Source organism: Streptomyces sp. NPDC005963 (assembly GCF_040638655.1).
Lineage (GTDB): Bacteria > Actinomycetota > Actinomycetes > Streptomycetales > Streptomycetaceae > Streptomyces.
This window is the reverse complement of the sequence record NZ_JBEXVD010000024.1, coordinates 57,672-115,342: the sequence shown is the minus strand read 5'-3', so window position 1 is coordinate 115,342 and position 57,671 is coordinate 57,672. Positions and strand designations below refer to the sequence as shown.

33 protein-coding genes (2 of these 33 cut by a window edge) are annotated in these 57,671 nt (G+C 69.3%); 15 read left to right on the top strand and 18 right to left on the bottom strand.

Translation table 11 applies throughout. From position 1 onward, the window contains the following. Positions 1-4,759: the 3' portion of a SpvB/TcaC N-terminal domain-containing protein gene (locus ABZ348_RS26845; RefSeq protein ID WP_358937235.1), read on the top strand. The gene continues 3,023 nt to the left of window position 1, outside the view; the window shows 4,759 of its 7,782 coding nt (coding positions 3,024-7,782); its start codon lies beyond the left edge, outside the window; the stop codon is at positions 4,757-4,759. Between the two features lie 60 nt (positions 4,760-4,819). After that, positions 4,820-14,734 (top strand): neuraminidase-like domain-containing protein, encoded by a 9,915-nt coding sequence (locus ABZ348_RS26840; RefSeq protein WP_358937233.1) that lies wholly within the window; start codon positions 4,820-4,822, stop codon positions 14,732-14,734. 206 nt (positions 14,735-14,940) lie between these two features. On the opposite strand, the gene ABZ348_RS26835 is transcribed toward ABZ348_RS26840, so the two are convergent. After that, positions 14,941-15,405, bottom strand: coding sequence for a MarR family winged helix-turn-helix transcriptional regulator (locus tag ABZ348_RS26835; protein WP_358937231.1), 465 nt, complete (start codon positions 15,403-15,405; stop codon positions 14,941-14,943). 85 nt (positions 15,406-15,490) lie between these two features. Here ABZ348_RS26835 and ABZ348_RS26830 point away from each other — a divergent pair, with 85 nt between their 5' ends. The 3 genes from ABZ348_RS26830 to ABZ348_RS26820 all read left to right on the top strand — a co-directional run bounded on the left by ABZ348_RS26830 (position 15,491) and on the right by ABZ348_RS26820 (position 17,604). Next, on the top strand, positions 15,491-16,366 hold the full coding sequence (locus ABZ348_RS26830) for an alpha/beta hydrolase (RefSeq protein WP_358937230.1): 876 nt from the start codon (positions 15,491-15,493) through the stop codon (positions 16,364-16,366). 42 nt (positions 16,367-16,408) lie between these two features. Further along, positions 16,409-16,540, top strand: coding sequence for a hypothetical protein (locus ABZ348_RS26825; RefSeq protein WP_358937229.1), 132 nt, complete (start codon positions 16,409-16,411; stop codon positions 16,538-16,540). Between the two features lie 86 nt (positions 16,541-16,626). Then, entirely contained in the window at positions 16,627-17,604 is a 978-nt protein-coding gene (locus tag ABZ348_RS26820) for a hypothetical protein (protein ID WP_358937228.1), read from the top strand. A 141-nt stretch (positions 17,605-17,745) separates the two neighbouring features. On the opposite strand, the gene ABZ348_RS26815 is transcribed toward ABZ348_RS26820, so the two are convergent. After that, the gene (locus ABZ348_RS26815) at positions 17,746-18,732 is read right to left on the bottom strand and encodes a polyprenyl synthetase family protein (RefSeq protein WP_358937226.1); all 987 of its coding nucleotides are present in this window, start codon (positions 18,730-18,732) and stop codon (positions 17,746-17,748) included. 511 nt (positions 18,733-19,243) lie between these two features. Here ABZ348_RS26815 and ABZ348_RS26810 point away from each other — a divergent pair. Continuing rightward, positions 19,244-19,693, top strand: coding sequence for an ATP-binding protein (locus ABZ348_RS26810; RefSeq protein ID WP_358937224.1), 450 nt, complete (start codon positions 19,244-19,246; stop codon positions 19,691-19,693). A 41-nt stretch (positions 19,694-19,734) separates the two neighbouring features. Here the strand turns inward: ABZ348_RS26810 and ABZ348_RS26805 are convergent, their stop codons facing one another. Continuing rightward, positions 19,735-20,649: an AraC family transcriptional regulator gene (locus tag ABZ348_RS26805; RefSeq protein ID WP_358937222.1), complete on the bottom strand. Its 915-nt coding sequence runs from the start codon at positions 20,647-20,649 to the stop codon at positions 19,735-19,737. A gap of 133 nt (positions 20,650-20,782) precedes the next feature. Here ABZ348_RS26805 and ABZ348_RS26800 point away from each other — a divergent pair, with 133 nt between their 5' ends. From ABZ348_RS26800 to ABZ348_RS26785, 4 genes are read left to right on the top strand one after another with little or no spacing between them, the layout of a single operon-like run. Further along, a complete protein-coding gene (locus tag ABZ348_RS26800; protein WP_358937220.1) occupies positions 20,783-21,829 on the top strand; it encodes an iron ABC transporter permease in 1,047 nt (348 codons plus the stop codon). Beyond that, positions 21,829-22,908, top strand: coding sequence for an iron ABC transporter permease (locus ABZ348_RS26795; protein WP_358937218.1), 1,080 nt, complete (start codon positions 21,829-21,831; stop codon positions 22,906-22,908). The genes ABZ348_RS26800 and ABZ348_RS26795 overlap by 1 nt, the downstream gene beginning before the upstream one ends. Beyond that, positions 22,905-23,708, top strand: coding sequence for an ABC transporter ATP-binding protein (locus tag ABZ348_RS26790; protein WP_358937216.1), 804 nt, complete (start codon positions 22,905-22,907; stop codon positions 23,706-23,708). The genes ABZ348_RS26795 and ABZ348_RS26790 overlap by 4 nt, the downstream gene beginning before the upstream one ends. Before the next feature lie 3 nt (positions 23,709-23,711). Beyond that, positions 23,712-24,770 (top strand): ABC transporter substrate-binding protein, encoded by a 1,059-nt coding sequence (locus ABZ348_RS26785; RefSeq protein WP_358937214.1) that lies wholly within the window; start codon positions 23,712-23,714, stop codon positions 24,768-24,770. A gap of 67 nt (positions 24,771-24,837) precedes the next feature. On the opposite strand, the gene ABZ348_RS26780 is transcribed toward ABZ348_RS26785, so the two are convergent. Continuing rightward, positions 24,838-26,550, bottom strand: coding sequence for an ABC transporter ATP-binding protein (locus ABZ348_RS26780; protein WP_358937212.1), 1,713 nt, complete (start codon positions 26,548-26,550; stop codon positions 24,838-24,840). Beyond that, entirely contained in the window at positions 26,543-28,237 is a 1,695-nt protein-coding gene (locus tag ABZ348_RS26775) for an ABC transporter ATP-binding protein (RefSeq protein ID WP_358937210.1), read from the bottom strand. Before ABZ348_RS26775 ends, ABZ348_RS26780 begins: the two co-directional genes overlap by 8 nt. A gap of 352 nt (positions 28,238-28,589) precedes the next feature. Here ABZ348_RS26775 and ABZ348_RS26770 point away from each other — a divergent pair, with 352 nt between their 5' ends. Beyond that, positions 28,590-30,422, top strand: a complete 1,833-nt coding sequence (locus ABZ348_RS26770; RefSeq protein WP_358937209.1) for a siderophore-interacting protein — start codon at positions 28,590-28,592, stop codon at positions 30,420-30,422. 6 nt (positions 30,423-30,428) lie between these two features. On the opposite strand, the gene ABZ348_RS26765 is transcribed toward ABZ348_RS26770, so the two are convergent. The 5 genes from ABZ348_RS26765 to ABZ348_RS26745 form a co-directional block, all read right to left on the bottom strand. Beyond that, positions 30,429-31,412 (bottom strand): helix-turn-helix domain-containing protein, encoded by a 984-nt coding sequence (locus tag ABZ348_RS26765; RefSeq protein WP_358937207.1) that lies wholly within the window; start codon positions 31,410-31,412, stop codon positions 30,429-30,431. A 94-nt stretch (positions 31,413-31,506) separates the two neighbouring features. Continuing rightward, complete coding sequence (locus tag ABZ348_RS26760; RefSeq protein ID WP_358937205.1) at positions 31,507-32,022, bottom strand: hypothetical protein; 516 nt, start codon at positions 32,020-32,022, stop codon at positions 31,507-31,509. A 346-nt stretch (positions 32,023-32,368) separates the two neighbouring features. Beyond that, on the bottom strand, positions 32,369-38,035 hold the full coding sequence (locus ABZ348_RS26755; protein WP_358937203.1) for an amino acid adenylation domain-containing protein: 5,667 nt from the start codon (positions 38,033-38,035) through the stop codon (positions 32,369-32,371). Then, positions 38,035-41,100, bottom strand: a complete 3,066-nt coding sequence (locus ABZ348_RS26750) for an amino acid adenylation domain-containing protein (protein WP_358937201.1) — start codon at positions 41,098-41,100, stop codon at positions 38,035-38,037. The genes ABZ348_RS26755 and ABZ348_RS26750 overlap by 1 nt, the downstream gene beginning before the upstream one ends. Positions 41,101-41,217: 117 nt before the next feature. Then, entirely contained in the window at positions 41,218-44,292 is a 3,075-nt protein-coding gene (locus tag ABZ348_RS26745) for an AMP-binding protein (RefSeq protein WP_358937200.1), read from the bottom strand. 747 nt (positions 44,293-45,039) lie between these two features. Between ABZ348_RS26745 and ABZ348_RS26740 the strand changes: the two genes are divergently transcribed. The 4 genes from ABZ348_RS26740 to ABZ348_RS26725 all read left to right on the top strand — a co-directional run bounded on the left by ABZ348_RS26740 (position 45,040) and on the right by ABZ348_RS26725 (position 49,483). Beyond that, on the top strand, positions 45,040-46,080 hold the full coding sequence (locus ABZ348_RS26740) for a polysaccharide deacetylase family protein (protein ID WP_358937198.1): 1,041 nt from the start codon (positions 45,040-45,042) through the stop codon (positions 46,078-46,080). 571 nt (positions 46,081-46,651) lie between these two features. Then, positions 46,652-46,948 carry a hypothetical protein gene (locus tag ABZ348_RS26735; protein WP_358937196.1) on the top strand — a complete coding sequence of 99 codons (297 nt, stop codon included), beginning with the start codon at positions 46,652-46,654 and terminating at the stop codon, positions 46,946-46,948. A 40-nt stretch (positions 46,949-46,988) separates the two neighbouring features. Next, complete coding sequence (locus tag ABZ348_RS26730) at positions 46,989-47,615, top strand: sigma-70 family RNA polymerase sigma factor (RefSeq protein ID WP_358937194.1); 627 nt, start codon at positions 46,989-46,991, stop codon at positions 47,613-47,615. After that, positions 47,612-49,483 (top strand): M48 family metallopeptidase, encoded by a 1,872-nt coding sequence (locus ABZ348_RS26725; protein WP_358937192.1) that lies wholly within the window; start codon positions 47,612-47,614, stop codon positions 49,481-49,483. The genes ABZ348_RS26730 and ABZ348_RS26725 overlap by 4 nt, the downstream gene beginning before the upstream one ends. A 115-nt stretch (positions 49,484-49,598) precedes the next feature. Here the strand turns inward: ABZ348_RS26725 and ABZ348_RS26720 are convergent, their stop codons facing one another. The 8 genes from ABZ348_RS26720 to ABZ348_RS26685 form a co-directional block, all read right to left on the bottom strand. Continuing rightward, on the bottom strand, positions 49,599-50,435 hold the full coding sequence (locus tag ABZ348_RS26720) for an SAM-dependent methyltransferase (RefSeq protein ID WP_358937190.1): 837 nt from the start codon (positions 50,433-50,435) through the stop codon (positions 49,599-49,601). Then, the gene (locus ABZ348_RS26715; protein WP_358937188.1) at positions 50,432-50,812 is read right to left on the bottom strand and encodes a hypothetical protein; all 381 of its coding nucleotides are present in this window, start codon (positions 50,810-50,812) and stop codon (positions 50,432-50,434) included. The genes ABZ348_RS26720 and ABZ348_RS26715 overlap by 4 nt, the downstream gene beginning before the upstream one ends. Positions 50,813-51,064: 252 nt before the next feature. Next, positions 51,065-51,913 carry a hypothetical protein gene (locus ABZ348_RS26710; protein WP_358937186.1) on the bottom strand — a complete coding sequence of 283 codons (849 nt, stop codon included), beginning with the start codon at positions 51,911-51,913 and terminating at the stop codon, positions 51,065-51,067. Between the two features lie 149 nt (positions 51,914-52,062). Continuing rightward, positions 52,063-52,608: an SUKH-4 family immunity protein gene (locus tag ABZ348_RS26705; RefSeq protein WP_358937184.1), complete on the bottom strand. Its 546-nt coding sequence runs from the start codon at positions 52,606-52,608 to the stop codon at positions 52,063-52,065. A 59-nt stretch (positions 52,609-52,667) separates the two neighbouring features. Continuing rightward, positions 52,668-54,191 carry a nucleic acid/nucleotide deaminase domain-containing protein gene (locus ABZ348_RS26700; protein WP_358937182.1) on the bottom strand — a complete coding sequence of 508 codons (1,524 nt, stop codon included), beginning with the start codon at positions 54,189-54,191 and terminating at the stop codon, positions 52,668-52,670. Between the two features lie 117 nt (positions 54,192-54,308). Beyond that, on the bottom strand, positions 54,309-55,970 hold the full coding sequence (locus tag ABZ348_RS26695) for a hypothetical protein (RefSeq protein ID WP_358937180.1): 1,662 nt from the start codon (positions 55,968-55,970) through the stop codon (positions 54,309-54,311). After that, complete coding sequence (locus ABZ348_RS26690) at positions 55,970-56,857, bottom strand: nucleic acid/nucleotide deaminase domain-containing protein (RefSeq protein ID WP_358937178.1); 888 nt, start codon at positions 56,855-56,857, stop codon at positions 55,970-55,972. The genes ABZ348_RS26695 and ABZ348_RS26690 overlap by 1 nt, the downstream gene beginning before the upstream one ends. 166 nt (positions 56,858-57,023) lie before the next feature. After that, positions 57,024-57,671 carry the 3' end of an MFS transporter gene (locus ABZ348_RS26685; protein WP_358937277.1) on the bottom strand. Its footprint extends 732 nt past the window's final position, so only the last 648 of its 1,380 coding nucleotides appear in the window; the start codon falls outside the window, past its right edge; its stop codon occupies positions 57,024-57,026.

The following is a 57,671-nucleotide window of genomic DNA, read 5'->3' as shown; positions in this document are numbered from 1 at the left end:
TGAAGTGGTCCTGGAAACAGACGACTTCGGCAACGTACTGAGCTCGGCTTCCATCGCCTACGGCCGCCACATCCGTACGGAAGACACATCGAACCCCGACGACCGTGCACCCCAGGAACGCCGTCATGTCGTCCACACCCAGCACCGCTACACCAACGCCGTCGACCTGCCGGACGCCCACCACACCCCGGCACTGTGCGAGACACGCGTCTGGGAGGTGTGGGGGTTGTGTCCCGAGGGCGGGCTCTTCACCCCCGCCGAGTTGGACGCACAACTGCGTTCGATCACCCGAGAGGTGCCCAGCGAGCGTTGGGACGAGGACCCCACGGTCCGTGCACGGCGGTTGCTCGCACACACCCGCACCCGCTTCCGCCGGGACGACCTCAGCGGTCCGCTGCCACTGGGATCGCTGGAGCCGAGAGCACTTCCCTATCTGAGCCACCGGCTGGCCCTCACGCCCGGTCTGGTGACGGAACTGTATGGCGACCGGGTGGACGACGAACTGCTGTCGGGCCCCGGCGCCTACGTACGGCAGGACGGTGACGACGGCTGGTGGATCCCCTCCGGCCGTGTCTTCTACTCGCCGCACCCGGACGATCCGTACCGGGAGGAACTGGCCCACGCACAACGCCACTTCTTCCTGCCGCACCGGTTCCAGGACCCGTTCGGGGAGCTCACCGAGGTGAGTTACGACCCGTACGACCTGCTCACCCGACAGGTACGGGACCCCGCGGGCAATCTGGTCACCGTCGGGGAGCGGGACGAGGACGGGCGGCCGAGCGGCAACGGCAACGACTATCGGGTCCTGTCGCCCAGGCTGGTGACCGACGCCAACCGCAACCGTGCGGAGGTTCTCTTCGACGCCCTCGGCATGGTGGTCGCGACCGCCGTGACCGGCAGGACGGGCGAAGCCCTCGGCGACACGCTCGACGGCATCGAACCGGACCCCGACGACACGCTCATCGCCGACTACTTCGAAGCCCCCCTCACCGACCCGCACCGGTTCCTCGGCGGCGCGACCACACGCGTTCTCTACGATCTCTTCGCCTACGCCCGCACCCGCCATCAGCAACGGCCCGACTGCCCGGCGCTGTCCACCCTCACCCGGGAAGCCCATGCACACGATCTGGCCGAGGGCGAGCAGTCGCCCGTCCAGCAGAGCTTCTCCTACTCGGACGGGTTCGGCCGTGAGATCCAACAGAAGGTCCAGGCCGAGGCGGGCCCGCTGAGTGAGGGCGGACCGGTGGTGGAACCCCGTTGGGTCGGCACCGGGTGGACCGTCTTCAACAACAAGGGTAAGCCCGTCCGCACCTACGAACCCTTCTTCTCGGCGACCCACGCCTTCGAGTTCGCGGTTGCGGTGGGCGTGAGCCCGGTGCTGTTCTACGACCCGGTCGAGAGGGTCGTCGCGACCCTCCACCCCGACGACAGCTGGGAGAAGGTCACCTTCGACCCCTGGCACCAGAAGACCTGGGACCTCAATGACACGGTGCTGGCCGATCCCCGCGAGGACTCGGACGTCGGCGGGTACGTACGGAACTATCTGTCGGGCCGCCCACAGTGGCGCAGTTGGTACGAGCAACGCATCGACGGAAGCCTCGGTGCTGCGGAGCGATCCGCCGCGGAGAAGACCGCCGTCCACGCCGCCACCCCCGCCGTGCAGTGGCTGGACAGTCTCGGCCGCCCCTACCTCAGCCTGGCGCACAACCGCTTCCGCGAAGGCGACACCACCCGGGAGGAGCGCTACACCACCCGGCACCACCTGGACGTGGAAGGCAATGAGCGGGGGATCGTCGATCCCCTCGGCCGGACCCTCGTCCGGCAGAAGTTCGACCTCTCGTCCAGCAAGGCGTCGGTGGACAGCGCGGACGCCGGGCAGACGGTCACCGTGCAGGACTGCGGTGGGAAGACGATCCTGTCGTGGGACGGTCGCGGCTACACCACCCGACTGACGTACGACGCCCTGCGACGGCCCGTCGGGATCCACGTGAGCCGGGACGGCGGCCCGGAGCTCCTCGTGGAGCGGACCGTCTACGGCGAGTCCCATCCCGACGCCGAGACCCTCGGCCTGCGCACGCACTACTACCAGCACTACGACGGCGCCGGAGTCGTCACCGCCGAACGCTACGACTTCAAGGGCAATGTCCTGCGCACCAGCCGGTCATTGGCCGCCGAGTACCGCGAAACCGTGGACTGGTTCCCCCTGGGCCCGCTGAGCGACGCCGAGATCATCGACCATCCGCCCCACGAGTTGCTGGAACCGGACGAGTTCGTCTTGACGACGACCTACGACGCCCTGAACCGACCGGTCACCATCACCTCGCCGGACCGCAGCGTCGTCCGCCCCGGATACAACAGTGCGGGACTGTTGGAACGCGTCGACGTCCGGCTTCGCGACGCCGACCCGCGGTGGACTCCCTTCGTCACCGGAATCGACTACGACGCCAGGGCCCGTCGCACACTGATCCACTACGGCAATGCGATCAGGAGCGAATACGCGTACGACCCGATGTCCCACCGTCTGGCCCGGCTGCGCACCACCCAACAGACGCGAGTCCTCCAGGACCTCGGCTATGTCTACGACCCATCGGGCAATGTCGTCCATGTCCGCGACGACGCCCAACAGACCGTCTTCTTTGACAACACGGTGGTCGAACCCCACACCGACCACACCTTCGACGCCCTCTACCGGTTGGTCGCCGCATCGGGCCGGGAACACATCGGCAGCCTTCCGACACCTCAGCCCACCTGGAACGACGAAGCCCGCCGTCATCTGACGCACCCTCATGACGGCGCCGCCATGCGGACCTACACCGAGCGGTACTCCTACGACGAGGTCGGCAACATCCTCGCCCTCGTCCACCGGGCGGCCGGCGGTGACTGGACCCGCCGCTACCACTACGCCGAACCGAGCGTGCTGGAGCCGGAACGCCACAGCAATCGGCTGACCAGCACCCGGGTGGGAGCCGGCCCCCTTGAACCGTATGCCTACGACGCCCACGGCAACACCCTCACCATGCCGCACCTCGCTGGCCTGGAGTGGGACCACAAGGACCGCCTCCACCACGTGGACCGCGGTGGCGGCGGCATCGTGCACTACGTCTACGACAGCAACGGTCAGCGGGTCCGCAAGGTGGCCGACCGACACAACGGCACCCGACAGTCCGAGCGGATCTACGTCGGCGGCTTCGAGGTCTACCGCGAGTACGAGGGCGACGGCAAGGCCGTGGCGCTGGAGCGGACGACGCTGCACGTCATGGACGACGCACGCCGGGTCGCACGGGTCGAGAACCGGACCGTGGGCGACGACGGCACGCCCGAGCACCTGATCCGGTACCAGTTCGACAATCTGCTCGGCACCGTCTGCCTGGAGGCCGACGACCAGGGCGTTCCCACGTCGTACGAGGAGTACCACCCGTTCGGCAGCACCTCCTACCAGGCGGTGCGATTCACCCGCGAGCCGTTGAAGCGCTACCGGTTCACCGGCAAGGAACGCGATGAGGAGACGGGGCTCTACTACCACGGGGCCCGCTACTACGCGCCGTGGCTGGGGCGTTGGAGCAGCGTCGATCCCGCGGGTCTGATCGACGGCCTCGCTCCCTACACCTATGTCAGAAACAACCCGGTGACCCTCTCCGACCCCACCGGGCACCTCAGCCTCGGCCAATGGGTGGGCATCGGGGTGGCCGTGCTGGTCGGGACCGTGGTCACCATCGCCACCGCGGGCCTCGCGGGTCCCGTCGTCGGCGCGACTGCCGCAGCCGTGATCGGCGGCATCATCGGTGGCGCCGCCGGTGGGGCCGCGGGGGAGATTGCGGAGGCACTCACCGACGGCAGAGCCGTCACCAAGGAGAACGTGGGCAAGGCGGCGTTGATCGGGGGAATCACCGGCGGGGTACTCGCGGGCGCGGGGGCCGGGGTCTCCGCGGCCCTAGGCACCACGGCGGGCAAGGCGGTGGTCACCAAGGTCGCCTCCTCCGCGATCGGTCAGGGCGTCGGCGGGATCGCTAAACGGGTAGCCCAATCCGTGGTGGGACGCGGCGCCTCCAGGGCGAACGCCGCGATCAAGCGCCCGTCCGAGCGTGCCGGACAGTGGATCGCCGACCGTGTCGGCACCGGTCCGAGGGTCCAGGCCGCGCGGACCGCCCAACTGGCCCGGGAGCGTGCGGCAGCGACCACCCGGAACGCCCAGGGAGTGAAGGACGCCACCCGGGAGATCACCTCGGCAACGGGAGAGGAGACCTTCTCCCACTCGGTTGCATGGCGGGGCGGCGACAACGGGGGGTTCACCGGCGCCCTGGTGGAGTCCCAGAGCGGACTACAGATGTCCACCGACGGGCTGCGAGCTCAGTGGGGCGAGGGCGCCTATGCCTTTGGCGGCCCACTGGAAGCCGGTTCAACGGGATCGGCCTTCCAGTTCAAAGTGGCCCCCCAGACAGCCATCGAAACGGTGACTGTCCCGGGTCGCACGCCCATCGTGCGCCTCGTTCCCCCACCCGGATCACCTGTAGTGCCCATCCGCATCACCGGTAACAACTTCCCTCCGGGGGTTTTGGAGGAAGGCCGAGAGGCAGCCGCCCAGGCGATCTGGCCGAGGCCCCAGCCTCCCGTCCCCTTCGGATATCCCCGCCCGAGCACCTCCGATGCATCCGGTCTGACAGGCGGCCTCGGCGGCCTGTTCGGCACAGTCCTCATCACGCCCATCGCCCCCCAGGACGACCAGAGCCCCACCGTCCCCTCCGTGGGAGTGCGGTTCTAAAGACACCTCCCAGCGTTCCCGCATCGGGAAACACTCGCCATCGGACCGAAAGGCGCACTCATGGCGTCGCTCATCGTGATCCGCCTCCACCCGGTCGAGCCGATCGACGGGCCCGCCTTCACCGGGTACCTCAACGGGCTCAGCATCAAGGCGTGGGACCTCACCACCAACAGCCCCCTGGACGGCGTCGAGGTGGGCACCGCCGCCTATCGAGCGCCGGAGAACCCCGCCGTGCCCTGGGTCCCGCACCCACGGACCACCATCGTCCAGCACTTCAGCCCGCTCATGGCCGGTCAGCCGCCGACCCTGCCGCAACCGCTCTCCGTGGCGACCGCGGTTATCAAAGTGCCCGACCCACCCGACCATCCCGAGCACCTGACCAGAGACCTCAGGCTGGAGATCACCCGCGCGGGCAAGCGGATCGTGCACCGCCAGATCTACCTCAACGTCCCGGAGGCCAACCACGCCTGGCCGATGCACCCGGCCGACATGCCCGGTCTCGGACCGAGCCTCTTCCTCGCCCTCCCCGCGGCCTCACTCGACAGCCAGAACCCCCTGGAACTCCCTGCGAACGGCACCCCGCCGCGGTTCGCCGATCTACGGACCGCCGTCCTCGACGTCCTCGGGAACGACCCCGGCAACCCCGGCATCATCGGCGCGCTCACGCCACAGCAGGCCCGACACATCGCCTACGAGATCGTCTGGAACCGCGCGCTGCGCCCCCTACCCCTGCCCGACCCGTACACCACCAACGGCAAGCGGTCGTTGGAAGCCATGTACACCGGCAGAAAACGCGATGACGACGAGAGCGAACAGGCCCGACGTCGTTTCGAAGGTGAACAACAGGCGTACTACGCCAAGGGCAACGCCGAGGCCGAACGGCTCTCCGGCTTCGTCTACGCCCTCAGCACCGCCGTCGCCGCCGAGGCGGACAGCCGGGCCGCCGAACGCGCCGGCCTCGACTTCCCCGTCCTCCTTGGCCCACCGGACCCCGAGGTACCGACCGGGGCCCGCTACCGAGAGGCCAAGGTCATCCTCACCGGGCTGAACGTCCTGCCGGAGCCTCGGTTCGGCGTGCCCGCCGCGTACTTCTACGTCCTCTCGGCGACCATGCCGACCTCGGTCACCGCCGACAAGCGCTACCAACTGGCGCTACTCGCCGAGCCGGGACAGACCCGGGACACCCTCCGCGCCGCCGTTGCCCTCGGCGTACTGGAGGAGGAGGCCGACGAGGACGGCGTCGGGTTCGTCGCACCACTGACCGGCAGCCCGCTCGCCAACATCTCCCAGGCGGCGCGCAGACTCCGCGCCCTGGGCGCGGCCACCGGCCCGGCGGCGACCCTTCCCGTCGCTTCCGTACGGTCGCTCGTCGAGAGTTGGCTCACCGTCAAGGAAGAGTCGACCGACGGTTTCTGGGCGGCTCCCACCAGCCCGGTCCAATGGGCCGCGCCCCATCTCGAACTGGTCCTGACCGCCCTGACCGCCGGCCACGCCCGGTTGATCGCCGCGATCAAGGCGTTCCCCGTCTCCTCCGCGGCCCAACTCGCCGAGCGGACTCCCGCCGAGTGGCGGGAGAGGTTCGGCCGACCGGTCGATGTCCTGCTGCTGCCCCCCTTCATCACGGGCGGCAGCCCCGACGACCGGGTCAACGCCTTCATCCGACACGTGGCGAAGTTCTTCACGCTCCGCACCGAGCCCGGGGACCGCGACGACCCCACCCCGGAAGGACCGCCCCGCTTTCGCGAACTCACGGACGACCCCCTCAACCGGTTTACCGGCTTCTACGACGCCAGTGGCACGGACCCGTTCGTTTTCGGTACGGGGTGGGACCGGGACCGGATGCGCACCGCCGTCATCGACGTCTTTCCCGGCGACCGACAGGCACGGGCCTGGCTGGAACAACTGATCCACACCATCGACGAACTGACCCTGCTCGCAGCGGACGTCGACGACGAGGACCTGAGCTTCTCCGTGATGGAGGCGCTCTACGCCCGTGGCTTCACCAGCCGGGGACAGGTGCGCCGAACGTCCGTCGAGGAGTTCACCCGGGCGCTCACCGGGACGATCGCGTACGACCTGGCTGACGTCATCCACACGGCCGCCGGGGACAGCGGGGCCAACGGCGGCGACGAGGGATTCGTCCCCGTCAACCCTGGAAGCCTGGTGGACTGCGTCCCACCGGAGTACCTTTCCCCACTCGGCCCGGTCGCCTACCTCCATGAGCTGCTACGCCTCAGCTCCCGCTCCACCTGCGATGACCCCACCCCCGGCGGGGACTTCAGCACCATCGGCGATCTGGTCGCCGACCGTCGCGGGCCCCTGGGAGAGCTACGGGCGAGTGATGCCAATCTCACCACGCCCCTGCCACTGATCGATCTCGTCAACGAGTGTCTGGAGGAGGCCGCCGGCCACCCCGATGAGCCCGTCGGCGCTGTCCACGACACCAGCGGCACCCAGGTGGCCGGCCACCGGATGCCCAATCCGCACGACCCGGCCACCCTGTTCGCCGCCCTGCCCGAGCACTCCACCCCGGCCACCCCGGTCGCCCGACCCGCGGCCTACGAGGCCCTGCGCCGGGACTTCAGCGCCCCCGTCCTGCCGTACGCCCAGTCACTTGACGTCAACCGCACCTATCTGCGACAACTGCGCACCAGCCGGTACGACACCCTGCGCCGCTTCCGACGCGACATCACCGAGCACGTCCTCGACCCGGCCGCCGAACCCGCCGACTTCCAGCGCCACCTGTGGCGCTACCCGGTGCGCGGCGACCTCGCCCCCGAGTACCTCGGCATCACCCCCGAGGAAGCCACCTTGCTCTACGGCGCCGACATCGGTACGGGTCCCGGTGCAGGCACTCCCGAGACCTGGGAGCTGTACGGCTTCCCCGAGGAGACCACGGGGGAGTGGCACTGGACCGACATCGCCGTACGCCTCGACGAGTTCCTGGCCCGTACCGGACTGACGTACTGCGAGTTCCTCGACCTCTGGCGCTCCCGGTTCGTGATCTTCCACAATGACCCGGGCGGCGAGCGCGACCGAGAGGAACACGGCTCCCGCTTCCCGGACTGCGAACCGTGCCACCTCGACGACTACCGCCTGCGCTTCACCGACCCCCCGGACACCGCTGCCGGGCTCCGCAGGCTCGCCGTGTTCATCCGGCTCTGGCGCAGCCTCACCGCACTTCCCTGCGGCGGCTACGCATTCGACCGATTGCGCGACATCTGCGAGGTGCTCGGACTGTTCCGTTCGGACGGCTCCGCCCATCCGGACTTCCTCCGCCAACTCGCCGCCTTCCAGATCCTGCGCGACGACTTCGGCCTCGCACTCGCCGCGCCCCAGCACCGCCACGACCCGGAGGACGACGGCTCTCGGCGCACCCCTCTCCTCGCCCTGTGGGAAGGACCGGAGTCCACCCACTGGGACTGGGCCCTCGATGAACTCCTCGACCAGGTCCAGCAGCACGCCCGCACCCGGCACCGCTGCGGCCCCCGGCCGCCCGAGTTCCGCAAACTCCTCGCCGAGAACCTCGAAACCCTCGCCCGGCTCGCCGGGTTCGGCCCCACCCCCTCGGGCGAAGGCGGCCCCGACGACTCCTGGCACGCCCGTCCGACGCACACCCTGCGATTCGCGGAAGTCCTCGGAAAGATCTTCGCCTCCGACTTCGGCATCGGCGAGCTGGTGTTCCTGTTCACCGCGGACGACCACCTCGGCGGCGACGACCCGTTCCCCCTCCAGCCGCAGAACGAAGCCCTCGACTCACCGCTCGGACTACCGGACGACGAGACCGGCTTCTCACTGTGGAGCCTGCGCGATGCGCTCCTCGCGGTGGAGGTGACCGAGGAGGAGGCGTCCGCGTGGACCTGGCCCCGCATCACCCTGTCCCTGCACGAGGACCTCGGGTTCACACCCCCTGCCGGCGGGCCCGATCCGCTGCTGGTGCTCGGGCAACACCTCTTCCCCACCGTACTGACCGCCGCCGGCTACCAGGTGTCGGCCGCCGCCCGGCAGTACCGCACCGCGCTACTGCTCCACGACACCTCCCCGGCGATGTGGAACACCCCTCCCGACGGCCCCTTCCGCTACGACACCTCAGCACAACAACTGTGGGCGCAGCTTCCACTGACCGATGAGGCGGTGATCGCCAAACTCAGCCGCATCCGCCAGCTGAAACCCACGGAACGGGCCGCAGTCCAGGAGCTGTACTTCCGGCCCCGGGCCGACCTCGCTCCCTTCGCGCTCGTCTTCAGCAACCCGGCCGAAGCGGAAGAACGACTTCTCCAGGAGCCGGACGAACAACGCCGTTGGTCCTGGTTCCAAGCCGAGTACGCCCGCTTCCACGCTCGCTGCGGGGTCATCGCGGCCCATCTGACCCGCCATGTCCGCACCCGGACCGGACCCGGTTCCACCACCGAACGGCCCGGCCACCACGGCCACCACGGCCACCACAGAAGCCATGCAGGCCATGCAGGCCATGCAGGCCATGACGGACTCGCCTGGACCCTGCTCCGTCGACTGTTCGCCGACGAGAACCGTGCCACGGGCCCGTGGGAGTCGGACTCCGGGGCACCGCCCGCCGTCACCTGGCCGGACCAGCCGTCGGGCGGTGCGTTCGCCGCACTCCTCGGACTCACCGGCACCGGGCTGCTCGGCGAGCTGACCCCGGCCGGCGGAACCCTGCTCTGGCGGGAAACCAGAGGACCCCTGTCCGCGTTCACCTCGCCCGACGACGCCTTGAACGCGGCCAACGTCCAGATCCCCACCGTGCTCCCCTCCCTCGGTCTCACCCTGACCGAGGACCAGGAACGCTTCGTCCGGGCCCGCAACGGCTTCGCCCTCGCCAACCCGGACGGCCGGCTGCTCGGTGGCGCCGAGGGCTACACCGCCCGGTGGACCGGTCAGCTGCTCGTCGACGAGGAGGGCCGATACGAGTTCCTCGCCGGTGCGCCCACGCCGAACGGCCAGGCCCCCGACACACGGGCCACGCACGGCAAGCGCTGGCGGGTCTCCCTGCGCCGCGGCCAACGCAGCTGGGTCGTTCTCAGCCACTGCTGGCCGGACGAGACCGCACCCCCGGACTGCTCGGGACCTCTGAACCTGCGCCGGGGCGTCCACCAACTCACCGTGGAACTCGTCCAGCCGCCCCCGGAGTACGACAGCCCCGACGACGTCTGCCCGACCATCGGCGGCTTCGAGATCAAGTACGCGGGGCCCGACAGCGGCGGACTGCCCGTGACGATCCCGTACGAGCGGCTCTTCCGCGACCGCAAGGACCAGCCCCTCAGCGATGGACTACGCGCCCTGGGCTCGGCCGGTGATCTGCTCCGGCTGCGGTTCACCAGCACCCTGCGCGACATCCGGCGCACCTACCAGCGAGCTTTCAAGGCCCTGCTGTTCGCCCATCGCTTCCAGCTCTCCAACGATCCGGTGGCCGACGACGGCCAGTCCGAGATCGGCTATCTCCTCGCCCACCCCGTCGAGTTCACCGGAAGGTCGTCTTACCGCCGCGGTGCAGGCTTCGCCATCCACCGCGCGCACTTCGACATCAACCTGCTGCCGGTGCAGGACAACTACCATCCGCCCGCCCCTGGTCAGGACCGCAGGGCGAGGCCCACCCCCCGCCGTCAACAGGCGCTGTTCGACTGGTGGGAGCGGATCTTCGACTACACCGCCGTACGGCGGGCCACCCACCGGGCGCCCGAAGCCCCCCTGTGGCTCCTGTTCCACGAAGCAGCCGAGAACCACCCCGACGACCCGGCCCATCTGCTGCGACACATGGGCGTCGATCTGCTGCACACCCGACTCGTCCTGCGCTTCCACGACGGCCACTCGGTCACCGGTGCCGACCTCCTGGACGAACGCTGGGCGGTACGCGTCTTCCACGCCGACCGCTGGGTGCGGGCGGTGCGGAAGAACTTCCTCGTCGACGACATCCGGACGGCCCGACCCGACCTCTGGGCCGCGATCGACCCCGGTGCCACGGCGACAGGCGAGAGCGAGAGCGGCAACCACCACCTCACCCGGTTCGTCCGGGACGGCTGCATCGAGAACGGCGAACCCCTACGGCACATCGACGTCCAACGCCTCAATGACGGCCTGCGTGAGCGCGCCAGGGCCGCGCTCACGGCATATCTGTGCGCCATGGACCGGGTGACGGGCCCCGATGGCACCCCGGTCGCCGAACCCGGCCGACTCTCCGAAGTGCTGCTGATCGACGTTGCCGCCGGGCCGTGCCGACGCGCCTCCCGGATCGAGGAGGCCATCAGCGCCGTACAGCTCTACGTCCGGCGGGCCCTTCTTGGACTGGAACCGCGGTTCACGGCCACCCCCGCCTTCCGGCAGCTGTGGGAGCGGTGCTTCGCGAACTTCGGCCTCTGGGCCACGTACACGGGCCGGCAGGTCTACCGGGAGAACTGGATCGACTGGGAGGAGTTCGAACACGCCCACCGCAGCGAGGCGTTCCGCTTCCTCACGGACGAGCTGCGCAGGTCCGCCCTCACCATCGCGGTGCCCGGCGGCCTGGAACACTGGCCGGGCCCGCGCCCGCCCGACCATCCGGGGCTGACGCCCCTCCAAGCCACGGAACCCGCAGGCATCGCGTCCCTCAGCCCCGCACGGGAGGGCTATGACCTCCTCGGCACCCCCGAACGACACGCCACCCCCTCATGGCTCTCGACCCGGGCCCTGCCCCCCTCACCTCGGACCGACGGGGCCGGAACCGAGGCGGCCCGGCCGGACCGTGACGACGAACGCCGCACCGAGGACGCGCCTTCCGGCGAGACCGTGGACCTTCCGCTCTGGATCGAGGCCGCGATCCGCCTCGGCACCCGCTTCGTCCGGGTCGCCGCAGCGGCAGAACCTCCCGCTTCCACTCGGTTCGTCCCCCACGCGGACGGCGACCCCGACACCATCGACACGGCCCGCTGTGACTGCGACTGCGGCAACTCCCACCCACCGGTCGTCGACGAGTACTACTTCTGGACCGTCGACACCCGCCAGTACGAAGAGCAGGACCAGCAGGCCGACTGGGAATGGCACACCGCATCCGCCGTGCCACGACTGCTCCACTGGGACGCAGAACGCGCCGTGTGGCTCGCCTGGTGCCGGGTGCACAACGGGCAGTTCACTCAACCGCGCCGATCAGCCGAAGCGATCCGGATCGCGGATGGCGGCGGCGATCTGGAGTTCCTCGGCCGGACCGCCGACTCGCTGGCCTTCCGCATCACCGCGGGCATCGCCCCACCCCACCACCCGCTCGCACCGACCGGATTCCGCTACGACCTGCCGACCGACGAAGCCATTGCCCTACCGCTCGTCATCGACCCGGTCGACCCACCGGACCCGGAGAGCGGCTATCCGGGCGCGCTGCCCGCCTACCCCTACTTCGGCTACCACCGGCCGGGCGCCCCGCCCGTCCCCTCGTCCCCGTACGCCATGGCCGTCGCGACCGCGGGCCTACTGCGCACCCACTGCCGCTACGACGCCGCGCTGTCCTGGTACGACCTGGCCTTCGCGCCCCTGTCGTCCGACGCGCGCTGGCAGGAGCGCTGGGAATCGGACGATTCGGCAGAACGCGCCCGACGCCGCTCGATCACCCTGCACTACACGGAGACCCTGCTCCAGTGGGGCGACGCCGAACTCGCCCGCAACACCACCGAATCCTTCGAACAGGCACGGCTGATCTTCGACACCGTCGCCCGACTGCTCGGCCGTCGCCCGCGCACCCTGCCGGCGCGCCCACCGGCCCGGCCCCCGACCGTCGAAGGATTCGACCCGCTACCCGCGCCGATCAACCCCAGGCTGCTCGCCCTCTATGACCAGGGCGCCGACCGACTGGCCCTCATCCAGTCCTGCCTCAACGCCGCACGGCTCCACAACGGCGACCCCGAACGGGACATGCCGTACTGGGGGACCGAACAACCGAAGGACGGCCGGTCCTGTCCGGACGGCGCCGACCGGTGCGCGCCCCACAGCCCGTACCGGTTCGCCTTCCTCGTCCAGAAGGCCGTCGAACTGGCGGGAGAGGTACGGGCCCTGGGAGCCGCCCTGCTCGCCGCCCATGAGAAGGGTGATGCGGAGTACCTCGCGTCACTGCGCGCCACCCAGGAGACCCAGTTGCTGAGTCTTGCGACCCAGGTCCGCCAGAACCAGTGGCGCGAATCAGACTGGCAGGTGCAAGCACTGGGCAAGACCAAGGAAATCACCCAAACGCGACGGAACTACTATGCCCTGCTTATCCAGAACGGGCTGATCAGCAAGGAGATCGAACACGAGAACCTGACCGGTACCGGGATGGCCCTGCGTACGGCGAGCAATGTGACCGAAGGCATCGCCCAGGTCATGAGTCTGATTCCGGACATGTTCGTCGGGTTCCCCTGCAACCAGATCCAACCCCCGGTCGGCTCCAAGCTCGGCGGGGTGTTCTCCGCGGCGGCCCGGATCACCAACGGCCTCGCCGACATCGCGAGCACCACGGCCGGACTACGACTGACCCAATCGGGCTGGGAGCGCCGCGAGGAGGAGTGGCACCACCAGGTGGAGGTGCTCGACATCGAACTCGAACAGGTCGAGCGCCAGATCCTCGCCGCCGAACGCCGCCGGGACATCGCCCTGCACGAGCTCAACAGCCACCAGAGGCAGTTGGAGCACTCGGCAGAGGTACGGGACTATCTGCGATCCAAGTTCACCAGCCACGACCTGTATCTCCACCTCCAGCAGGAGACGGCGGCCCTCCACCACCGGATGACCGAACTCGCCTTCCACGTCGCTCACCAGGCCCAACGCGCCTTCAACATCGAGCGGGGCCACACCGCCCGCGACTTCCTGCCCGAAGAACGCAGCGTCGAGTTGCGGGAGAGCCTGGTGGTGGGGGAGCGGCTGCAACTCGCGCTGCGCCGGATGGAACACGCGTATCTGGACGAGAACCTCCGCGAGTACGAACTCACCAAGCACTTCTCGCTCCGCCGGGACTTCCCCCTACAGTTCCTGCTGCTCCAAGCGACGGGCAGCTGTGAGATCGAGCTCGACGAGTGGATGTTCGACCAGGACCACGGGCACTATCTGCGGCGCATCAGGAACGTGGCCCTCACGATCCCCTGTGTCGTCGGCCCGTACGCCGGAGTGCACGGCCGGCTCACCCTGCTGAGCAGCCGTACCCGGACGAGTCCCGCGCTGAGGCCGCCTGCGGCGGGGTGCTGCCCCGACGGCGAACCGAGCAACGGATATCGGGCGCTCCCGGACGACCCGCGCATCGTCAACGAGTACGTGGCCACGGAAGCGATCGCCACGTCGACCGGTCAGAACGACACCGGCATGTTCGAGCTGAACTTCCGGGACGAGCGCAAGCTGCCCTTCGAGTTCCGGGGTGCAGTGAGCCGGTGGCGGATCGAGATGCGGCCGGAGAACAACCGGTTCGACCTGGACACGGTGGCCGATGTGGTGCTGCATCTGAACTACACGGCCCGGGAGGGTGGGGACGGGCTGCGGACGGCCGCTGAGGAGAGCTCCCGGCGGCGGCTGCCGGGGTCCGGAGTGCGTTACTTCGACGTGCGGTACGACATGACGGCGGCTTGGCAGGACTTCCGCTCCGGAGATCGACACGGCACGGCCGGGCGGGAACTTGCGCTCCGGTTGGGGCGGAGCATGTTCCCCTTCCTACCCGGCGGTCGGGACGTGCGGATCACCAGCGTCGAGATCTTCTTCGAGGCCGCCGACGCAACCCCCGGCGAGCACCATCTCCTGCACTTCACGCCCACCCCCGAGCACGGCCGTTCGCCCGCCGACCGTTGCCCCCCGACCGAGGTGCGTTGCGTGGCCTCGGCCGACTGGCCCGGCCTCTTCCACGGGGTGCTCCAGGACCCCGCCCTCGATCGGCGCCTCTCCCGCGCGGAAGAGCGCCACCTGGGTTCCTTCTCCTTCCCCGGCCGACTGCCGGAGGTGACGCGCGTCCTGCTGCTCTGTGGCTACGAGGTCTGTTAGAGCGAAGGAGTCGGCGAAGCGCGCGACGGGGACGGGGTGTTCGAGTCCCGTCCCCGTCCCCGCCCTCGTCACGCGGGCTGCTCCGGTGCCGGTGCCGGATCGGGGATGTGGGTCGTGCGGCGCTCGTGCACGAGCGACGGACGGCGTCCGGCCCCGCTGAGCGCGGGCGAACCAGGCATACCGGGTGCAGTGGAGCAGGTCGGGGGTCAGCGGGCCGATGTGCCGTCCTCGTGGTGGACAAGTGACCGCTCGATGCCCGTCAGCGCCAGGAGTTGGTCCCGGGAGAGCGCCCCGGTGAAATGGCGGCGCACTGAGGCGAGGTGTGCGGGCGTGGCCTCGTCGTAGGCCCGTCGCCCGTCCGCGGTGAGAACGACGTCATCGCCCCTGCCGTCGAGCTCGCACGCCTCGCGGCCGATCAGCCCCCGTCGCTCCATCCGCCCGAGCTGACGGGACAGCCGGCTGTGGGCCCAGTTCATCCGGGCGGTCAACTGGCCCACCCTGATGCAGTGAGCGGGGTCGAACATGGCCACCAGTGCGGCCAGGACGTCGTAGTCGGGCATCGACAGGCCGGATTCCTGCTCTAGATCGCGTGCGACGAGTGTGTCCACGCGTAGCTGGAGACGGCGGTACGCGGCCCAAGCCTCCTGCTCGACCTCAGCTCCTGACGACATGGCGTCAGTGTACTCGTGACATGTAACGAACCTTGCCCTACCGTATTCGTTACACGTAACGAATCTCTCGGGAGAGGGTGGACCCATGACGACCAGTGCGCGCCTGATCGACGTCAACGGGCAGAAGCTGAACACGGAGTTCTTCGGGGACCCGGCCGACCCCGCAGTGCTGTTGCTGCACGGCGGAGGGCATTCCCTGGTGAACTGGCCCGAAGAGTTCGTCGAGCGACTGGCCGCCGGCGGACGGCACGTCATTCGGTACGACAGCCGTGATGCGGGCCGATCCACGACCTACCCGGTGGGTGCCCCGCCGTACGACCTGCGCGATCTGGTGGCCGATGCAGCCGCTCTGATCAATGCCCTGGGCCCGGCCCCGGCCCATGTCGTCGGCATGTCGCAGGGCGCGGCGATCGGCCAACTCCTCGCGCTCGACCATCCGGAGCAGGTCGCCACGCTCACCCTCGCCTGCTCCACCCCCGGTGGTCCTGGGCACGACTCCCCTGACCTACCGCCGATGTCGGACCGCATCGCCTCCTTCTTCACACAGACGGACACCCCGATCGACTGGTCGGATCGCAACGCCGCCGTCGAGGCCCTCGTCGAGGGCGAACGCCCCTTCGCGGCTGCGTCACGGCCCTTCGACGAGGACGGAGTGCGCCGCGTCGCAGCCCGTACCGTCGACCGTTCGTACGACATCGCCGCCCAGTCCAACAACCCCTACCTCCTGGACGCCGGAGAGCCCTGGCGACACCGACTGGGTCGGATCGCCGTGCCGACGCTCGTCCTCCATGGATCCGAGGACCCGCTCTTTCCCGTCGAACACGGAGTCGCACTGGCTGAGGAGATTCCGGGTGCCCGGTTCATCGCACTGGAGCGGACGGGCCACGAGGTCTTTCCCCGCGAGCAGTGGGACACCGTGGTCCCGGCACTCCTCGCCCACACCGCCGCGACGGGAGCGTAGCTCCCCGCGATCCACACGCTCGGGCGGTGCATCCGGATTCCGGTGGTCTGGCACCTTGGCATCCGTATGCGCGACCGGCTGACCGTGCCCGTTCATGCGTCGGTGCGGGTGGTGGTGCGCGGGGTGGTGCGGGCGGTGGGCTGGGTGGCGCAGATTCACGGCCCGGCCGGGTGACCGCTCCGCCCGTCGCGGCGCTCGTCGGACGTCCTATCGAGAACATCGGACGGGAGTTCTCGTAGCCGAGGGATGGCGGAGCTGTGATGAAGGATCTCGGACCGCGGGCCGTGGTGCAGAAGGCGTGGGCGGCCAACCCGCCGCTCACGGGGGCCGGGATCGTACTGGGTCTGATCACCTTGGCCGCCCTCGTGGGACTGGCGGTGGATCCGAGGGAGATCACGGGGCAGCCGGCCTGGGCGAAACCCGCCCGGTTCGCGTTCTCCTTCGCCCTCTACGCCGTGACCCTCCTGTGGTTGTTGACGTTCGTCCGGAGCCACCAACGCCTCGTCCGTGTGATCTCCTGGGTCACCGCGGTCGCCGTGGTCCTCGAAGTGCTCTGGGTCGTGCGGGCGGCGGCGGCCGGTACGACCAGCCACTTCAACTTCAGTACGCGTCTGGTCAGCATCGTGGCGGTGACCATGCTGGTGATCATCTCTGTGACGGCCCTGATGGGCCTGCTCACCATCGTGCTGTTGCTGTTCCAGCGGGTTCAGCCACCGGCACTGGCCTGGGCGTTGAGCCTGGGCCTCGCCATCGCGATCGCGGGCATGGCGGTCGCCGTCCCGATGGTCATCGCTCCCACGGCGGTACAGGAGGCAGCCGCCGACCGGGGCCTGGGGATGCCGATCATCGGCGGCCACTCGGTCGGCCAGGTGGACGGGGGGCCCGGTATGCCCATCACCAACTTCAACACCACCGCGGGCGATCTGAGGGTCCCGCACTTCGTGGGAGTCCACGCCGTGCAGGCCCTGAGCCTGATCGGCCTGCTGCTGACCCTCGGCCCCCGGTCCCTCGGGCCCCGCCACCGTGTCGTGCTGGTGTGGATCGCTGCGACTGCGCTCCTGGGCCTCATGGGCGTCCTCACCTGGCAGGCGAGTCGTGGCCAAGCCCTCACCGCGCCGGACACCGGGACGGTGGCCGCGCTGATCGGGTGGCTGGGCGCGGTCGCCGCGGCCACCACGGCCGTCTTCGTCCACGCCCGATCCGCGCCACCTCCGCCCGTGCAGGAGAACGTCGGATGACGGGGCGGCGCCCGAAACCGTCCGCGGCGACGGCGGGGGGAGCCCGAGCAACTGGACCGGCGGACGGTGGAGGACGGGCGCCCCAGCGCAATGGGTGGCCGCTCGCAGGTGGTGTTTTCAGCCCCTGAACGGCCCCTTCGGCTACCGACCAGGCCGGGGCTGAAGGAGCATCTGTGCCGAAAGGTCCACCAGTTGCCGCAACACGGGTACGTAATGTGCATCGCCCCCTATGCCGTTGACGAGACGATACGCCTCATCACGGAACCCGTGGATGTCCTCCCGATATTGACGCAGCACGGCGGGCGCGAGAAGGAGGTCGGTGAGTGCGCTCCGTGCATCGGCTGACTTCTGGGCGTCCGCGTGGAGTGCCAGGAGATCCGCCCGCACTGCCGGCGTGGCCTCCTCGATGGCGCACGCCAAGAGATAGGTGACCGTACCGTTCAGGAGGTCTTCATTGCGGCCGGACAGGATGTCGTCCTGGTCGTTGAAGATCTGCCAGAGAACCCCGAAGACATAGCCGAACTCGCGCCACCGCTCTATTCCGTCCTGCGCGGCACCCGAGAGAATGGCCGCCATTGCGGTGATCATGCCGAAGGGCGCACCTGATTTCCCGCGGTAGGCGGTGATCACAGAATTCCGTGTCGCCTGCCCCGCGTCCGAACGCATGTCGTTCAATTGCCCACCGGCGGCGACGATCCAGCCGTTGGTGATCTCTGCCGTCAGTGCTCCGCGTACTGCTTCCGGAACCGCTTGCGCCTGGATGAGCTGCACCGGGAGCATATGGCCCGTGATCAGGGAGGCGAGGAGCGCCTCGTTCTCGTCGAGGTCCTCGACCTTGGCCCCGCCCTCGCCGTCGGCCAGGTCGTCGAGATAGCACGCCGACGTCCACCACAGCACATGTACGGCTGACAGTGGAATGGCGGGTCTTGGAGTGCCGGTCTCCATGGCATGGACCAGCAGTGGCAGAACGGAGAGCGGGTGCTTCAATTTCTGGTGGCGCAGCAGTTTGGTGATGGCGCTCTTGACGGCGCTCGATGCGGGTCCGAGCCGATCGAGTGCGGAATCGATCTCCGCTTCGATGCTCGGAGAGACTTGCCGATGCAACTCCAGGTAGGACAGGGAACTCACTGAGCGGGCCTCCATCGTGCGGATGAATTGAGATCGCCGTACGCCATGGGCGCGGAAAGCGCTCGCCGGGGTGAGCCCTCTCCTGCTGAGTGGTGCAATCCGGGGTGTGGCACGCAAGGGGAAGTGACCGGTGCGGGTCCGGGGTTCGCGAAGATGTGTTCGAAGTGACGCTACCGATTCGATCACTCGGGGTGGAAGCCAGCTAGAGCGACTTTTGGACTTGGCCGATTCCCCACTTCCCACCGGATGCGGTACGTGTACAGGGCGTGGTACGTGCCGGGCTGCCGCTGCGAACTTCCGTCCGGCCCCGGGGAGCGCCCCGTCGCCGTCACGGCGCGCGTGCTGAGGGCGGGGTGTTCAAGGGGCCGTCAACGGGACCGTCGACCGGGACCGTCGACCGGGGTCGGTGATCACACACGGTCACATCAAGGCCCGAGGGTCGACGGCCGGTACCCTCCGGGTGCGCCCTGCCGAAGTGGTGAAACCGGGCGGGGAGCGCCACATTGGACCCATGACATTCTGCGCCACCCAGCAATCGCCGGTCACCGTACGTGTGTTCAGGCAGTGTTTCGGTAGCACTCCCCGAGGCGCCTGGTTCGCCCGGCACCTCGCTCTCCACCAGTTCTGTCGATGGGGCATCCCGCACCGCAGCGAACTCTCCGATGATGCGCTCGTCCTCGTCGGAGAACTGGCCGCCAATGCCGTCACCCACGGGTGGGTGCCCGGACGGGACTTCGAGTTGGCCCTCACGCACGTCCCGGGGGAGGTGCTGGTGATCGATGTTTCGGACGCACGGGCCGACAGGCACCCGCCCGGGCCCGGCGAGCTCTGCGAGCCGTCGGCGGGTGACTCCCGTGGGCGAGGGATGCTGATCGTGGACGCGCTCGCCGACCGATGGACCGTGCTGGACCGTGCGCCGCTGGGCAAGACCGTTCGGGCCGAGTTGGACCTGTTCCGCTGATCCCGGGGCTCAGGGCATCCGGTTCGGAACCGGGCTGGTGCTCAAGCCGCCGACGCGGGGGACGAGCGACGTACATAGGCGCCCGGCGTCTGGTCGAAGTACTTGCGGAACGCGAGGATGTAGCCGTTCGTACTGACGAACCCGACCCGTGCGGCCACGGTGCTCACCAAATGCCCCTGGGCGAGCAGGTCCAGCGAGTGGTTGAGACGCAGCCGGGTGCGCCACTCGGAGAAGGCCAGCCCGGTCTCCGCCCGGAAGGCCCGGCGCAGACTGGTGGAGTTCGTGTAGAGGCTCTCGGCCCACTCGGTGGCCGTACGCGGATCGCTGGGCATCCGGATCAGTTCCCTGGCGACCGTGCTCGCCGCACGACTGGTGGGCTGGGGGAGCGGGAGGCAGTCCGGGTGGCCGTTCGACAGGGCCGCGAAGACGGACGAGTCGTCGTGGTGCGACTCCGAACAGCGCATCCGTCCCAACAGCATGCGGCGCTGGGCGTCCGTGACATTGACGACCGTCGTCTCCGTGTACGGCAGGTGGTGGCGCTCGGTAGTGAACGTCTCCACCACGAACAGGGAGTCGAGGTCGAAGCGGGCGCTGTGCGGGATTCCGGCGGGTATCCACAGGGCGACGGACGGGGACAACTCGTAGTCCCGCCCGAGCGCCGTGATGACGATCCGCCCGAGCGGCACATAGAGGAACTGGTGGAAGTCGTGGACGTGGGTGGGGTGGCCGCCTGCGGCGATGAAGTCGTCGTCCACGGACTCCACGGAGGGCGGTACGACCGCCGGTGCCCCCTCCGGTGCCCCGGAACCCACCGCGAGGCCGTCCGGCAGGTGGAGGTCGGTCGCCATCGCGGGAGTCACCATCGAGGGCACAACGGGAGAAGCGGCTGGATGGGTGGAAATCGTCCGGGACTCTTCCGTGGTCCCGGCCTCGGACGACAGGGCGCTCTTGGCCACGACAACCTCCAGGCGGCGGGGCCAATCTGACCCCTGAGTGTGAACGATCTGACTCCGGCCTTGGACTGCCGGGAATCGCAGTAAGGGTAACCTTACCTGTCGCTTGTCCAGGTAAGGAGCCCAGAGCAGACCCATGACTGACACGTCCCCGCTGGCGACGTCACCACCGCCACTGGCGAGGACCAAGTCCTCGCGCGGTACGACGGTGGCGCTGCTGAGCCTCATCACCCTGGTCGCCGTGCTGATCGGCAGCATCGGCCTCGGTGCCCGCTCTATCGCGCCCTCCGAAGTCATCAGCATCCTGCTGGACCCGGACGGCACCGGCTTCAACTCCCATGTGCTGTGGACCGAGCGCATACCGCGCAGCTTCCTCGGCCTCGCCGTGGGAGCAGCCCTCGGCGGCTCCGGACTCATCATGCAGGCCCTGACCATGAACCCGCTCTCCGACCCCGGCATCCTCGGTGTCGAGCAGGGCGCGGCCATGTTCGTCGTCCTCGGCATCGTCCTCTTCGGGCTCTCCGGCGTGACCGCCTACTTCTGGCTGGCCCTGATCGGAGCCGGCTTCACCGCCGCGCTCGTCTACCTGATCGGCATCCGGACCAACGCCGGCAGCTCCACCATCGGACTCGTCCTGGCGGGCGTCGCCGTCGCGGCCGTGATGTCCTCGCTCATCACCCTGCTCGTGGCGCGCGACGAGGCCGTCTACGCCCATCTGCGCTTCTGGTCCGTGGGCCAACTCACCGGACGCGGCTCGATCATGGGCGAGATCGCACCCTTCGCCATCGTCGGACTGCTCCTCGCCCTCCCGCTCGGCCGCACCCTCAACATCCTCAGCCTCGGTGACGAGACCGCCCGGGGGCTCGGCGTGCGCGTCGAACGGTCCCGGCTCGCCGCCGCGGCCATCGCCGTACTGCTGTGCGCCACCGCCACGGCCGCCGTCGGGCCCGTCGCCTTCGTCGGCCTGGTCGCCGCCCACTGCGCACGGATGCTCGTGGGTGCCGACCACCGGTGGTCGCTCCCCGTCTCCATGGCCCTCGGCGCGATCCTGCTCACCGCGGCCGACACCGCCGGACGGCTCGTGCTCGACAACGGAGAGGTCCAGGTCGCGGTGATGACCGCCGCGATCGGAACCCCGTTCTTCGTGTGGCTCGCCCGCCGCGGGGACCTGGTGCGGATGTGATGACGATCCTCGACTCCCGGCCCGTGCCGGACAAGACGACGTCCCGTGCCGCCACCATGGCCCGGCTGCGCAGCACCCAGCGGGCCAAGACCCGACGCACGACGCTCACCGTCATCCTGCTGGCCGTGGTGCTGGTGGGACTCCTGGTCGCCTCCGTCCTCCTCGGCGGTGTGGGCAGGGTCGACCCCGCCGACGTACTGCCGGCGGCCTTCGGCCTGCGCACCGGACTCGCGGACTACATGATCTTCCAGATCAGGGTTCCGCGTGCCCTCGCGGCGCTGCTCTCCGGTGCCCTCTTCGGGCTCTCCGGCGCGATCTACCAGCGGCTGATCCGCAACCCCCTCGCCACTCCCGACATCATCGGCATCTCCGCGGGCGCCGGTGCGGGCGCCACCACCGTCTTCCTCTTCGCGCCCGCCCTCGCCTTCGGTGCTCCGGTGGCCGCGATCCTCGGATCGTTCGTCCTGCTCGCGATCATCCACGCACTGAGCCTGCGCAGGGGAGGCGTCGACACCTATCGACTGGTGCTCGTCGGCATCGGCATGAGCGCGATCTGCATCGCGTACACCAACTACCTGCTCACGGTCGCCGACAAGCACAGCCTCGCCGTCGCCATGCGCTGGCTCATCGGCAGCGTCAGCGCCGCCGACTGGGACGGCGTCACCGTACTCGCCGTCGGCGCTGTGGCCTGCGGAATCTGTGCCCTGCTGCTCAACCGTTCGCTCGGCAGCATGTCCCTGGGCGACGAACTCGCGACCGGACTCGGTACGTCCGTTCCCCGTACGCGGCTGGCGGCCCTGCTCCTGGGAGCCGCTGCGGCGGCCCTCGCGACCAGCATCGTCGGCCCGATCGGCTTTGTCTCGCTGATCAGCGGCCCGATCGCCGTACGGCTGGTGGGCGCCGACCGTGCCGTGGGGCTCTCCGCCCTCATCGGCGCGGCCATCGTCCTCGGTGCGGATGTCCTCGCCCAGAACGCACCACTGATCAGCCCGGTACCGACCGGGGCCCTCACCGCGCTCCTGGGCGCGCCCTACTTCGTCTGGCTGATCCTTCGGCGCAGGCCGGAGGCCACCCTATGACCGACCAACTCGAAGCCCGGCAGATCAGCACCGGTTACGGCAAGTCCCTCATCAGCAAGGACCTGTCCGTCGCCATCGAAGCGGGGAAGATCACCGCACTCGTCGGCCCCAACGCCTGCGGAAAGTCCACCCTGCTGAAGTCCATGGCCCGACTGCTGCCGATCGCCGCGGGCTCGGTGCTGCTCGAAGGCTCCGACATCCATGCGATGCCGACGCGCGAGGTCGCCCGGCGACTGGGCATCCTGCCCCAGTCACCCATCGCCCCGGAGAGCATCACCGTGGGCGATCTGGTCTGGCGGGGACGCCATCCCCACCGGCAGTTCGGCCAGCGCCGCACCGAAGCGGACGAGGTCCTCATCGTCGACGCCCTGATGGCCACGGGCACGGCCGAACTCGTGGACCGTCCCGTCGACCAGCTCTCCGGCGGCCAGCGCCAGCGGGTGTGGATCGCCCTCGCCCTCGCCCAGGACACCCCGACGCTGCTCCTCGACGAGCCGACCACCTATCTCGACATCGCCCACCAGATCGAGGTGATGGACCTGCTCGCCGATCTCAACGAACAGACCGGCAAGACCATCGTCCTCGTCTCGCACGACCTCAACCAGGCTGCGCTGTACGCCTCTTCCATCATCGCCATGCGCGACGGCTCCATCGTCCGCCAGGGCACCCCCGACGAAGTCCTCACCGAACAGACCGTCGCCGACGTGTTCGGACTCCAGTGCATCGTTGTTCCCCATCCACGCACCGCCCGGCCCCAGATCTTTCCCCTGGGCCGGCGCGATCTCACCCAGGAGAAGTAGGAAATGAACCGCACCACCCACCCTCGTTCGGTACGTCGCGGCACGGTACGCGTGCTGGTGGCCTCCGCCGCCTGCCTGAGCCTCGTCACCGCCTGCGGTTCCAACGACAGCGGCAGCTCCTCCGACAAGACCGGCGACAAGAAGGCCGCCGCCGGCTCCGAGGACCAGTACCCGCTGACGCTGCCCAACGCATGGGACAAGACCGTCGTGGAGAAGAAGCCGGTCCGGGTCGCCACCGTCTCCGACGGCGACACCTCCATAGCCCTGGCCCTCGGCCTGGTCCCCGTCATCACGCCCGACATCGAGGACGGCGACAAGGTCGCCGAGTACAAGCAGCGCGCCATGGACAAGCTGAACGTCGACAAGCTGAAGACGTACGACGACTCCGACGGCATCGACTTCGAGGCCATCGCCGCCGAAGCGCCGGACGTCATCCTGGGCATGAACAGCTGGGACATGGACGGCTCCTACGCCAAGTTGAAGCCGATCGCCCCCGTCGTCACCTACACCGACAAGAAGCACGCGGACACCCTGCCCTGGCAGGAGCGTCTGAAGGGCGCCGCGAAGGCACTCGGCCTGAGTGCCAAGGCCGATGAGGTGATCGCCGCCAACGAGAAGGCCATCGCCGACGCCGCCGCGGCCAACCCGCAGCTCAAGGGCAAGACGTATACGTACAGCGTCGTCCACCCCGAGCAGATCACCTTCATGTCCTACGCCGACCAGGACGCGGGCATCTTCGAGCAGCTCGGCCTCCAGAAGACCGCCAAGGCGAAGGACTACAGCGCCAAGAACAACAGCGTCAGCCTGGAGAAGCTCGACGAGCTGGAGGCCGACGTCCTGCTGATCACCTACCCGTTCGGCGACGAGGGCCTGCTGAACGCGTCGGAGCTGGAGACCAACAAGCTCTTCCAGTCCCTGAACGTGGTCAAGAAGAAGAACTACGCGGTCATTCCCTCGGACAACACCCTGGCCTCGTCCATCGCCTACCCGGACGCCCTCAGCGCCAGCTGGGTGGTCGAGGAGCTGACCCCGATCCTGGTCAAGACGGCGGCGGGGAAGTAGCCACCGCTCCATGACGAAGAGGCCCCCGGACCGTGACACGGTCCGGGGGCCTCCTGGTTGAGGAGCGCTAGGAGCGGGCCTGGACGACAGGTGCCACCCGCCCCTCGGGCATCGACAGCAACAGCCGACCCCGTCCGATGGTGTCCGCCCGATGCGCGATCACGATGAGCGTGCGGTCGGCGGCTGCCACCGACAGTGCCTCCTCGATCCGCGCGGCCGTTCCCCCGTCGACACCGGCCGTCGCCTCGTCGAGGATCAGCACCGCCGGATCGGCGAGCACCGCCCGGGCGATCGCCACCAGCTGTCGCTCTCCCGCCGAGAGCGTCCTGGTGCCCACCTGAGTTTCCAGACCGTTCGGCAGCGAAGCCACCCAGTCGGCCAGCCCCAGCTGCTCGACGGTCCCTTCGATCCGCGCTCGATCCGGTCGACCCGACACCAAGGCCAGGTTCTCGCCCAGGGTGCCGTCCACCAGGGCCACTTCCTGGGGCACCAGAACGATCCTGGTCCGCAGCCGCTCATGGCCCAGCCCGGCCAGGTCGTGCCCCGCGTAGGCCACCACTCCCCGGTCGGGACGGTAGAAGCCGGCCAGCAGCTTCCCGAGGGTGGACTTGCCCGAACCCGTCTCCCCGGCGACCACCAGCCGCTCCCCGCTCGCCACGGTCAACGACATCCCGTTGAGCACCGGTCGGCCCTGCGTGTAGGAGAAGTCGACCGCGTCGAGGGTGAGAGCACCCCGCGCCGGTAGCTCGGGCGCATCCGCGGGCTCGTCCGGCTGCTCGGTCGCCCGCAGCAGGTCGAGCAGTCGTGCCAGGTGCACATGCGCCTCACGGGCCTCACCTATGGCCGCCGCGACGCTCTCGAAGCGGTTGAAGATGTCCCGGGTCGACAACACGAACACCACGGCCGTGCCCACGCTCAACATTCCGCGCCCCACCAGCACCGCGCTGACGACCAACAGTCCGCCCACGCAGACGGCCTGGAGCAGAGCGAGCCGGTCGAGCCTGAGCTCCGTACGGATCTGTACGGTCTGGGCCCTGAGCAATCGATCGTTGTCACGGTCGAACCGCCCCAACCACCGCGGCACGGCACCGCTGATGCGCAGCTGCTCCTGTGCGGGCAGCGACTCGGAGAAGGTGGCGGCCATCGCTGCCTCGGCCGCCGCCACCTCGGCGTACGCCGGGCCCGCGCGCACGTGGAACCCCCGGACGATCACCGTGGCGAACGGAACGAACACCACCAACAGAGCGACCGTCAGCACCCAGGAGTACCAGGCGAGCATCATCACCGTGAAGGCGAGCGTGGCGATCGCGGCGGCCAGATCGGGCAGGGTCGTTCCGACGAAGGACGCCAGACCGTTGATCTCCCCGGTCAGTCTGCGCAGCAACTCGCCCCGGCGGTGGGCCTCCACGAACCGCAGGGGAGCGGATCCCACCGAGGCGGTCGCCCGATCGCGCATCCCGGCGAGGACGTACTCCCCAACGCGTATCAGCCAGTAGCGCGACAGCCAGGCCAGCACTCCGCTCGCCGCGACCAGGGCGAACAGCACCAGCACCCAGCGGACCAGAGCGGGGCGGTCGCCGTCGCCCGCAGCGTCCACTAGCCGTCCGATCGCCGCCGTCACGGAGGCGGCCAGGCCCGCGCCGCCGAGCGTGAGGACCACGGCGGCCACGAGTGCCGTGCGGTGCCCCCGGAGGAAGGGCACGGCACGGCGGAAGACGGCACGCTGGTCCGGGAGATCGCTCAGGACGAGCGCTCCCGACGACATGGGCTGATCAGACATGGAGCGACCCCCGGTCGACGTGGCCGTCGTGGAGGACGACCTCACGGTCGGCCATGGCGCGAACGGCCGGTGAATGAGTGGCGAACACGACCACGCGGTCGGCCGTGGCCCGCCGCAAGCGATCCAGCACCTCTGCTTCGGTACCGGCGTCCAAGGCGGAGGTCACGTCGTCCAGCAGGAGGACGGGACAGTCCTGCAACAGCGTTCGGGCCAGGGTGACCAACTGCCGTTGACCTCCGGACAGGGCCCCGCCGCGCTCGCCGACCTGGGTGTCACGGCCGTCGGTCAGCCCCGCGAGCGCCAGGTCCAGCCCGGCGGTCCGCGCGGCACGCTCCACGTCCGCGGCCGGCCGGTCCCCGCCGAGCAACAGGTTCTCGGTCACCGTCCCGTGCAGCAGCAGCGGACCCTCCGGTACGAAACCGAGGGTACGGAACACATCGTCGGACGAGAGCGTGTCCATCCGTACGCCCGCCACCTCGACCTCGCCGGCGGCCGGGACGAGTTGGGCGATCGCCCGCAGGAGGGTGCTCTTGCCCGAGCCGGTCGCCCCGGTGAGGGCCACCCACTCGCCCGGCACGGCGGTCAGCCCCAACGGGCCGATCGGCGAGCGCCCAGGCCGGTGCACCGTCAACTCCTCGATCCGCAGCGCACCGCGGGGCACCTCCTCGATCGACATCCCTCCTTCGGAGGGAGCCAGGGCCAGGACATCGGCGATGCGGTCGGCCGCGACCCGTGCCTCCGTACGGTCGCCGAGCCGGGCGATCATGACATTGACGGCGAGCGACACCGTGCCCATCCACAGGACGAACGTGGTCAGTTCCCCCACGGTGATCCGGCCGTCGACCACCGCATGACCGCCGGCCAGCAGTCCCGTCGCGACGGCCAGCAGGGGGATGACCGAGGCGGTCGCCTCCCACAGGGAACTCACGGACGCCAGCCGCATGGTGTGCCCGGTGACCCGGCGGCTGTGCTCGTGATGGCGCTCGACCATCGACCGGTCCGCCCCGACCCCGCGCAGGGACAGCAGCGCCGACAACAACTCCTCCGTGGTGCTGCTGCGTCGACTGTGGGCCGTGGACAGCTCTTCCGCCCGTCGACTGAACAACGGTGGGAACAGGCGATTGACCACCAGGAGGACGGGCACCGTCAGCGCGGCCACCGCCAGCAGCAGCGGATCGAGCGCACCGATCGCAGGCACCAGCACCACTCCGGTCAGTGCGATCACCACCCAGGCCGTCAACCCGTGCACCCACACCGTGATCGCATCGGTGTCACGGGTCGCCCGCGTGGTCAGATCGCCGAAGCTGCCCGCGCGACGGTGCATGGTGTCGGTGTCGATCGCGAGGACGGCACGCAGCAGCCGGGTCCTCAGCAGGGCGCCTGTGTGGGCGTCGGCCAGTGTGGTCCACAGTTGCCAGCCGCGGATTCCGGCGTACTCGACCACCGCGATGAGCACGAACGCCCCCGCATACCCGGCGACGACGGCGAGGGATCCCTTCTTCACCCCGGCGTCGATCGCCCGCCCGAGGACCCAGGGCATGGCGAGGAAGGCGCACTGGCGCAGGGTCGCCCAGAGCACGGAGCGCAGGACGTAGGGGCGTGCGTGCACCAGCGTCTGCCAGAGCAGTCGGGACGCGGGCGAGCGGGGGCGGCGGATCCGGGCTGAAGGGGACGCGAGGGATATCACGGGTGGCTGCTGTCCTCGTGGGCAGTTCGCGGGCAGGGGACGTCAGGGGCAGGGGAGCCCGTTGTCGGGCGGGCTGCGGCCGGCAATGGGCCCTGGTCACCGTAGGAGCAGGCCGGCGATCTCGGTCCAAGGCAGAGTGCGAGTCATCGAAGCGGCAGGGGCCGCCGGGTTCAGACCGGCGCACCCGCCCGTCCCCGCCTGTGTTCGCCTCCCGCCCGGCGACGCCCCCGGCTCTGCGGCCCCGGCCCCGGGAATCGTGCGCCCAGTGCTACGTCCGGGGCGGAGGGTTGGATCGGAACTCCCGCCCTGCCCCTAACCTGGACCGATCCGCCCGATTGAAGGAGCAGCAGCGATGTCCCGCAGTCCCCGTTCGGTAGCCACCTTTCCCATCGTGCTCAGGGAACTGACCGTGCTGAGTGTCAGGGACGTCACGCCAGGAATGCGACGGATCACCCTCGGCGGAGAACAACTGCGCGCCTTCAAGAGCAACGGCTTCGAACTCCCTCCACTGCGCTCGGACGGCTTCGACGACCATGTGAAGTTCTTCTTCGCCGACGGTGACGACGCCCCGGTCCTGCCGCGGCAGAACGTGAGCAGCCTCGACTGGCCCGCCGACGCCCGGCCGATCGCGAAGGACTACACGCCGGTCCGGTACGACCCCGAAGCAGGCGAGATCGACTTCGACTTCGTGCGCCACGAGGGCGGGATCGCCTCCTCCTGGGCCGAGGCCGCCGAACCCGGCGTCATCACCTGGATCGCCGGGCCGAAGATGTCGCACGGCCACCCCGAAGGCGCCGATTGGCTGCTGGTGATCGGGGACGAGACCGCCCTGCCGGCGATCGGACGGTGGCTCGCCGAAATGCCCGCCGGCACCCGCGCCCGGGTGTTGATCGAGGTGGGAGAGGACAGCCACCGTCAGGAACTGCCGACCGCGGCCGACGCCGAGATCACCTGGCTCTCCCGCAAGGGTGCGCCCGCAGGCACCACCACCGTGCTGGAGGACGCCCTACGCACCGTGGAGTGGCTGCCCGGGCAGGTCTTCGTCTGGGCCGCGGGCGAGGCGGGGGCGCTCAAGGCCATCCGCCGCCACCTCGCGACAGAACGGCAGGTTCCGCGCGAACAGACCCACATCACCGGCTACTGGCGCTACACCCCGCACGCCCCGGGCGTCGACGCCGCCGCCGTGGAGGACGAGGACGACGACGCACACGAGCGCCTGCACGACCTCACCGACCTGGCCCCCGCCTATGCGATCCGGACGGCGGTCACCCTCGGCCTGGTCGACCTGGTCCACGGCGGTGTGCGCGACCTGGAGGAACTGGCACGGCGCAGTGACTCCCACCCGTCCGTGCTCGCCGCCCTGATGTCCTACCTCGTGGCGATCGAGGTGTTCGACGTCGACGAGAGCGGCTATCGCCTCACCGCCATCAGCGAAGAACTCGTCGAGGACGACCACTCCGCCGAGGAGTACGACCTCCGAGGGGCGCAGGCGGCGTTCGACCTGTCGATCGCCGGATTGCTCGACACGGTCCGCACCGGAGCCGCGGGCTACCGGACGCTGAGCGGACGGACGTTGGCCGAGGCGATGCGCGACGACGTCCGACTCGGCACCTCGGCCCGCGCCGCCGTCGAGGAGGAGGCCCGTTGGGTCGCTCCCGGGGTGGCCGCGGCGTACGACTGGTCGTCGGTGACCACCGTGACCGCAGCCGGGGACGGGGTGGGAACGGTGGTCAACGCGCTGGTCAAGGAGTTCTCCGCACTCACCGTACGCATTGTGGACGTGCCCTCCCAGCTGACGCTGCTCCGGGAGCAGATTCTGGACACCGATGTCCTCGACCGCATTGAACTGGTGCCGCAGAGCAGCCAGGTGCCGCGCGGCGGTGAGACCGTCCTCGTCTCCCACCTCCTCGATCGACTCCCCGATGAGGACGCCGTGGTCGCGCTCGCCGAGACCGCCGCGGCCCTGCCCGCCGACGGTGAGTTGATCATGGTTGAGCAGGTCACTGCGGCCGACACCGATGACGTCGATGCGACCCTCCACCATCTGCGTCTCACCTGCGCCTTCGGCTCCGGGGTGCGCTCTGCGGAGCAGCTTGCCGCGCTGGCCGCCCGCGCCGGTCTGACCGTCCGCAGCTGCCGCGACATCGGCTGGGACCACCGACTGTGGGTGCTGACGCCCGCCTGAGCTGACTCAGGAAGGAACGCGGCCGGACCCGGTGAGCTGCGGCGAGCGAAAGGCCGAGCGGTATGCCTGCGGCGGGACACCGGTGTGTCGGGTGAAGTGCTGACGGAAGGTGGAAGGAGCCCCGAACCCGGTTTCGGCGGCGATGCGATCGACCGGCATCGCGGTCGTCTCCAGGAGCTGCTGGGCCCGGTTCACCCGGGCCCGCAGCAGCCATTGCAGCGGAGTGGTGCCGGTCTGCGCACGGAAGTGGCGGTTGAGACTGCGGATGCTCATCGCCGCGTGCCGGGCGATGTCGTCGAGCGATAGCGCCTCGTGCAGTCTGCCCTCCATCCACTGGAGGGTCGCCTGGAGGGCGGTGTCCCGTTCGCCCGGATGGGGCTGCTCGATGAACTGGCTCTGTCCGCCGTCCCGTTGGAGGGGCATCACCGTGCGCCGCGCGGTGGAAGCGGCGATGCTCGCACCCAGATCACGCTGGACCAGGTGGAGACAGAGATCGAGGGCCGCGGCCACCCCTGCGGAGGTGACGGTCGAGCCGTTGTCGATGTAGAGACTGCCGCCGTCGACCTCCACGGCCGGGTACCGACGGGCGAGTTCGGCGGCGAACATCCAATGCGTGGTGGCCCGTCGACCGTCGAGCAGCCCGGTGGCGGCGAGGGTGAAGGCTCCAACGCATACGGAAGCGAGCCGTGCTCCCCGCGCGTGAGCAGCCCGTAGGGCGTCGACGACATCGACGGACGGAGTGTCCAAGCAGCCTGCGTGACCGGGCACGACAATGGTGTCGGCCTCGGCCAGCGCCTCCATTCCCCACTCCGTCGTGAGCCGGAACCCCCCGAGAGCGGCCTCGGTCCCCACCTCCCGACCCGGTGCGCAGATCCGCACGTCGTAGTGCGTACGACCGAGTGCGTCATTGGCCGTACCGAAGATCTGCCCCGGTACGGACAGCTCAAAGGGGACGACACCGTCGAGAGCGAGGACCACCACCGAAGTCATGGCCAAAACCTAGCGGATAAAGCCGATGTGGCCATGTGGCCACCGGAGGGGAGGCCGCGGCCTGCGCCCGGTTCCGGGTCCAGATGGTGGACCTCTACGCACCGGTGGTGGACCCAGGGCGGACGATCATCAGCACGGTCACGGTCACCCACAACAGGTTGAACACACCGGTGGCCATCGCCAGCCGGGCTCCCGTTCGCTGGTCCGCGTCGACCGTCATCGGCGCCTCGGTGGATTCGGGACCTCCCTCGGTGGATTCGCGACCCGCCTGCTCCACGCGCGCCAATCCGTTCTCCTGCTGCGGCAGTACGACGACGATCAGGATCACCGCGGCGGCGGCCGTCAGAACCATGGAGACCAGCAGCCAGGGACTGGTGAGCACTCCCAGGCTCTGGGCGGTGGCGAACCCGAACACGGGGACGGCGATCCCGACCGCGGCATAGCTGCGACAGATGCGGTGCAACAGTCGCAGCGTCGCCACCGTCCCTGTTTCCCCGGGAGCCGACCGGGCCTTGCGCAGAACCGGCGGGAACATGCTGGCGGCCACGGTGACCGGTCCCACCGCGAGGATCGCGGCGATGACGTGCAACGAGAGCAGGAACTTGGTCATGGATGCTTCTGACTTCCAACTGGTGGTGCGGAGTGGGCGGCCCGCGACGGCCGCCCACTCCACCGGCGGCCGGTGGTCACCACGGAAGAGGAGCCGGCCGCCTCGGGAACTCCCGTAAGCACCCTTCGCCCCCTCGGCGCGGTCAAAGAGCTCCGCGTGGGGGTTCCTCACGGGAGGTGGCGCCGACGCCGTTGCTCCAGGTCGGCGACCACCCCTTCACGCTAGGGCGAGCGAGGCCCGCCGAGGAGTGGCAAAAGTGCCCTGCCATGCTGGATTCTGGCCACCAGCCGTGCCGTGCTGGCAGTGACCGCGGGACGCGTGCCGGACGGCGGCAAACCGGCATCCCTCACCCCCGTACGGCACCCCTGTCGGTCCGAGCGTGATCGGGCTGGTCCGCAGCGAGAGCGGCGAGGCCGACCAGGTCGTCAGCCTGCGCATCCGGTACGTCCTGATCGAACCGGGACAGCGCCCGGATCCGCCAGGACACCACACCGAGCACCAGGATCGCAGCGCCGAGCACCAGGTAGAGCAGTCCGATGCCGCGGCCGGTCCCCGTTCCCAACAACACGCCCACCGTGTCGGCCAGACCGCCGCCCTGCGCCATCAGCGGTTCGAGAAACCGGCTGCCCAACGGGGCGATCAGCAGATAGCCGATTGGCAAGGTGGACCACGCGACCAGTTGGTTGAGCGCCATCACCCGCCCGTGGAACCGCTGCGGCACCTTGACCTGAACAATCGTCAGATAGATCCCGTTGAGCAGGGAGAGCGACGCCGACATCCCGAACACACCCGCGCCGACCACCAGCAGATCGGGGCGCAGACCGGTCAGTACGCAGAAGAGCGCCAGCACCGGAACCACCAGCAGCATCCCCCGCATCCGCCGTCGCCGCGGCCCGCCCCAGATGCCCATCGCCAGTCCGCCGACCACCGCGCCCGCACCTCCGGCCAGTGACACCGCGGCCACCGAACCCAGACTGGAGAAGCCGAGGACCAGCGGTGACACCAACTGGAAGAGCACCGGCAAGAACAGGTTCAGCACGGCGAAGAAGATCAACATCGCACGGAAGCCGCGCTGCCGGATGACCAACCGGAAGCCGGCCGCGATCTCCTGGCGCAACGTCTCCCGGCGCCGCGAAGGCAGGGTCCGCGGGAAGCGCACGACCAGCAGCACGGCCGCCGCGGCGGTGTAGCTGACCACGTCCAGCAGGAGCACCCCGCTCAAGCCGATCGCCGCCAACATGCCCACTGCCGCCAACGGCGCGACCACCTGGGCGATGCCGCCCGAGACCTGCACGATCCCATTGGCGTGCCCGAGGTAGCGCTTGGGGACGAGCTGGGGGATCGCCGACTGGAAGGCCAGTCGCTGGCCCGTGAGCGACACCGACAGGATCGCCATCAGCACCCCGACGTGCCACGGCCGTAGATTGCCGAACGCATCCAACAGGGCGAGCACCGCCTCGGCCGTACCGCAGACGACGGTGCAGCACAGCATCACCCGCCGGCGGTCGATCCGGTCGACGAGACCGCCGAGTACGGGGGCCGCGATCAGCCCCGGTGCGATGCCCAGCACGGCGAAGAGGCCGAACCAGGCGACCGAATCGGTCGCGAGGTAGATCCACAGCGGTAGGGCGAACTCAGTCAGCGCCGAGCCCGTTTGCGAGATCAGCTGCGAGCCCGCCACCACCACGAACCTGCGGGTGTCACGGCGCGTGCGTGGCACCGCATCGACCGGATCCTCCTCGGGCGCATCCTCCCGGTGCACGCCGTCCAACCACCAGGTCGCCCGCTCCGGGCGGCGCTCACGGGTCAGCTCATCCGTGCCGGTACCGACCACCGCAGGGTGGACCGCGGTGACGATCTCGGCGAGTTCGGCCGCCCGGTGCTTGAGGAAGTAGTGACCGCCCTCGTCCAGGACGGCCACCGCCGTGGTGTCACCGAGGAACCCCCACTCACGAAACCGCTCCCGATGGAACTCGGTGCCCGGATCGGCCGAGCCGATCACCGACACCACCGGCGCCGTCAGCCCGCACGCGGGCTGCGCCAACCGTTCGGTGAAGTACGCCTCGGCCGCCCGTGAGTCCTCGCGGACGTTGTGGACGATGGTCGCCAACTGCTCCGGCTCCAAGCCCTCCAAATCGGCACCCATCGAGCGCAACCAGTTCAGATGGAGCCGTCCGCTGCGCCGCCGATCGAGCACGGAGAAGCGGGAGAGCAGCCCGAGCAGACCCTCGGTGGGGCGGGCGAAGGGGAAGATCCCGCCCAGATAGACGGCGGCGGGTTCGCGTCCCGCTGCCGCCAGTTGTCGTGCTAACTCCACCGCCAGCGCGGCTCCGACCCCGCAGTGTCCGTACACCGCGACCGGCCCCCGCACACCCGCCAGCACCTCTTCCGCACAGCGCCGGGCGACCTCCTCCAACGGCAGTGACTCCTCAGACATCCCCAGGTCGTGCCCCGGTACGGCGACCGCGTGCAGAGCCACTCCGGCCGGCAGGGCGTCGGCGAGCGGCTGGTAGACCACCGCGCTCCCACCGCCGTACGGCAGACAGACCAGGTTCAGCGTGACGGAATCCTGGGGCTGTCGAGGAGTCAGCTCGTGCAGCAGTCGCCGCGGACCGCGTTCCTCATCGGACCGCCCGGCCAGCGCGGCGAGCCGGGCCACCGTGCGCTCCTGGAAGACGTCCATCAGCGTGAGCGGTGCCTGTCCGTCCAGCAGTCGGCGCAGGGCGGCCACCATGCGGATCGCCAGCAGGGAATGCCCGCCCAGGTCGAAGAAGTCGTCTTCGGCACCTACGCGTTCCAAGCCGAGCAGGTCGGCCCAGACCCCGGCGATGGTCTCCTCGACCGGGGTGCGCGGGGCGACGTACCCGGTGCCGTCCCCCTGCCCGCCCGCGCCGGGCTCCGGCAGGGCGCGCCGGTCGACCTTGCCGTGGGCCAGTCGGGGCAACTCGGACAGGACGACGAAGCGGGACGGGATGAGATAGTCCGGCAGCTGCTCGGCCAACAGCCGGCGCAGTTCCGCGACCGGTGGCGGTGCATCTGACTCGGCAGGCACCAGATAGCCGACGAGGGAGAGCTCCCCGACCGGTCCCCGTGCCGCGGCGACGGCCTGCGCCACCGACGGCAACCGGACCAGATGGGCCTCCACCTCACCGAGCTCCACCCGATAGCCGCGGATCTTCACCTGGTCATCGCCGCGGCCCAGGAACTCCACCGTCCCATCGGCGCGATACCGCCCGAGGTCACCCGTGCGGTACATCCGGGCCGGACCCGCCGTCCCCGCGTCGACGAACGGATCGGTGCGAAACCGCTCGGCCGTCAGCTCCGGCAGCCCGAGGTAGCCGCGCGCCAGTCGGTCACCACCGATCCAGAGCTCCCCGGGCACCCCGACCGGCACCGGAGCCAGATGGGCGTCGAGCAGATAGATCCTGGCCCCGGGCAGCGGGCGTCCGATGGGAGTGGTGGGACCTGCGGCGGGCTGCTCCGGATCGACCAGCAGGGTCGTCACACCGACGGTGGCTTCGGTCGGGCCGTAGTGGTTCACCACCCGGCAGCCGGTTCGTGCCCCCAGTTGCGCCAGTCGGCGGCTCCACTCCCAACTCGACGCCTCCCCACCGAGGATCAGCAGCCGACGGGGGAGCAGCGCCGCCGGATCGTCCACCTCGGCGCTCAGTGCCGCCAAGTGCGAGGGAGTGAGCTTGACGCAGTCGATGCCCTCGTCCGCGAGGTGGGCCGCCACTTCCGGGCCCGAGGTGCGCGCTGCCAACAGATGGAGCCGACCACCGGTGGTGAGCGAGAGATAGAGAGTGGTGAGACCGAAGTCGAAGGCCAGCGACTGCAACAGGAGGTAGCGGGCGCCGTCGGGCAGTCCGGCCTCGGCGAACCGCTGCCGCACCCCGGCGAGATAGACGAGCACCTGGCGGTGTTGGACGGCCACGCCCTTGGGCGTTCCGGTGGAGCCCGAGGTGTAGATCACATAGGCCAGATGATCCGGGCCCGCGCCGCCGTCCGGTGGGGTGTCTGGTGCGGTGGCGAGATCAGCCTCCGCCTCCTCCAGGAGCAGCACCGGAGCGGCCGAACCGGCCAGCAGTCCCCGATGGGCGCCCGTACTGAGCAACACCACCGGCTGTGAGTCCGTCAGCATGTGGCGCAGGCGCTCGCGGGGCTGCTCCGGGTCGAGCGGAACGTACGCCGCACCCGATTTGAGGACCGCGAGCAGGGAGACCGCCTGGTCCAGCCCTTGGTCCAGACACACTCCCACGAGCGTGTCAGGGCCCGCGCCGAAGGTGCGCAACAGATGGGCGAGACGGTTGGCGCGCCGGTCGAGATCGGCGAAGGACAGTTGCCCGCCCCGGTGCACCAGGGCGATCGCGTCCGGGGTGCGGGCCACCTGTGCGGCGATGGCATCGGCGAGCGTGCCGGCCGCCGGCACGGCCGTACCCCGGTCGTTCCACTCGGTCAGGACCTGGTGGTGTTCCTCCGGCGTCAGCAACGCCAGCCGGTCGATCGGTGTACGGGGATCGGCGACGGCAGCGCCGAGGACCCGTTGCCAGTGTCCGGCCAGCCGGGCGACGGTGGCCGCGTCCCAGAGATCGGTGCGGTAGGTGAGGAAGGCGTCCAGACCGCCATCGGTCTCGGTGCAGTACAACCCGAGGTCCAGATGGACGCCGCTGCCCTCGAACGGGAACGTTCGCCATATGAGCTCCCGGGGCCGGAACTCCTGTGCACGCTGGTTCTGGAGGGCGAAGGAGACCTGGAACAGCGGCGGTCTGCTCACCTCCCGAGGCAGGTTCAACGCCTCCACCAGTCGTTCGAACGGGGTCTCCTGGTGCTGCTGGGCGCCGAGCGCCGCGGTCCGCACCCGAGCCAGCACGGTGGTGAAGTCGGGCGACTCGACTGCGGTTCGCGCTCCGCCGGACCCCGTGGTTCCCACCGGCGCACTCAAGTCGGCCCGCAGCGGCAGCATGGTGCTGAAGAGGCCGATCAACGATTCGGTCTCTTCCACCACGCGTCCCGCGAACGGGGTGCCGACGGCGAAGTCCCGCTGCCCCGACCAGCGCCCCAGCACGATCTGGAACGCGGCGAGCAGCGTCATGTAGAGGGTGGCGCCCTGAGCGCGCGCCAGTGCACGGACGGCCTCGTACGTCCGGGGATCGAGCCGGAACGTGAAGGTCGCTCCACCGTGCCCCGGCAGGGCGGGGCGCGGTCGGTCGGTGGGCAGGTCCAGCGGTGGCACCCCGGCCAGGGAGTCACACCAGTACTGGAGGTCGGTGGCGGCCTGCGGGCGCTCCTGGCGCTCTCGCTGCCAGTGCGCGAAGTCGCCGTAGGTCACCGTGAGCGGGCGCGGTTCGGGTTCACCACCGAGCGCCAACTCCTCGTAGCCCTGCAGCAGTTCATCCAGCAGCAGCCCGGCGGACCAGCCGTCCCCGACCAGATGGTGCTGGCAGATGACCAGCACGTGGTCCTCGCCGTCCAACCGGAGCAGCAGCCCCCGCAGCAGAGGGCCTGCCACCACGTCGAACGGCCGATCCACCTCCGCCTCGACGAGGGCCCTGGCGGCCTCCTCCCGTGCGTCGACGGGCAGACCGCTCAGATCGCGCACTTCCCACGGCACGGTGAACTCGGTGGCCGGGATGATGTGCAACCGGGGCGCGCCTTCCTCATCGGCGGGAAAGGCACTGCGCAGCGGCTCGTGCCGGACCGCGACGCGACGCAGTGCCTCGGCCAGTGCCCGGGATTGGAGCGGTCCACGCAGTCGCCCGGCCGTCGGGAGTACGTAGGAGGCGGTCCCGGGCGTCAACTGCTCGATGAACCAGAGGCGTTCCTGGGCAAGGGAGAGCGGCACTGGCGTCTGGGGCGGGCGGGCCCCGATGGTCGGGGAGAGGTCGGCGTCCGTGGTGCGTTCCTTCAGCCTGCGGGCCAACAGCGCCCGCTGCTGGGCGCTCAAAGCGGGGCGAGGACGGCGTGCTTCGGAAGCTGCGGTCGGCGTGGGGAGGCCGGCTTCGAGGCGTTCCATCAGTGCTCCTCCGCCAACAGTTCCAACGCGGCGGCGTCCGCCACGGCAGCCACCGTCGGCTCCTCGTAGAACACCTGGAGAGGTACCTCCACCCCGAGGCGGCGTCGGATCCGCGAAGCGACCTGCGTGATCGTCAGGGAGTGCGCCCCGAGGTCGAACACGTCGTCGTACCGCCCGATAGACGGCAGCCCCAACACCTCGCACCAGATGGCCGCCACCTCCGAGGTGAGCTCGTCCCACGGTTCGTCGGCTGGTTCGGTTGCGGTCGGCTGCTCGTGGACCGGGATCGGCAGGGTCCCGCGGTCGGTCTTGCCGTTCGGTGTGAGGGGCAACGCGTCGAGCACGTGGAACACACCGGGCACCATCACGTCCGGCAGTGTGCGGGCGAGGAAGGACCGCAGCTCGGCGGGGTCGGGCGCAGTCACCCCCGAACGCCACACCGGGTAGCCGACGAGCACCTGACCGGCGGGGTCGTCCGCCCTCCCGTGCACGGCGACGGCAGCCGCCGCCACGGCGGGGTGCTCCTGCAACCGCCCCTCGATCTCGCCGAGTTCGATGCGGTGGCCGCGCAACTTGATCTGGTCGTCCAGCCGACCGAAGCAGTCCAGGGCGCCGTCCGAGCGCACCCGGGCCAGATCGCCGGTGCGGTAGTAGCGCGATCCGGACCCGGGATCGGCGACGAAGCGGGAGGCGGTGAGCTCCGGCAGCCCCCGGTAACCACGTGCCAGACCCGCACCGCCGAGCGCCAGCTCACCCGTCACACCGTGCGGTACGGGACGTCCGTCCGGGCCCAGGACCAGGGCCGTCGTACCCGCGATCGGCCTACCGATGCTCACCTCGTCCGGCGCGGGTGGAACCTCGGCGCTGGTGGACCAGATGGTGGCCTCGGTCGGACCGTAGACGTTCCAGAGCCGTCCCACCCGGGCGCGCAGCCGGCGGGCGAGGGGCAGGGGCAGCGCCTCGCCGCCGCTGAGGGCGGTGAGAGCGGGGGCGGTCAGCCCGGCTTCCAGCATGAGCCGCCATCCGGACGGGGTCGCCTGCACATGCGTGACCGCATGGCGTTCGACGAGTTCGCTCAACGCCCTGCCGTCCCGTACCTGCGATGCATCGGCGATCACCACCCGACCGCCCGACACCAGGGGCAACAACAGTTCCAGCGCCGAGATGTCGAAGGAGAGCGAGGTGACGGCCAGCCAGACGGAATCGGGCGTGGTGAGAAGTTGGTCGCGGAAGGCCAACAGCAGATGGGCCAGGGCCCCGTGCGGCACCTCCACGCCCTTGGGCCTACCGGTGGAGCCCGAGGTGTAGATGAGATAGGCGAGATCGTTCGGGGCCACGGTGGGCAGGGGCTGCCCCTGAGCAGCAGGTGAAGCCGGTGCGGTCTCGAAGAGATCGTCCAACAACACCGTCCGGCCGTGTCCGGCGACCCGCTCGGCGGTGCGCTGCTGGACCAAGGCGACCGGAGCTCCGGCATCCGCGAGGACATGGGCGATGCGTTCCGTCGGATACGTGGGATCGACGGGCAGATAGACCCCGCCGGCCAGTGTGACCGCCAGCACGGCGGCCAGCATCTCCGGCGACCGTTCGGCGCAGACAGCCACCACGGTCCCCCGGCCGACTCCGACCTCGACGAGATGGTGGGCCAGTCGGATCGAGCCTTCAGCCAACTCGGCGTAGGACAGGGTGCGTCCGGCCGTCACCACGGCGACTCGTGCGGGATGCGTCGTGAAGGAGCCCAGCAACAGGGAGGGCAAAGTGGCGTCCGCCGCATCGGCGGCGGGGGTGGGGCCGCGCAACGGGGCCGACTCCGCCTCGTCCAGGAGCGGGAGGTCCGCGAGCGTGGTGCCGGGAGCCACGGCGATCGCGGCGAGTAGCCGTCGCAGATGGGCACCGATCCGCTCGACCTGGGGCCCGGCGAGCACCTCCGTCCGGTGCATCAACAGGACGCCGAGCCGATCAGGCCCGTCCACCAGATGTACCCGCAGCGCACCCCGCGCCGTGCCGGGGAAGAGCACCCAGTCGATCGTGCTGCGCAACCCCGTGAACACGACCGGTGCGATGCGCCGGCGATAGGTGAAGGAGACCGGTGCGAGCGCCACACCGGGCCGTAGCCCGCGGACGGCACGGGCGAGTGGCACCCGGCGGTGCGGATAGCAACCGCGCAGCTCGGAACGCACCTCACGGGCGAACTCACCGAACGACATCCCGGGTCGCGGTGTGGTGACCACGGGCAGCTCATTGACGTACGCCCCGATCCGCTCGGCCGCGTCCGTGCCTCGCGTACCGAGGTCGACGGCGACCGCAGGGTGCTCGTTGCCGTAGCGCAACAACAGGGTGTGCAGCGCGGTCAGCAGGAGTTCGAAGAGGGTGACACCGAGCTTGTCGGCGGTCACGATCAACTCCGCGCGGAGCTCCGTGGGCAGGTCGAAGGCCACGGCCGCGCCCGGCCCGACCCCGTCCGGGCGGTCGGTCAGCCCGGGCAGCAGGACATCGGCCTCGGGCAGCGGTCTACCGGCCCAGTGGGCCTTGGCCGCGGCGAGTGCATCGGGGCCCGGTTCGCCCTGGTCGTGTGGTCGCGACGGCAGGAGGGGGGCAAGGGCCGGGCCCGTACCCGTACGGTGCGCGTAGCAGTCCGCCAGATCGCGCAGGAACACATCGGTGGAGGTGCCGTCGAAGGCGATGTGGTGCACGACCACCAGCAGTGTGGCCCGGGATTCGTCGATGCGCAGGAGGGTGAAGCGGGCCGGTGGTCCCGTCGCGAGGTCGAACGGCTCTGCGCTGAGCCCGGCGAGTTCTGTGGCGAGCCGTTCGGGAGATGACTGATGCACTGTCAGACCTGGTGGCGGGCCGGCCGTGAGCACCGGCAGTCCATGGTCTTCCCGGACGGTCATCCCCAGGACGGGGTGCCGGTCGGCGAGGTCGGCACAGGCGGCGGCCAGCGCCGATTCATCCAGTGCGCCTTCGAAGTGCACGGCGAACGGCATGTGGTGGACGGAGCCGAGCGGAGCAAGCCGCTCATTGACCCAGATGCCCTGCTGGGCGGGTCCGGTGGGAATGCTGATCACAGGAATTCCTCAGTCTGTCCGGCGTCGGTACGGGCGGGGCCGCACTGGGGGATCGAGGGGAAGGGCCGGGGCGTGGCGATGGGGAGCCCCGGCCCGGCGACTCGGTCACAGCGGCGCTCAGCGGCCGGCTGCGACCAGCGCGACCGTGAATTCGGCGGCCAGAGCGGTGATGTCATCCCGCTCGAACGCCAGTGAATTGAACTGGATCCAACAGTCGAGACCACCGTCCGACCGCTCGACGGCTGTCAACTCGGGCACGCCGAGGTCACCGCCGGGCAACGGCCATGGCACGGTGGTGCCGCGCGGCACATGCCAGGGCTCGCAGTTCACGCCGGGCAGATGGGCGTCGGCGGCCCAGTTCTCGTAGCGCAACCAGGCGGGGAACGCGACCACGGACGGTTTGAACTCGGCGTACGGGTAGAGCTGGTGGTCGAGCGCCCCCGTGGCAGCCACCCGGACCCGTTCGGCCAACTCGGCAAAGCCCGGCCCACCGGAGCAGTCCACGCGCAGCAGCAGGGACTGCACCAGACAACCGACCACGCGCTGCGCTTCCGGCCTGGTCCTGCCGGGCACGGGAGTCATCAACACCACATCCGTCTGCCCACTACGGGCCGCCAACAGCCCGCTCCACAGCGCGGCGACGGCCATGAAGGGGGTCACCCCCAACAGTCCGGCCCGCTCCCGCAGCCGGCCCGCGGCTTCGGCGTCGATGCTGAAGGGGTGCGCCAGGGTGTGCACCTGGTCGACGGTGCGTCGGCCCGGGAAGGGATCGAGTGCGCTCGGGGCGCCGGCGAGCGCGGCGGCGAAGTGTTGACGACCGGCTTCCCACCGGGAGTTCGACCATCGCACCAGATCCTGGTACGGCATCGCCTGCTCGGGCAGTCGAGGCGTCCGGCCACGTCGCAGTGCGTCATAGCTGAGCGCCAACTCCTGCAGGAGCACACCGATGGACCAGCCGTCGGCCACCATGTGATGCACCGCCAGGAGGACGATGTGGTCCTCGGGTGCGCGGCTGACGACCAGCAGACGGGTCGTGGGGTCCTCACCGAGGTCGGTGAGCCGGTCGCGCTCCGCGATGACCAGGGCGTTGACCTCTGCATCGGTCGCGCCCGGCGCGTCCACCAGACTGACCCGGGCCCGGGGCTCCTCGTCGAGCACGGTTCGCACCAGCCCGCGGACGTCGCTCGGTACCGGCACAAAGCGGGTACGCAGGGACGGATGCCGTCGGACCAACTCCGTCAGGCCCTCGCCGAGCATCGGCCCATCGATGGGGGAGGTCAACCGGAAGAGTGCGGTGACGGCGCCCACGTCCCGCCCGCCCTCCTCGGCCATCCAATCCAGGAAGTTCTCCTGTTGGCTGGTCAGCGGAACGACGTGGGGCTGGGCGCGCAAAGCCCGCAGGAACGCAGGGACGACCACTTCCTCGGCGTCTCCGCCCGGGCCCGTGATCGGGGCCGGGACGGCGGTTGCGTCCAACCACACGGCCTGGGCCCGCAGGGACGGGCGGCCGAAGACCAGTGCGGAACCCGCCTCCACCCCGAACCGCTCGGAGACGGCCGTCGCCAGTTGAACGGCTCGGAAGGAGTCGCCGCCGAGGGCGAAGAACTCGTCCGTCACAGCGCGCACCGGGCGGCCCAACACCTCGTGCCAGAGCTCCGCGAGGCCCAGTTCCGTGGTGGTGGCCGGAGACCGGCCGAACCGTGCCGACGTGGCCGCCCGCGTTGCCTCGGGGGCATCGAACAGCGGGCGCAGTCGATGTTTGACCACCTTGCCGGTGGCGTTGCGCGGCAGATCCTCGGCGATCAGCACGCGCACCGGGAGCTCGGGCCGGCTCAGCCGGGTACTGAGGAACAGCCGCAGGGCATCGAGGTCCAGTCCACCAGTGGCAGGCACCACCACGGCCACCGGTACGGAACCCATCACGGGATGCGGTACTCCGAGCGCCGCCGCGTCCGCCACGCCGGGATGCTCGTGCAGCGCGTCCTCGATCCGCAGGGTGGAGACCTTTAGCGCACCGGATTTGATGACATCGCCCTCCCGGTCCACCAGATGCAGATAGCCGTCTTCGTCCAGACGTCCCAAGTCGCCCATCCGCACCCAGCCGTCGCGGAAGACGGTCGAGCCCGCGGCCGGGTTGCCGACATAGCTGCGTGCGGGGCCCGGTTGCCGCAGCCAAACGTCGCCGGTCCCACCGACCGGCAGTTCACTGCCGTCGGGATCGAGGATGCGCAGATCCCGGGGGTCGGTCGGGCGCCCCACCGAACCCGGCCGTGCCAGGTCCACCACCATGGAGACCTGTGCGGGTACCGCTTCCGCGGAGGTGTACACATTGACGACGGTGGCCTTCGGTAACGCCTCGACCAGCGCGTGGGCGACGGGAGCGGGCAGGGCCGCGGCCGATGAACTCAGCAGCAGGACGCTGGAGAGGTCCCGCTGGGACGGCACATCGGAGTTGAGCAGTTCGATGGCCATGGACGGTACGAGGAACGCGGTGCCGATCCCCAGTTCCTCCACCGCCCGCCCGAACTCTTCGGCGTCGAAGCGGGGCAGGACCACCGTGGTGGGCGCCCCGGTCAGTGCGCCCAACAGCATCATCTGGCCCGCATTGGTGCCGATGGGAAACGCGTGAATCGCGTGTTGTGAGTGTGCGTAGGGGCGTGGGCGCGGGTTCAGCCGCTGACCAGAGGTGAGATTCGCGTGCGACGCGAGAACACCCTTCGTCACGCCCGTGGTTCCTGATGTTCCGATGATCTGGGCAGGATCCTGGGCTGCCGGTAGGCACGGTGGCTCGGTGCCGTCGCCTCCGCGTGCCATGACGGCGGTGAGGAGGTGGTCCGGTACGCCGGCCAATCGGGGCAGTTCGTCGGTGCCGTGTAGCACCGCGGTCGCGCCGCACAGGTGGAAGAGCCGCTCCGCTTCCTGTTCGGCGAGGTCGGCACGGAACGGCAAGGCGACGGCACCCGCGTAGTGCACGGCCAGAAAGGCCACGGCGTAGTGGTCCCACGCCCGGTCGGGGAAGCGCAGGGCGACCACACTGCCTGGTCGAATCCCCACCGAGGCCAGGCCCTGAGCGGCCCGGACCGCCCGCTGCCGCCAGGTGCCGTAGGTGAGGAGACCGCCGCCGCGCACCTGGATCGCGATGTTGTCGGGCTGGCTTTCGGCCCGCGAATCCAGCAGGTCGGGGACGGTCAACGGAGCTGACGATGCGTTGATGATGCCCTCCATGAGCGTGTGCCAGCAGGGGAGTTGAGCGATATGTGAGGTTGCGGAAGACGGGCATGGGCATAGCGCGCAACCCTCGCACTTGGATATGGTCTGGACCATTCGGCGGGGCACGCGAACAATAGCGCGCCACTGTCGTACTTGTGACGCCTTAGTGGAGAGTTCGTGGAAATCGGTGGTGTCGGCCCGAGAACCGGCCACTGCCCACCGTCCATGGCTCCCACCGCAACATCCCTCGTCAGAACGGATTGGGGAGGGTGAAAGTCCGTGGTGTGCATCCCTTGGCACTCCGCATCCCCAAGCGGTCCATGGCAAAGGTGGGGCCGGCCCCAAGGGCACCAGGGGAATCCAAAACCACACCCTTCACAACGACCCCGGAACCCACGACGACCCCAACGCAGAACCATCGAGCACCATCGGCCCAGCCGGTGCGCCCCACTCGTCACGCACCTGACCGCGAACGCGCCCGTACCTCGGAGTGCGGTGATCGATGTCGTACCACCAACTCGCCGGCTCGCCGCCCATCCGTGCCGGGATCCCACCGGTCCGAGGAAGAGCACGCCCCCATCGACCCTCACACCGGCACCCGCCCTGCCCTCCTGGACGTCCGACCTGCTCGGGGCCGGGCGCTCGGCGGGTCCTGCCAGCACACCCCGACGAACCTCATCCGGCCCGCGGTCGCACCGAGCCGCCCGGGCCCGCGCATAGGGAGCACGCATGTTGTACGCGGGAATCGCCTGGACCGCCGACGGCTATGTCGTCGAGGTCATCGACGACACGGGGAACCGCACCACCCCCGCAACGCCATGGGGCGCCGAGCGGGTACCCGAGCTGACCGAGTGGCTCGGCACGCTCGGGCAGACGTCCGGGCAGCGGTGCGCCGTCGTCGTGGAGAGCACCAATGGACTCGTGGACGGCCTGCTCACCGCAGCCGGGCTCGACGTCCATCGGGCCGACCCCTGGGTCCTGCCCGCGCGCCCGGCCTTCGGATCGGTCCCGGCGATCGCCCTCGCGGAGCGGGCGAGGACCGATCTTGCATCCCTGTCCCCGTTGACCGCAGAGGGCGGCGGACAGACCGGGCGGGACGAGGACTACCACGACGGCATCCGTCGCAGCGCGCCGATCGAGGCGGACCTGACACGGTCGGGCCGCTGCTTCCGCCACGGGCCGCGCGACCGCCAGGAGATCGCACTCACCTTCGACGACGGGCCCGATCCCGTCTTCACCCGCCAAGTCCTGGAGATCCTCGACCGCTACGGCGTCCGCGCCACCTTCTTCTGCGTCGGCCAGCACGTCAACGCTCTCCCGGACGAGGTGCGGCGCATCACCGAAGCCGGACACTCCCTCGGCAACCACACCTGGTCACACCCGTTCCTGCCGGATCTGACCCACACACAGTTCCGGCTTCAGATCGAGCGGACCAGCGAGGCGTTCGAACGATCGGTCGACCAGGTGCCGACGCTCTTCCGCCCGCCCTACGGTGCACGCACTCCCGAGGCCCTGGGCGAACTGATGGCGGACGGCCCCGCCCTCGCCCTCTGGGACGTCGACTCCTGGGACTGGGCCCGACCCGGACCGGAGAAGATCGCCACCACCGTGCTCGACCATGCCCAACCCGGATCGATGATCCTCATGCACGACGGCGGAGGCGACCGGCGTGAGAGCGTCGAAGCGTTGCCCGCGGTGATCGAAGGGCTTCTGGAACGAGACCTTCACTTCGTTGCGGCGGAGGATCTGATGACGTCCTCCAGGCCGTAGGGAGTAGGCCCGTCTGTCCCCGCGCCCTCACCGGGCTCAGCAGGTTCGATGACAGCACGGACCGTCGAAGGCGCCGGGTGGGGCCCGTCCGCCGCGGGCCGACATCTGTTGCCCGGTGTGCGCCGTGGGCCCCCTGGTGAGGCAGCGTTCTCGCGACCGCATCTGACGGTTCGCCTGCCGCTCCGACAGCGGCGCGCCCAGCGTTCTCCATCGCCGCGGGGGCTCACGGCGGGCCGTCTTATCGAAGCCCGAAGGTGGGTAGGAGACGACTGCCGCAACTACGGGCCGCCCGTGGTTCGGTGCTGTGTCAGCCCCCGCGACCTCGAAGCGACGGCACCGGCACGGGCACCACCGGGTGGGCGGTCGCCGCAGCGGAAGCACTCATCGGACCGGGGGAGGCGTACCAGACGACCCGGCAAGGACCCTTCCGATTCCTTGCCCTGCCACCGCACACTCGGGGGAGTGGAAGTTCGTGAAGAAGACCCCGATCCAGCCCGAGGAGAACTCTCCTTCGGGGGCCTCGGAGGATGAACATCGCACCCGTCGGTGCCCGTCCGAGCAAGGAGACGGCATGACACCGGAAGCACCGTACGTCGTGAGGTGGCCGCTCGCGTTGGCGGCGCGGCATCCGGCCGGGCACGGAGGAGCCGCCGCACGGCACGGAGTGCGGAGGGGGGCTGAGGTACGTACCCAGATGCTCGTCCATCCGGCACCGCACTCCCGCCCGGACGCACCGCTGATCGGCCACAGCCCGGACGGCGCGGCGCGCACCGTCCGTACCACAACCGCCGCCCCGGATACGGGCGCCGCCCGCCGACCGGTCGACGACCGGCGTCGGCAGCAGGGAAGGGGCGTGGTCCGTGTCTGACCTGACCGACCCATCCGCCGAGGGTCGGTCTGACCTGCCCATGCCTGACTCTGCCTACTCCTTCTACGTGACCCACTTCCCCGCACTCGTCTCCAAGGGGGTGCTGCTGAGCGACAGCGTCCAAGAGGCCGAGGAGGCGGCGCTGTTCGCGTGCACGGAACTGATGACCCGTTGGCACACGATCGCCCATCCGTACGCCTGGGTGGAGGAGACCATGATCCGCAAGATCGTCCGCGATCGCCGCGAGAGGGTGCGGTGGCGCCCTTGGCGATTGTTCGAGTCGCGGACCGATCTGGAGATCCCCTTACCGGCCCTCCCTTCGGCCAACGAGCACCGAAAGGTCCTTCAGATGTTCACCGCTCTGCGGCAACTGTCGTTACGGGAGCAACAGGTCATGGTCCTCCTCGCCCTCTACGGGTACGAGCGCCCGGAGATCGCCGAGATCCTGGGCACCAGCACCAACAAAGTCGACCGCATCACCGCCCAGGCCCGCCAGAAATTGCACTTCCTCCTGGCCCAAGGCCCCGACCCGGTTTCGCTGGGCGACGGTCTGGACTCCCCTCGTCGCGATGACCCGCTGCTGCTCCTCCTGCGCAAGACCGTGGAGTCGCTGCGCCTGGGCCTGAAAGCACAGCAACGAGCGGAACGGCAGGAGCGGCCGTGGTGAGCCACTTCATCAGGCTGACCTTCGTGGCCGCCCTCCTGCTGAGCTTCTACCTCGTGGTGCTCACGACGGTGCTCGTCTGGCTGGCCATGGTCGTGCTCATCTTCTACACCGCCTCCTACGAGGGCGCGACCGTCTTCCCCGTCACCAACTTCCTCTTCTGCGCGGGCACCGCCCTCCTCGTCTACGCCCTGGTCGATGCGACCTGCCGCTCGCTCTTCTTGGCCGAACCGGAGAACGCCGAGACGACGTGGATGGCACCCCGCGAAGCCCCGGTGCTCGACAAGGTCGTCCGCGAGTTGACGGAGGAGTTCGACATCCGCGAGACCCTGCACATTCGGCTCACCTCCTTGATGGCCGCCGAGGTGTCGGTCGAGGACACCCGGTTCCTGGGCCTGGTGGCGGGGAACCGGGTCCTGTCCATCGGAGTCCCGCTGCTGGCCGTTCTCCCGAAGGACCAGGTCCGCGCGGTGGTGGCGCACGAACTCGCCCACCTCTCGCTGCGACACCATCGCGTCCGCGCCTTCACCGCCCGGCTGGAGATCAGCCTGACGGTCGCGCGTGAATCCCTGGACCGGTTCGCCCTCGCGAACAATCTAGTCGCCAGGTACACGGGTCTCCCACGGATGCTGATCGGCTTCTACACCCGGCTGTTCCGCTGGCTCGTCCAGCCCATCCGCAGACGGCAGGAACTGGAGGCGGACCAGGAGGCGGCCCGGATCTGCGACGCCCCCCTCCTCTGCACGGCCCTGTGCCAACGGGCGGTGGCCGAGCCGCTCTGGGTCGATTTCCAACAGGTGTTCCTCGACGCGGCACCGAACGGCGTGCTGCCGGAGGACCCATTCCGAGGATTCGCCGAGGCGGTGGCGGATCCCGAGATCCAGCACAGGATCCCCTCCCTGCGCGACGAAGTGGTCGCCACACCCGCCGCGGCGACCGCACTCGGATCCATGCACCCCGACCTGGCGGACCGGTTGCGGGCTCTCGGGGGAGTTCAGGATGCACCTCCTCCGTTCTCATCGAGCGCGACGCTCGTCCCGGACCTTCCCCACGGCGACATCGCCCGACTCCTCCCCCGCTACCGCGGGGCGACCACCCTTGCGTGGAAGCCGTGGCTCGCTCGATGGATCGACCAGAAGAGCGCCCACCTCGTGGAACCCCTGATCGAAGCAGTACGGGACGTCTCACGTACCTCCCGGCCCGTCACGCTCCACCAGGTGCTCCATCTCGTGGAGGCCGGGCACCGGATGCCGCTCGCTCGCGCGCTGACCGCGCGCCTGTCGGAGCAGGACGGCGATGAGCCACCCCTGGACGTCCTTGCCAGTGCACTGCTCGCACTGGTGAGAACCCGACTGGGGGAACGCTCGGGATCCCGCTCGGTCCTGCGGGACATGGTGACGCAAACCGTCGCCCAACCCCATCAGGCATCCGACCTCTCCCTTCATCTGATGACCCTGGGCATCGACCTGGCGCAGTCCGTCGAACCCGCTCACGACCCGAGGGGCCGAGAGGGCGAAGAAGCACGAGGGGACGAAGCCGGCTTCACCGTGGTGAAACTGCGCCCTGAACTGCCGGATCCGGTACGTGAGTTGGTCCCGCGCGTGCGCTCCATCACCCTGACCGTACTCGTCGTCGCACTGGGCGTGGGCGGCCTCATCTGGATGAGCCGGGACGAGCCCGATCCCTATGTACCCCCCGGACAGATCGTCCAGCCGGGCACATCGACCCCGTCGTTCACCCCGGGGTTCCCACCCTCGCTGAGCACCGCGCTGCCCACCCTGCTCCCCGACCCGATCCTGCCGAAGCCCGACTACTCCATTCCCATCCCGATCCTCACCTCACTCAGGACGTACGCCGATCCCACCCCATAGCACGGGAGCACACCGACTCCCTGTCGTGCGAGAACCGTCACGCCACGACAGGGAGAGCGGCTCGCCTTCCCGGACCGGCAAACGCCACCGCAACGCCGAACCCCCAAGGACCCACTCAGGACGCTGCGGTGATGCGCTCAAGGTGGTCGGCGTTGAAGGCGTCGTAGAGGATCTCGGGATTGGTGATCGGCCGCTCCTTCAGGGGCGGGATGTAGAGCGTCCCCACCTGGAGGCCACGAGCCAGCAACTGGGCGAGCTCCCCCAGCGGGAAGGTCTCCTTCAACGGTTCCAGCAGCGCATAGGTGGAGCTGAGGACCATGGTGACCTCGTGGTCCGCCGGATACGTCCGCAACAGATAGTCCTGGAGCCGACGGTACCGCTCGGCATTGCCCCGTTTGGTGGTGTACATGGCGGTCTCGACGGCTGACACCTGCCACAGCAGACAGGGCACCTCCGGCTGCAAGGGCCGCTCACGCGCCAGCAGGTCGGTCGCCTCGTACATCTGGAGGCCGTGCGGACCCGGGTCGAGACTCAGATCGGTGATGATCGTGTCCAGGGCCGAGATGCCCGGCAGGACCCTGACCGTCAGTCCGAGCAGCGACGCGGCCTGCTCGATCAGATGGCTCGGGTACACATAGATCTTCGGATGACCGTACGTGGCGAAGCACACGGGGGAGTCGTCCACCGCGGCGTTCACGACCTCGGCCGCCATCGCCCGGTAGGTGCGCAGCCGGTCGCCGCCCTCCTCATAGTGGTCCAACATGCTGCGCACGTCGGGAGACAGGGTCCTCAAGAACTCGTCGATGCCGAAACCGGCGTCCACGGTGAAGACCTTCTTACTCAGGCGCACCGCCTGCTCGGCCTCGCGCGTGATCTGCTGGACGTTGCGGATGCCGAGGCCGACGATGTAGATGTCGACCGGCCGGCGCACGGTCTTCTGGGCGGCGCTCACACGTACTCCATCAGTTCTTCGAGCTTGGCACGCCGGGCGGAGCCGCTCAGCGTTGCGATGTCAGCCACCAGGTCCTGACGCTTGGCCTCCGCCTCGGGACCCCTCGGGCCGCGGACGAGCTCCGAGAACGAGTGGTAGGTCAGATGCATCGGCTCGGTGAGCGTGGTCGGCGGGAGTGTCATGGACATATCCCCACCTGCGAGAGCGGGGACCAGATACCGGTAGAGATCCCAGTCGAGGCGCCTCAGGCTCTCCAGTTCCTCGGTGCTCAGGTCGTAGTCGCCAGCGGCGGTGTCGGGGTCGGTACGTGCCAGTTCTGCGAAGGCCGCGTCGCGTTGCGCACGCAGCAGTAGGTCCCTCATCGAGTGCGCGGTCATGGCGTCAATGTGGCCGTGCCTCGGCCCGGATGTGCGCAGGCGCGTCTGTCCACCTGGGCGAACTCCCTCCGATGGTGGACACGGGGTCCGCCCCGGATACCGACCTGCCCGGCGACGCCATGGGGTTCCCCGACCTGATCGGACACATCCCCCGGTCGGTGAGCCGCTTCATCGCACCCCGTGCACGGCGACACACCGGGCTTGGCTCCAGGAGAGCGTCCCGCTTCACACGGTTGGTGGCCAGCGGCTGGGTCAGTCGGTACAGCCGGCGACGGGGGCGGGCGAGCCGATGCAGTTGTTCGGCAGATTCCCGGTCACCGGTGACCGGGAGCCGGTGACGCGGCCTCCGTTGAAGATGCCACCCGCGGTCTCTGCCGCCCGGTTGCCGGTGACCGGGCTGTCGTCCAGCCGGAGGACGCTGATGCTTCCGTTGTTGAAGAGCCCACCGCCCACTCCCGAGGTCGTGTTCAGGCTGACGCGGCTGGAGTTGAGGGTCGTGGCACCCCCGTTGTTGAAGAGGCCACCACCACCGAAGCCCGCGGAATTGTGACGGACGGTGCTGTCATGGAGCGTGGTGGAGGCGCGCTCACCGTTGGTCGCGATGCCTCCGCCCAGCTCACGGGCATGATTCGACTCCACCGTGCTGCCGCTGAGGGTGAGGGTCCCGAAGTTGTTGAAGATGCCGGCGCCGTTCCCCAAGGATCCACCGCGCACGGTGATCCGATCGAGGGTGAGCCGGCCGCCCAACTCCACCTCCAGGACTCTGAAGTCCGGTGTTCCCGCCGCCTCGCTGCGCGCGATCACGGCGGGGGACGGACCGCGTGAGCTGATCCGGATGTCCCCGGCGACGGCGGCCAGTGCGTTCAACCTGCCGTATGGATGCGTGACCGTGTAGGTGCAGCCGCCCTGGAGGACGATGTCCCATGGCGTTTCGGGGTGCGCGTTCCCCTCGGTGATCGCGTCGTTCAACGCCGCGGCCCCCTCCGTGGTGCAGGGGACGAAGACCTCGCTCCGCGCCGCCGCGCCCACGGCGGACGGCGCCAGCCCCAGGACCACTCCGACGACGGCGGTACAGCAACGGATCATCACGGCGTTTCCCATGGGGGGAGCATCCCCGGCCCCCTCGCTTCCCGCATGCGGGACAGCGCTCCCAGGTGACCGGGCTCGGCTGCTTGGCCCAAGCGCGCCCGGCCACCGAGGACGGACTCCTGTACTCCTGGGAGCGATCGCCCGACGACAAGGACGGGCCCTCAGGCCGTCCAGCTCTCCTCCAGGACGCCTTCGACGATCCGCGACCACTGGGAGTCCTCGTCACTGAACGGAACCGGATCGAAGGACGTGATGGTGTTCTTGAACTGTTCTTCGAGTGCGTCGAGATCGCTCCCCGCTTCACAAGCGGTCGCGAAGTCCTCGAAGGCCATCAGCGTGTGGACCAGCGATTCCACGTCGCGGTGCAATTGCTCGTACTCGTCGAGGGGGGTGCCTTCCGGGAAGGCGTAGACCTTGCCGTTGGATGGGTCGAGAGCCAGGACCATATGGTGGAACCAGCCCAGTTCTAGCCATGAGTCGCATTCATCCGGCAGTTTTCCGTCCTCGGCGGAGAACTTCTCCCGGAGTCTGATCGAATCGCCTTCGGTGCGGGTCATGAACTGCTCGCTGTGGGGGAGCCCGACCGAGCTGAGGAAAGCAGCTGTCCTTTCATGCAAGGGGGGAGTGTGCTCGTAGCGCGGAAAGTAGATGACGCCCGTAATGCCGTAACGGCGAATCAGTTCTTCCGTGGTGAACGCGAAACTCATGGTTGGCCTTAACTGTGTTGCTGTGGACTGTCAGGATGTCAGGCGTGACTGTGTCTTCCTCAGCGCCCATGGGCGGTTTTGAGGTTCTTCACATATTCTTGTTGCTCTTTGTCCCGCAAATGTCGAGGTACGGACTGATCGTAGTTGTTCGCATGGGTGACGTCGGTGTTGGGGAAATGTTTGTCGATCCATCTGTCGCAGCTCGGTGACTTCTGGCACGGTTCGCGTTCGGTGAAGACCGATGTGAGACCCGATTGTTTTCCGTTGTGCAGGATCGGATATCCGATGGAGCGCTCGGAGTGAGTTCCTTTCGGGTTCTCGCTGTAGCCGACCAGAATGCTCTCGCCCTTTCCGTCGGGATCGATGTACCGGCCCGCCGCGTAGTTGCTGCCCGTGTAGTCGTTCCGTGCGTAGCGGGCCAGTTGCGTCGCCTGTGCGAGCGGGTCGGAGTTCGGGTCGCTGATCTTCTGCGATACGACTCTCGTGGTGTGGGTGTTGGGTACTTTCGTGTCGTCCTGGTCACGCCGCGAGGTGGGGCGCCATGCCTTTCCCTGGTCGAGGATGCCGTCGAGCCTGGCTTTGTCCGTACTGTCGAGGGCGGCCGTGCCGCCGTTCGGCAGGAGGCGTTCGACCGTCCCGTCCGTGGCGAGCAAATAGGTGCGGACCCGGTCGTCGTCGTCCTTGTCGCACTTCTCGAACTCCCGCTTGCGCTCGTCCTCGTGCTCCTTGTGGCTGCCCTTGCTCTTGTCGATCTTGCCGCCGTGGTCTTCGAGCGTCTTGACCATGTCGTCGGCCTTCTTCTCGATGGCGTCCTCGGCCTTGTCCATCACGCTGGCGAGCTTGTGGAATCGACTGTCCTTCTTGACCGAGGTCTTGCGACCGGCTCCGCCGTCCTTGAAGTCGCCCTTCTTCTTGTCGAAGTTGGTGGCGGTCTTCTGGTAGTCACCGGCGGCCCGTTCGAACTCGTCGAACTCGATCACGAGGTCCTGGGCCATGCCGGCGCTGCCCGACGCCATGACGTCGTACGTGCCGCTCCCGGGCTCGAAGAGCTTTCCGATCTCCGCGAGGATCTTTCCCTCGATCTTGTCGGTGACGACCGAGGTGATCTGGTCGATGGCGTAGTCGATGGCCTCCTGGATGAGGAGCCGTGCCGCGGCGATGGCCGCTGCGGACAGGAGGCCGCTGAGCCCGACGGTGAAGAACATGCCGACGACCCCGGCGGTCGCCGTCGCCGCTGTTGCGGTCAGTTTGCCGATGATGGCGACCTTGCAGGCCAGGATCAGGTCGGCGCAGGTGTCCAGCGCGTCGGCCAGATCGTCACAGCCCTTGGCGAAGGTCGCCAGGTCCCGTGTGGTGAGCTTTCCCCAGCGTCGGTCGATCGCCTGGACCGTCTCGCCCTTGCTCTTCCCTGCGACGATGTGAGAGCAGGCGTTGTTGCCTTCCTTGACCGCGTCGCGGACGCCTTCGGCGAGGTTTCGGTAGTCCTTCGCGGATGCCTTGACCTCGTCCTCGTCGATCTGCGGCCAGTCGATCCCGATGAGGTCCAAAACCTCCACCAGGTCATCGGGCAGCTGCATTCCCATGGAGTACCCCCGTACACGTGGACACGCTCGACTCTCCATTTTGGCTGATGCGAGGTCAAGGGCGCACCGGTGAAGGCGTGGTGAAGCCGGCAGGGCTGGTGCACGCGCTGATTCAGCTCACCCGTGGGGACCGTTCCTCCGTGGGACGACGCAGACCAGGGCCTCGTCCATGCCGATGACGACATGGCCGTCCGCAGTGAGGGCCACGGCCCGAACGGGCGGTCCGGGGCGGAACGTTCGCTGCGCACCGCTGTTCCACTCGACCCAGTCCACCGCCCCGTCGTCCCAGGCCACCGAGGTCACCGGACCGTTGTCGGTGGTCACGGCAGCCAGGGCGACCACCGGGCACGTCCGCTCCAGCAGCGGCACGCCCATGGGCTCATTGCCCGGCGCCCACAGCCGGACGGTGCCGTCCGCCCCACCGCTGTAGACGAGCGACACCGGGGCTTCGTCGTCGGCGCCGATGTCGAGCGCGGCCAGGGCGTTCACCGGGCCTTCGTGCAGCGCCGCGGAGTGGGCGATGCGCCCGAAGGTCTGTACGGTCCCGGTGATGTCGCCGAGTACGACGACGTCGGCAGCGGAGCCGGCGGTGGAGGAGAGCGCGGTGCCGAGCCGGCCGGTCACGGCCGCCGCCAGCTGCCGCAGCGCCGTGGGTCCGTCATCGAGGAGCGCTGCGATGCCTGAGCCCGTGGGCCGGTCGACCCGCGCGGTCTCGGCCCGGACCTGTCCGGTCCCGTCGATCAGCAACACCGTCCCGTCCGCCAACACCGTCATCGCGACGGGCTGCACCGACGTGCGAAAGCGCCCGTGCGGGGCGGCGTCGGCGAGGTGCAGGGACCGGACCGTGCCGTCGGGGCCGGCGGTCAGCAGACGACCGGCCCACGGGCCCCTTCCCAGGGCGAGCGCGCTGACGGGCCCGGGCCACGGTGGATGGCGATCACCGCGCACCCTGCTCCAGCGCACGGCTCCCTCCGCCGCAGCCGCCAACTCCGCCAACACGGGCGCAAGTCGGGGGTCGGCTCCGTCCCCCAGGAAGGCCAGCAGGGTCAGGGCGCGCGACGCCGGCGACTGCTCCCTGTTGAGGGATTGTCCCGCCCTCAGCCAGGCACTGCGCAACCCTCCGTGGTCCTGGCCGGACTCACCGGCGTATCCGACGGTGACCTGCCACGGGTCTGCCGCGCAAACAGCGGTGGGATCAGACAGGTCCACCACCTCCTGACCGGTCGGGGCCGTAGGTGCCGCGCGTTGCCCCTCCTGGAGGGCAGCCTGCCACTCCTCGAAGCGACCTTGGTCCCTCCACTGCCCCAGGTCCAAGTTCAACTCCGCACATCTGCTCGCGGCCAGCAGACGATGTGCCGGGCTGCCGGAGCGCGACTCCACGACCAAGCGAACGTGGTCGAGGTCACTGAGTTCGAGTACGAAACGGGCGACTTCGGCCTCGTGGAGATCAGGAAGGACGATCACCGTACGGCGGGGATCACGTCTCAACTGCGAGAGCAGTTCGCCCGGTGCCCGTGCCACCACACCGAGTTGATCCGCCACGGACCACACGGTGCCCAACAGGCTCGTTCCCGAACCGGGAACGACCGCGTGTACCGCACGCTCCGCCCGGGTCGTCCGCACGCTGCCGTGGTGGGCCAACCAGGCGAGGAGTCCCGACTTCCCGCTCCCCTCCGATCCCGAGACCAGACACAGTCCGGGAGCCTGAAGGTCGGCAAGCCAGCCCAACAGTGCCGCAGCCGCGGGCTCGCGCCCCCCGGTGGGTCGACCCCACTGCACTAGCGGCCCCTCGCTCGTTCGGCGGTGCGGGCGATCAGCTCCTTGAACCCCTCCTCGCGGGATTCGGCGGTGTCCCCGTAGTCGTGGCCGTGAGTGAACTGGGCCTGCGGGAAGACCCCCTGCATCCACACCGCGCAGTAGTGACCGGGCATGAGACACGGCTCCAGTTCGCAGTAGATGCGGCGCACCTGGTCCGGCTGGACCCCCTTGCCGGACAGCTGACGCCAGATGATCTCTTCCGGATGCGGCAGACCGGGCCCGGTGGCCTCGGTGACCACCTGCTTCACCCCGGAGGCGTCCACGTATTCGAATGCCGCGGAGTAGGGGAAGTTCAGGGTGTGCCGAACGTCGTCGAGCACGCGCGGCCACCACGCTTCCCGATCGGCGAAGGCCGCTGCGTCGATCCGTCGCAACTCGGTCATCAGCTCACGGAAGACGGTCGCCGCCTCCGTCAGCCCGGTGGCCGCCGCGATCAGCGGTTGCGCCCGGTCGAGGGCCGTGAGCGACGCGTTCAGGGCGGACACGTCCGTGTTGACGAACATGTCGTCCGTGACGGGCTCCAACAGGACCGCCTGCACGGCCCCGTCGGGGCGCACGCACAGATGCGCCAGACCATCCCCGCCGATCCGGGGCCAGTTCTTGAACATCGCATGCGGCTGCGGCTGCGAGGAACGCGCGGCAACGACGCCGAGGGCCACCGGGTCTTCGACACCGGGTGCCCGGAAGTAGGGCGCGACATTCGTCGGTACGCCGGTCCCCTCCAGGAGCTCCCGGGCGGCGGCCGGAAGGTCGGCACCCAGCAGGCTGGCCCGCTCGAAACGCCGCACTCCCGCACGGCCGAAGTGCAGCACCAACTCGTCTCGGTGCTCGGGCACGGGGGAGGGCATGGAAACCTCACATTGCGGGCAGCCGGCCACTAGTCGGAGAGGACCAGAGCTTTGAGCACGGGTTGACTCGTTCGATCAGGATATCGCGAAGCCTCCCGACACCTCGGCGTGCTCCGGCCGGGAGGAAACCGGCCGGAGCACGCGGCGTGCCAGCGCCGTCTCGTCGCTAGGCGCCCGATGTGGAGGCCACTCCCGGCCCCCGGGTGCGTCGTCGTATCCCCGTGGTGGCCAGCACCAGCCCCGTCAGGGCCATGACCAGTGGCACGACCAATGCAGCGCGGAAGGCGTCGACGCCACCTCCCGCCCAGCCGTACACGGCCGTCACCGCAGCGATGCCCACCGCCGCCCCGAACTGGGTCGCCGTGTGCAGCAGACCTCCCGCGAGACCCTGTTCCTCGTCCACGACCCCGTCCGTCGCCGCGATGGTGAGCGGCCCGTAGGCGAGGGCGAAGGCCGCGCCCGTCAGGAGGAGGGTCGGCAGCATCATCAGATAGCCCGAGCCCAGCCCGAGCCCGAGGAACAGCGCGTAGGCCACGGAGGCGAGCGCGAAGCCGCCGATGATCACCCGCGCACTGCCGTAGCGGTCGACCAGCAGGGGGGTCACCGTGGGCGCCAGCATCACGTCGATGCCCATCACGAGAAGAGTCAACGAGGTCTCCAGCGAGGACCAACCACGCACGTCCTGGAGATAGAGCGTCACCATGAACTGGAAGCCCATGAAGCCTCCGAGCAGTAGCAACGCCCCCAGGTCCGAGCGGGCGACGGACGCCTGCCGGAGGATGCCCAGCCGTACCAACGGTGCTGCGGACTGTCG

What these genes read in the sequence shown, in the direction of transcription:
- ABZ348_RS26840 (WP_358937233.1), top strand. Translation starts at nt 4,820, where the DNA reads ATGGCGTCGCTCATCGTGATCCGCCTCCACCCGGTCGAGCCGATCGAC.
- ABZ348_RS26835 (WP_358937231.1), bottom strand. Translation starts at nt 15,405, where the DNA reads ATGTCGTCAGGAGCTGAGGTCGAGCAGGAGGCTTGGGCCGCGTACCGC.
- ABZ348_RS26830 (WP_358937230.1), top strand. Translation starts at nt 15,491, where the DNA reads ATGACGACCAGTGCGCGCCTGATCGACGTCAACGGGCAGAAGCTGAAC.
- ABZ348_RS26820 (WP_358937228.1), top strand. Translation starts at nt 16,627, where the DNA reads ATGAAGGATCTCGGACCGCGGGCCGTGGTGCAGAAGGCGTGGGCGGCC.
- ABZ348_RS26810 (WP_358937224.1), top strand. Translation starts at nt 19,244, where the DNA reads ATGACATTCTGCGCCACCCAGCAATCGCCGGTCACCGTACGTGTGTTC.
- ABZ348_RS26800 (WP_358937220.1), top strand. Translation starts at nt 20,783, where the DNA reads ATGACTGACACGTCCCCGCTGGCGACGTCACCACCGCCACTGGCGAGG.
- ABZ348_RS26795 (WP_358937218.1), top strand. Translation starts at nt 21,829, where the DNA reads ATGACGATCCTCGACTCCCGGCCCGTGCCGGACAAGACGACGTCCCGT.
- ABZ348_RS26790 (WP_358937216.1), top strand. Translation starts at nt 22,905, where the DNA reads ATGACCGACCAACTCGAAGCCCGGCAGATCAGCACCGGTTACGGCAAG.
- ABZ348_RS26785 (WP_358937214.1), top strand. Translation starts at nt 23,712, where the DNA reads ATGAACCGCACCACCCACCCTCGTTCGGTACGTCGCGGCACGGTACGC.
- ABZ348_RS26780 (WP_358937212.1), bottom strand. Translation starts at nt 26,550, where the DNA reads ATGTCTGATCAGCCCATGTCGTCGGGAGCGCTCGTCCTGAGCGATCTC.
- ABZ348_RS26770 (WP_358937209.1), top strand. Translation starts at nt 28,590, where the DNA reads ATGTCCCGCAGTCCCCGTTCGGTAGCCACCTTTCCCATCGTGCTCAGG.
- ABZ348_RS26765 (WP_358937207.1), bottom strand. Translation starts at nt 31,412, where the DNA reads ATGACTTCGGTGGTGGTCCTCGCTCTCGACGGTGTCGTCCCCTTTGAG.
- ABZ348_RS26760 (WP_358937205.1), bottom strand. Translation starts at nt 32,022, where the DNA reads ATGACCAAGTTCCTGCTCTCGTTGCACGTCATCGCCGCGATCCTCGCG.
- ABZ348_RS26755 (WP_358937203.1), bottom strand. Translation starts at nt 38,035, where the DNA reads ATGGAACGCCTCGAAGCCGGCCTCCCCACGCCGACCGCAGCTTCCGAA.
- ABZ348_RS26740 (WP_358937198.1), top strand. Translation starts at nt 45,040, where the DNA reads ATGTTGTACGCGGGAATCGCCTGGACCGCCGACGGCTATGTCGTCGAG.
- ABZ348_RS26735 (WP_358937196.1), top strand. Translation starts at nt 46,652, where the DNA reads ATGACACCGGAAGCACCGTACGTCGTGAGGTGGCCGCTCGCGTTGGCG.
- ABZ348_RS26730 (WP_358937194.1), top strand. Translation starts at nt 46,989, where the DNA reads ATGCCTGACTCTGCCTACTCCTTCTACGTGACCCACTTCCCCGCACTC.
- ABZ348_RS26715 (WP_358937188.1), bottom strand. Translation starts at nt 50,812, where the DNA reads ATGACCGCGCACTCGATGAGGGACCTACTGCTGCGTGCGCAACGCGAC.
- ABZ348_RS26710 (WP_358937186.1), bottom strand. Translation starts at nt 51,913, where the DNA reads ATGGGAAACGCCGTGATGATCCGTTGCTGTACCGCCGTCGTCGGAGTG.
- ABZ348_RS26705 (WP_358937184.1), bottom strand. Translation starts at nt 52,608, where the DNA reads ATGAGTTTCGCGTTCACCACGGAAGAACTGATTCGCCGTTACGGCATT.
- ABZ348_RS26700 (WP_358937182.1), bottom strand. Translation starts at nt 54,191, where the DNA reads ATGGGAATGCAGCTGCCCGATGACCTGGTGGAGGTTTTGGACCTCATC.
- ABZ348_RS26690 (WP_358937178.1), bottom strand. Translation starts at nt 56,857, where the DNA reads ATGCCCTCCCCCGTGCCCGAGCACCGAGACGAGTTGGTGCTGCACTTC.